47 protein-coding genes and 3 pseudogenes (2 of these 50 only partly in view) are annotated in these 57,671 nt (G+C 33.8%); 35 read left to right on the top strand and 15 right to left on the bottom strand.

Going from position 1 to position 57,671, the window contains the following annotated elements:
• The 3 genes in view from KA856_RS01400 to KA856_RS01410 are tightly spaced (at most 12 nt apart) and all read right to left on the bottom strand, a layout consistent with a single transcriptional unit that may run on beyond the window.
• On the bottom strand, positions 1-147 hold the beginning of the coding sequence (locus KA856_RS01400; protein WP_040030339.1) for an NADPH-dependent FMN reductase. It extends 420 nt beyond the left edge of the window; 147 of the gene's 567 nt are visible here — the first part of the coding sequence; it begins with the start codon at positions 145-147; its stop codon lies beyond the left edge, outside the window.
• Positions 148-159: 12 nt separating this feature from the next.
• Positions 160-1,221: an LLM class flavin-dependent oxidoreductase gene (locus KA856_RS01405; protein WP_107383462.1), complete on the bottom strand. Its 1,062-nt coding sequence runs from the start codon at positions 1,219-1,221 to the stop codon at positions 160-162.
• 12 nt (positions 1,222-1,233) lie between these two features.
• Positions 1,234-2,160, bottom strand: a complete 927-nt coding sequence (locus KA856_RS01410; protein ID WP_107386619.1) for a VOC family protein — start codon at positions 2,158-2,160, stop codon at positions 1,234-1,236.
• Between the two features lie 360 nt (positions 2,161-2,520).
• Between KA856_RS01410 and KA856_RS01415 the strand changes: the two genes are divergently transcribed.
• A complete protein-coding gene (locus KA856_RS01415) occupies positions 2,521-3,261 on the top strand; it encodes a sulfite exporter TauE/SafE family protein (RefSeq protein WP_107386620.1) in 741 nt (246 codons plus the stop codon).
• A gap of 64 nt (positions 3,262-3,325) precedes the next feature.
• Here KA856_RS01415 and KA856_RS01420 read toward each other — a convergent pair whose 3' ends face one another.
• On the bottom strand, positions 3,326-3,739 hold the full coding sequence (locus KA856_RS01420) for a DUF2871 domain-containing protein (RefSeq protein ID WP_107383459.1): 414 nt from the start codon (positions 3,737-3,739) through the stop codon (positions 3,326-3,328).
• Positions 3,740-4,146: 407 nt separating this feature from the next.
• Here KA856_RS01420 and KA856_RS14090 point away from each other — a divergent pair.
• The 3 genes and pseudogenes from KA856_RS14090 to KA856_RS01430 all read left to right on the top strand — a co-directional run.
• Positions 4,147-4,240, top strand: a pseudogene (locus KA856_RS14090) (YSIRK-type signal peptide-containing protein); the annotation flags it as partial.
• A 1,667-nt stretch (positions 4,241-5,907) separates the two neighbouring features.
• Positions 5,908-11,766 carry an Ig-like domain-containing protein gene (locus KA856_RS01425; RefSeq protein WP_481906137.1) on the top strand — a complete coding sequence of 1,953 codons (5,859 nt, stop codon included), beginning with the start codon at positions 5,908-5,910 and terminating at the stop codon, positions 11,764-11,766.
• 215 nt (positions 11,767-11,981) lie between these two features.
• Positions 11,982-12,308: a hypothetical protein gene (locus KA856_RS01430; RefSeq protein WP_107386340.1), complete on the top strand. Its 327-nt coding sequence runs from the start codon at positions 11,982-11,984 to the stop codon at positions 12,306-12,308.
• A 137-nt stretch (positions 12,309-12,445) separates the two neighbouring features.
• Here the strand turns inward: KA856_RS01430 and KA856_RS01435 are convergent, their stop codons facing one another.
• Positions 12,446-13,387 carry a DsbA family protein gene (locus KA856_RS01435; RefSeq protein ID WP_210138426.1) on the bottom strand — a complete coding sequence of 314 codons (942 nt, stop codon included), beginning with the start codon at positions 13,385-13,387 and terminating at the stop codon, positions 12,446-12,448.
• Positions 13,388-13,526: 139 nt separating this feature from the next.
• Between KA856_RS01435 and KA856_RS13810 the strand changes: the two genes are divergently transcribed.
• The 3 genes from KA856_RS13810 to KA856_RS01445 are packed head-to-tail and all read left to right on the top strand — an operon-like array spanning position 13,527 to position 14,454.
• The gene (locus KA856_RS13810) at positions 13,527-13,829 is read left to right on the top strand and encodes a TetR/AcrR family transcriptional regulator (protein ID WP_245336582.1); all 303 of its coding nucleotides are present in this window, start codon (positions 13,527-13,529) and stop codon (positions 13,827-13,829) included.
• Positions 13,820-14,086: a hypothetical protein gene (locus KA856_RS13815; RefSeq protein ID WP_245336583.1), complete on the top strand. Its 267-nt coding sequence runs from the start codon at positions 13,820-13,822 to the stop codon at positions 14,084-14,086. The genes KA856_RS13810 and KA856_RS13815 overlap by 10 nt, the downstream gene beginning before the upstream one ends.
• A gap of 26 nt (positions 14,087-14,112) precedes the next feature.
• A complete protein-coding gene (locus KA856_RS01445) occupies positions 14,113-14,454 on the top strand; it encodes a DoxX family protein (protein ID WP_107386337.1) in 342 nt (113 codons plus the stop codon).
• A 76-nt stretch (positions 14,455-14,530) separates the two neighbouring features.
• Here KA856_RS01445 and KA856_RS01450 read toward each other — a convergent pair whose 3' ends face one another.
• Entirely contained in the window at positions 14,531-14,983 is a 453-nt protein-coding gene (locus tag KA856_RS01450; protein WP_107504445.1) for a hypothetical protein, read from the bottom strand.
• 2 nt (positions 14,984-14,985) lie between these two features.
• Entirely contained in the window at positions 14,986-15,792 is an 807-nt protein-coding gene (locus tag KA856_RS01455) for a DUF3100 domain-containing protein (protein ID WP_040030330.1), read from the bottom strand.
• Between the two features lie 177 nt (positions 15,793-15,969).
• Between KA856_RS01455 and KA856_RS01460 the strand changes: the two genes are divergently transcribed.
• Both KA856_RS01460 and KA856_RS01465 read left to right on the top strand, forming a co-directional pair.
• Positions 15,970-17,139, top strand: a complete 1,170-nt coding sequence (locus KA856_RS01460; RefSeq protein ID WP_107504446.1) for a YbfB/YjiJ family MFS transporter — start codon at positions 15,970-15,972, stop codon at positions 17,137-17,139.
• Between the two features lie 281 nt (positions 17,140-17,420).
• On the top strand, positions 17,421-18,398 hold the full coding sequence (locus tag KA856_RS01465) for a tRNA dihydrouridine synthase (protein ID WP_210138427.1): 978 nt from the start codon (positions 17,421-17,423) through the stop codon (positions 18,396-18,398).
• A gap of 56 nt (positions 18,399-18,454) precedes the next feature.
• On the opposite strand, the gene KA856_RS01470 is transcribed toward KA856_RS01465, so the two are convergent.
• Positions 18,455-19,645, bottom strand: coding sequence for an MFS transporter (locus KA856_RS01470; RefSeq protein WP_019469153.1), 1,191 nt, complete (start codon positions 19,643-19,645; stop codon positions 18,455-18,457).
• A gap of 366 nt (positions 19,646-20,011) precedes the next feature.
• Between KA856_RS01470 and KA856_RS01475 the strand changes: the two genes are divergently transcribed.
• The 8 genes from KA856_RS01475 to KA856_RS01510 all read left to right on the top strand — a co-directional run bounded on the left by KA856_RS01475 (position 20,012) and on the right by KA856_RS01510 (position 29,061).
• The gene (locus tag KA856_RS01475) at positions 20,012-21,124 is read left to right on the top strand and encodes a M23 family metallopeptidase (protein ID WP_119517542.1); all 1,113 of its coding nucleotides are present in this window, start codon (positions 20,012-20,014) and stop codon (positions 21,122-21,124) included.
• A 173-nt stretch (positions 21,125-21,297) separates the two neighbouring features.
• A complete protein-coding gene (locus KA856_RS01480; RefSeq protein WP_210138428.1) occupies positions 21,298-22,053 on the top strand; it encodes a glycerophosphoryl diester phosphodiesterase in 756 nt (251 codons plus the stop codon).
• 289 nt (positions 22,054-22,342) lie between these two features.
• Positions 22,343-22,771: an NAD(+)--rifampin ADP-ribosyltransferase gene (gene arr / locus KA856_RS01485; protein WP_107523563.1), complete on the top strand. Its 429-nt coding sequence runs from the start codon at positions 22,343-22,345 to the stop codon at positions 22,769-22,771.
• A 181-nt stretch (positions 22,772-22,952) separates the two neighbouring features.
• Positions 22,953-23,900, top strand: coding sequence for an SLAC1 family transporter (locus KA856_RS01490; RefSeq protein WP_210138429.1), 948 nt, complete (start codon positions 22,953-22,955; stop codon positions 23,898-23,900).
• Positions 23,901-23,918: 18 nt separating this feature from the next.
• Positions 23,919-25,103, top strand: coding sequence for a MalY/PatB family protein (locus tag KA856_RS01495; protein ID WP_150821844.1), 1,185 nt, complete (start codon positions 23,919-23,921; stop codon positions 25,101-25,103).
• A gap of 47 nt (positions 25,104-25,150) precedes the next feature.
• Complete coding sequence (locus tag KA856_RS01500; RefSeq protein ID WP_019469146.1) at positions 25,151-25,603, top strand: MarR family winged helix-turn-helix transcriptional regulator; 453 nt, start codon at positions 25,151-25,153, stop codon at positions 25,601-25,603.
• 208 nt (positions 25,604-25,811) lie between these two features.
• Positions 25,812-27,455, top strand: a complete 1,644-nt coding sequence (locus KA856_RS01505; RefSeq protein ID WP_210138430.1) for an alpha-keto acid decarboxylase family protein — start codon at positions 25,812-25,814, stop codon at positions 27,453-27,455.
• Between the two features lie 118 nt (positions 27,456-27,573).
• Positions 27,574-29,061, top strand: coding sequence for an aldehyde dehydrogenase family protein (locus tag KA856_RS01510; protein ID WP_019469144.1), 1,488 nt, complete (start codon positions 27,574-27,576; stop codon positions 29,059-29,061).
• Between the two features lie 228 nt (positions 29,062-29,289).
• Here the strand turns inward: KA856_RS01510 and KA856_RS01515 are convergent, their stop codons facing one another.
• Positions 29,290-30,519: an NADH-dependent flavin oxidoreductase gene (locus KA856_RS01515; RefSeq protein WP_210138431.1), complete on the bottom strand. Its 1,230-nt coding sequence runs from the start codon at positions 30,517-30,519 to the stop codon at positions 29,290-29,292.
• A gap of 304 nt (positions 30,520-30,823) precedes the next feature.
• Between KA856_RS01515 and KA856_RS01520 the strand changes: the two genes are divergently transcribed.
• From KA856_RS01520 to KA856_RS01550, 7 genes are all read left to right on the top strand, one after another.
• Positions 30,824-31,828 carry an LLM class flavin-dependent oxidoreductase gene (locus KA856_RS01520; RefSeq protein ID WP_210138432.1) on the top strand — a complete coding sequence of 335 codons (1,005 nt, stop codon included), beginning with the start codon at positions 30,824-30,826 and terminating at the stop codon, positions 31,826-31,828.
• Between the two features lie 26 nt (positions 31,829-31,854).
• Positions 31,855-32,187 carry a glycine cleavage system H family protein gene (locus KA856_RS01525; protein WP_210138433.1) on the top strand — a complete coding sequence of 111 codons (333 nt, stop codon included), beginning with the start codon at positions 31,855-31,857 and terminating at the stop codon, positions 32,185-32,187.
• Positions 32,188-32,190: 3 nt separating this feature from the next.
• Positions 32,191-32,979 (top strand): protein-ADP-ribose hydrolase, encoded by a 789-nt coding sequence (locus KA856_RS01530; RefSeq protein ID WP_071560224.1) that lies wholly within the window; start codon positions 32,191-32,193, stop codon positions 32,977-32,979.
• Entirely contained in the window at positions 32,972-33,856 is an 885-nt protein-coding gene (locus KA856_RS01535) for an SIR2 family NAD-dependent protein deacylase (RefSeq protein ID WP_107385762.1), read from the top strand. Before KA856_RS01530 ends, KA856_RS01535 begins: the two co-directional genes overlap by 8 nt.
• A gap of 9 nt (positions 33,857-33,865) precedes the next feature.
• Positions 33,866-34,888: a lipoate--protein ligase gene (gene lplA, locus KA856_RS01540; protein ID WP_210138434.1), complete on the top strand. Its 1,023-nt coding sequence runs from the start codon at positions 33,866-33,868 to the stop codon at positions 34,886-34,888.
• A 319-nt stretch (positions 34,889-35,207) separates the two neighbouring features.
• Entirely contained in the window at positions 35,208-36,197 is a 990-nt protein-coding gene (locus KA856_RS01545) for a Gfo/Idh/MocA family protein (RefSeq protein ID WP_210138435.1), read from the top strand.
• A gap of 222 nt (positions 36,198-36,419) precedes the next feature.
• Positions 36,420-37,640 carry a putative glycoside hydrolase gene (locus KA856_RS01550; protein WP_210138436.1) on the top strand — a complete coding sequence of 407 codons (1,221 nt, stop codon included), beginning with the start codon at positions 36,420-36,422 and terminating at the stop codon, positions 37,638-37,640.
• Positions 37,641-37,744: 104 nt separating this feature from the next.
• Here KA856_RS01550 and larC read toward each other — a convergent pair whose 3' ends face one another.
• Genes larC through larA form a run of 4 tightly spaced genes read right to left on the bottom strand, consistent with a single transcriptional unit; the run spans position 37,745 to position 41,843 of the window.
• Positions 37,745-38,920, bottom strand: a complete 1,176-nt coding sequence (gene larC, locus KA856_RS01555) for a nickel pincer cofactor biosynthesis protein LarC (RefSeq protein ID WP_107385764.1) — start codon at positions 38,918-38,920, stop codon at positions 37,745-37,747.
• Positions 38,921-38,925: 5 nt separating this feature from the next.
• Positions 38,926-39,696: a nickel pincer cofactor biosynthesis protein LarB gene (larB, locus tag KA856_RS01560; RefSeq protein ID WP_210138437.1), complete on the bottom strand. Its 771-nt coding sequence runs from the start codon at positions 39,694-39,696 to the stop codon at positions 38,926-38,928.
• Between the two features lie 32 nt (positions 39,697-39,728).
• Complete coding sequence (larE, locus tag KA856_RS01565) at positions 39,729-40,538, bottom strand: ATP-dependent sacrificial sulfur transferase LarE (RefSeq protein ID WP_154409512.1); 810 nt, start codon at positions 40,536-40,538, stop codon at positions 39,729-39,731.
• Between the two features lie 42 nt (positions 40,539-40,580).
• On the bottom strand, positions 40,581-41,843 hold the full coding sequence (gene larA, locus KA856_RS01570; RefSeq protein WP_107385766.1) for a nickel-dependent lactate racemase: 1,263 nt from the start codon (positions 41,841-41,843) through the stop codon (positions 40,581-40,583).
• A 160-nt stretch (positions 41,844-42,003) separates the two neighbouring features.
• On the opposite strand from larA, the pseudogene KA856_RS14095 reads away from it, so the two are divergent.
• The 5 genes and pseudogenes from KA856_RS14095 to KA856_RS01590 form a co-directional block, all read left to right on the top strand.
• Positions 42,004-42,332, top strand: a pseudogene (locus KA856_RS14095) (sugar diacid recognition domain-containing protein); the annotation flags it as partial.
• A gap of 420 nt (positions 42,333-42,752) precedes the next feature.
• Positions 42,753-43,061: a PucR family transcriptional regulator gene (locus tag KA856_RS13825; protein ID WP_245336593.1), complete on the top strand. Its 309-nt coding sequence runs from the start codon at positions 42,753-42,755 to the stop codon at positions 43,059-43,061.
• 311 nt (positions 43,062-43,372) lie between these two features.
• Entirely contained in the window at positions 43,373-46,009 is a 2,637-nt protein-coding gene (ppdK, locus tag KA856_RS01580) for a pyruvate, phosphate dikinase (RefSeq protein WP_210138438.1), read from the top strand.
• Positions 45,999-46,814: a pyruvate, water dikinase regulatory protein gene (locus KA856_RS01585; RefSeq protein WP_107383819.1), complete on the top strand. Its 816-nt coding sequence runs from the start codon at positions 45,999-46,001 to the stop codon at positions 46,812-46,814. Before ppdK ends, KA856_RS01585 begins: the two co-directional genes overlap by 11 nt.
• A 119-nt stretch (positions 46,815-46,933) precedes the next feature.
• The gene (locus tag KA856_RS01590) at positions 46,934-47,347 is read left to right on the top strand and encodes a VOC family protein (protein WP_107383820.1); all 414 of its coding nucleotides are present in this window, start codon (positions 46,934-46,936) and stop codon (positions 47,345-47,347) included.
• 521 nt (positions 47,348-47,868) lie between these two features.
• On the opposite strand, the gene KA856_RS01595 is transcribed toward KA856_RS01590, so the two are convergent.
• Positions 47,869-48,420 (bottom strand): helix-turn-helix domain-containing protein, encoded by a 552-nt coding sequence (locus KA856_RS01595; protein WP_107385772.1) that lies wholly within the window; start codon positions 48,418-48,420, stop codon positions 47,869-47,871.
• An 86-nt stretch (positions 48,421-48,506) separates the two neighbouring features.
• On the opposite strand from KA856_RS01595, the gene KA856_RS01600 reads away from it, so the two are divergent.
• The 6 genes from KA856_RS01600 to KA856_RS01625 all read left to right on the top strand — a co-directional run bounded on the left by KA856_RS01600 (position 48,507) and on the right by KA856_RS01625 (position 57,369).
• Positions 48,507-49,691: a CynX/NimT family MFS transporter gene (locus tag KA856_RS01600; RefSeq protein WP_210138439.1), complete on the top strand. Its 1,185-nt coding sequence runs from the start codon at positions 48,507-48,509 to the stop codon at positions 49,689-49,691.
• A gap of 157 nt (positions 49,692-49,848) precedes the next feature.
• Positions 49,849-51,333 (top strand): cardiolipin synthase, encoded by a 1,485-nt coding sequence (cls, locus tag KA856_RS01605; protein ID WP_210138440.1) that lies wholly within the window; start codon positions 49,849-49,851, stop codon positions 51,331-51,333.
• A 238-nt stretch (positions 51,334-51,571) separates the two neighbouring features.
• A complete protein-coding gene (gene gabR, locus KA856_RS01610) occupies positions 51,572-52,957 on the top strand; it encodes a MocR-like transcriptional regulator GabR (protein ID WP_107504459.1) in 1,386 nt (461 codons plus the stop codon).
• 107 nt (positions 52,958-53,064) lie between these two features.
• Positions 53,065-54,387, top strand: coding sequence for a 4-aminobutyrate--2-oxoglutarate transaminase (gene gabT / locus KA856_RS01615; RefSeq protein ID WP_107383825.1), 1,323 nt, complete (start codon positions 53,065-53,067; stop codon positions 54,385-54,387).
• Between the two features lie 74 nt (positions 54,388-54,461).
• Positions 54,462-55,841 (top strand): NAD-dependent succinate-semialdehyde dehydrogenase, encoded by a 1,380-nt coding sequence (locus tag KA856_RS01620; protein WP_210138441.1) that lies wholly within the window; start codon positions 54,462-54,464, stop codon positions 55,839-55,841.
• A gap of 142 nt (positions 55,842-55,983) precedes the next feature.
• On the top strand, positions 55,984-57,369 hold the full coding sequence (locus tag KA856_RS01625; protein ID WP_107385776.1) for an APC family permease: 1,386 nt from the start codon (positions 55,984-55,986) through the stop codon (positions 57,367-57,369).
• Between the two features lie 173 nt (positions 57,370-57,542).
• Here the strand turns inward: KA856_RS01625 and KA856_RS01630 are convergent.
• Positions 57,543-57,671: pseudogene (locus tag KA856_RS01630) on the bottom strand (PTS sugar transporter subunit IIC) (it continues 878 nt past the right edge of the window).

The raw sequence follows: 57,671 nt of genomic DNA on the forward strand, positions 1-57,671 counted from the left end.
ATCACTAAACACCAATTCTAACTCTTTTAAATCTATAAAATTAACATGATGCGTATCATCTTGATTATTAAGTGCTTGATTCAAATAAGTCATGGCAGTACGTGTTTTTGAACCAACGCTAGAGCCAGATAGTAATACAATATTCATAGTATCATTGACCTACTTTCTTAAATGTTTTTTTACAGCTGGAATAATTTCATTACCTATAAGTTCTATATTCTTCATAATTTTATTAAACGGAACACCGCCAAAATCAATTTGAGCCATAAATCGTTGGTGATTGTATAATTCATGTTGATACAGAATTTTTTCGATGATTTGTTGTGGACTACCAACCATTAAAGCATCTCTATAATCAGGAGCTTTTGCAAATTGTTGTTTTGGATAACCTGTACCTCTAATAAATGACATTCCAACATTTAGATGTGGGTAGAACTCTTTCAAAGCATCTTGAGTTGTGTTAGCAGTATAAAATAAACTTGCTGTGGATACTGGTAAAGATTCCGGTGAATGATTAAAACCATTTTCTTGCGCAGTGAGTCTGTACTGTTCAATGGAATCTTTAAAGGTCATTGCTGGACCGCCGAGTGTTGTAATCATCATTGGTATACCTTGCCTACCTGCTTTGATAGCACTTGCGGGAGGGCCTCCAACTGCGCGCCAAATAGGTAATGTGTCATCAATTGGACGTGGGAAGATCTTCATGTTATTTAAATCAGGTCTAAATTTGCCTGACCAAGTAATTTTATCGGTTTTATTTAATTCCATTAATAAATTAAGTTTTTCTTCATAAAGTTCGTCATAATTATTCAAATCTAATCCAAATAAATCAAATATACCTGTACGTGAAGCGCGACCTGCTACAATTTCAGCTCGGCCATGTGAAATTAAGTCTAAAGTAGCAAAATCTTCAAATACTCTTACAGGATCTGCAGCACTTATAATACTAGAAGAACTGGAAATTTTTATTGTTTTAGTGGCTTGCGCTATGGCACCTAAAACTACTGTGTGTGCTTGTGTTGTAAAATGTTCTTGGTGGCTTTCACCGACACCAAATACATCAATACCAGCCTGTTCAGCTAATTGACTAGCTTCTATAAGTTCATTAATTCTTTGCTCATAACTCACTTTTTCTCCATTATGCGGATTTAATAAATGATCACCTAATGAGTAGAGCCCAAATTCCAATGGAGTATTTTCATTCATTTTTAAATGTGCCATATAATCACCTTTCTATAATTCATGTAGATTATTTTCAATTTCTGTTCGTTGTGCTTCCATAAAGTCTGGTAAATTTAAATGTTTACCCAAATCTTCTATTTTTGTGTCTACCGTAAATCCAGGTTCATTCGTAGCAAATTCGTATAAAATACGATTTTGTCTATAATATAAAGATTTGAAAAAGTATCTGTCTATAATTCCTGAATTATTTTCAGGTTGGTGCTCTATTATTTTATGAATTGAATTTAAATCACTATCTTTTGGTGTATTAACAGCAATATGATGCACATAACCTTGACCAGGTCTAGCACGTTCACCTTGTTGTTCTACAATAACAAAATCAGTATATAATCCATTTTGATCTAAAGTCATAACAGTTTCGTTTACATCTTCTCTAAGTGTATATGACAAGCTATTTTTTAAGAAATCGAGCGTGGCTTGAGCATTTTTAACTCTTAGTTCTACAGGGCCCATACCTAAAATTTGGTATTGCTCGGGAATCTCACTATACGGATTTTTTCTCCAAGCATTCGGTGTATGATAATTGCCATTAACTAATAAAATAATCTCCAAACCATCTATATCATTAAAAGTAATAGCAGGCTGATTTAAATAATCTAATGATGTCCATGTAATTTTGAATTGATTTAGTCTTTCTTTAAAAAAATTCAGAGCATTTTCATCAGGGACAAGTAATGATAAGCGATAGATAGAATCAGTTCCAGGACGATTTTTCCCTAAAAGTGGTATTTCAAAAAAACTTAATAACGTGCCAGCAGAACCAATTTCATCTCCAAAGAATAAATGATACATTTTAGGATTATCTTGGTTAACTGATTTTTCAACCAACCTTAGTCCTAATACTTGAGTATAAAAGTCTTTATTTTTTTGAGCGTTTTTTGTATACATTGAAATGTGATGGTGACCAACGATATTCATATATATACCTCCTCGTAATAAACTTTTCAGTTGCTCGTGTTATCAGTATAATAGCAATAAAACTTCTCAATACTCATAACCATTATCGTATAGATTAAACACCTTTGGTATAAAAAATATACTAGTTTTGTATAATATATTTCCTTTTTACAAAAAAAGCAAGTTTGAAAGTTTATGAATGATAGAACTATGAAGAATGGTCTGATTTTTAAATATCTGAATTAAAGTTTGGTATAATTATTTTAATAGTGTCTGAAATTTTATTATCATTAAGCATTAATTAAAAATATTAATAAATAACATAATATTGTGGAAGAAATATGACACGTATTGATGACGAACTAAATCAGGAGTTAAAGTATGGATTTATTTTTAGTTTACATTTTAATTGCTATATTTTTAGGTGGTTTAGTCAGAACATATTTTGGTTTTGGGGAAGCACTCGTGAGCATGCCACTTTTAACATTGATAGGGCTAAACTTACATACATCTATTTCACTGGTAGGCTTAGCTGGACTAATGGTAGCAAGTTTAAATATATTTTTAGATTATAGGAATATAAAAATTAAAGTATTATTATTGATGTTGTTAGGGAGCTTATTAGGTGTTCCAATTGGCATATTGATTTTACAGCATATTACAACCTCTTATATACAATTGATGCTAGGACTATTTTTAATACTTTATGGTGTATATGCGTTTGGAAAAATTACCTTTTTTAAAAATAGATATAATATCATATTGAAATCTAATATTTGGGCGAGCCTAACAGGTATGATTTCAGGTATATTAGGAAGTTTGTATAATTCACACGGTGTACCAGTTGTAATTTATGGCACAATGTCACCTTGGCATATTAAAGATTTTAGAAGTACGGTACAAGCACATTTTTTAATTACAGCGATATTTGTAGTGATTGGACAAGCATCTGGAGGGATATGGACTGGCCAAACGGTATCCTTATTTTTGTTGAGCATACCTTGTTTGATTATTTCAGTCATTATTGGAAAGTATCTAATAAATCACACGACTTATCATAATTTTGAAAAATGGATATACTTATTTATTACAATTTTAGGATTTTTACTATTGTTAATATAAAATCAAAAGGTCGAATTGCGTTCTATTTTTAGAAACGTGATTCGACCTTTAACTATATTTACTATTATTTGGAATTGACATTAATACTTTTATTCAATAATACGAAGAATAAAATGAAAGCAATGGAAATAGCAATATGACCTAATCCCGAAATGCCAGCAATAGCAGGGCTCACTTCAAAACCTTTCATAGTTGCTATACCATTAACAAATTGCATAGCAACCGTTAATAATACCCCGATATGATAAACATAAAAGAAATAATTAAATAAAGTATGATGCTGAGTAAGTTTTAATTGGTGTTCTATCATCATAAATATTAAAAACATGATTGTACCTAATACGAGTAGATGTGTATGCGTTACATTTAATTGCGAATAACCACTAAAATTTTCTGCTTTTGACATCTCTCTATAAAATAGACCACTGAGCATGCCTAATAAAGTATAAAATGCTGAACTGAACATTAATTTTTTCATTTTAACGACCTCCTGTAATGAATGTTTAATTTTAATATAAGGTAAGATTATGAACTCTATATGAACGATTAAAAAATTTTCTTGTTTTTGTATGGTATTAAGTACTTATGTAGTATTTGTTCTTCAAAACTTTCCATTACTTAATCAACTTTACAATTCAAAATAATTTATTTTATCATGCTTAATGGAATAATTTATTGCAATACAGAACCTCTAAATTTAGAAATTTAACAATATTGAAAAATTATTAATTGCGGTATGCTAAAAACTATATATTTAAAATTGCGAACAACTGTGATTTGTGACATTGTTTTTAATTAATAACTTATCTTTAAAAAATAACTTGATTTTTCAAATTAATTGAGTAGAATTAAATTGTGATAAAGATTATTTTGAGGTGGGAAAAGATGAAAAACAAACAAGGATTTTTACCTAATAGGTTAAACAAGTACTCTATTAGAAAGTTTACAGTTGGAACAGCATCATTATTAATTGGGGCAACACTTGTATTTGGTGTTAGTAGCGAAGTAAAAGCTGATGAATTAGACTCAATTACTAATGATAATAAGGCTAATGATTCAGATAAAGGTGAAGCACTTGATGTGCAAGATATAAAAAGTGTAGAAGATAATAACACAACGTCAAGTCGTAGTGAAAATTCGGTTACTGAAGAAAAGACAGAAAATTCTAATAATGAATTGCAAACAGAAGAAACTGATAATGACCTTAATCCGGATCAAAAAGAGTTAGATAATAATGGTGCAGCATTAGGTAATACAGAAGAATATAATAACACTAATGAATCTACAAATGAGGTTTTGAATAAGCAACCAACAGAAGCATCAGATATATCTGAAACAAAACAAGATGTAAACAATGATACTTCTAGTTCAGCTGAAGATAGTACGAATAAAGATAATACGGATCAAAAAACAACGACTAAAAGTAATGAACAAACAAATGATAAAAATAAAGCTGAAGATACAACAGATGAAACATCAACTGAGACGTCAACAGAAACAACAAAGGATACAGATATATCTAGTAACGAAACGCCAACTGAAAAAGCATTAGAAAAAAATCCTGACACTTCTAATAAGACAAAAGAAGACACTAGAACAGAAAATTTAGATGGACAAAATGATAATCAACCATTAAGTGAACCATCCTCTGAAGAAGAAAGAACTACGAAAGTGACGAGAAATCCTGAAACAAATAATCATATACAGTCAAAATTAACAAAACAATTGTCAGAAACAGAGAATAAACAAAAGGCAGTTGAAGACTATTTAAATAGTCAGCTTTCAACAGAAGACACTAAAGCAATTTTAGAAAACGCTGATATTGATTATAAAAATACAACTGATGAAGAAATAAATATTGAAATTTTAAAGGCTTCAATTATTCAACTTTCGAATGAACAGGATAAAACGAAAACGTTAGCCACTCCAAAACGTACCTTGTTGCGTTCTATGGCTACGCCAACTGCATTACGAGCAGCAGTAGAACAAAATGAAAAAGTTGAAAAATCACTTGGCTATATGGACAACTATACATTTGCATCATTGATTTTTGATCCAGGCAAGTTAGATTCACAAAAGACTTTAGACAGCAATATCATACCTTTTGATATTCATAGTTACATGTCAGGTTCAAATTCAGGTGATCGCTATAAAATTGATTTGAAATTGGATCCGAAAATAGCGAGTCATGTCACAAAAATATCTGCCAATCCTAGTGGTAGAAATACCCCTGTTGAATTTATAAGATTAAAAGATGAAGACGGTAATTTCACTAATACTTGGGAAATAAATTTCATTAGAGCAAATGATGGCTTGTTTGGAGGCGCTGAAATATTATCACAGTATACAGCGGCCAACGGTAAGATAGAGTTAGATGATACGATAGGTAACATTTTGAATGCATCTGGAGATTTAAGTAATAATAAGTTGAATTATCAAATGTTTATTAGAGATTCACTTTCTAATAAAATAGTTAAAACTTCTGAAAGTAGTGGTTATTTCTTAACTACATCTGACAAAGATTTAAGTCAATTAGAAAATAACCTTTCTCCAGAAAATAGTAATGCATTTAAAGCAAGTAGTGGCTCTGCAACATATGATGGTTCTGTAGGAACACATGGAGGGTTACTGATTGATCAACAAATAATGAAAAATGGTATCTTCTCATATTCTAAAATTAAATCAAAACAATGGTCATATAATTATCAAATAGATAAAGATTTATTGCCGTATATTGAAGGAGTAGAATTACATACGTATGACTACAAAGGCCTTTCAGGCTTTGACAAGACGTATCACGCTGAAGATAAAGTAGCTGATTTACAGCTTGATAGTATCGGTAATGGCACAATTACTAGTAATGACTTAAATAAATTAATCGAGTTTAACAATACTTTACCTGAAACAGTAGGCGTTCGTATTGTAATTAAGTTAAATCAAAGTGTAAATAATATATTAACTAAAGATGCGGAATATGATTCTGAAGGTAATCTTATTCGAGAAACAACAAAACAAAAAGAAGATTTTACCTTTGCAGGTTATTTAACTGATAGTAATAATCTTTTAATAAATAATACGTTAGGGACTTCAACTTTAGCACTACAAGATTATGATAAAGATGGTTTACTAGACCGATATGAACGACAAGTATCACTTTCAGATCCTGAAAACGAAGATACAGATGGAGATGGTAAAAACGATGGTGATGAAGTCATCAACTATAAAACTTCACCATTAGTAGGTAAACCTGATGCGGCCGATATTACAAATGAGGATAGAGTTGTAACTGGGTCAGTTCCATTAAAAGAAGGTGCAGCAACTCAAACTGCAAAAGTGTTAGATGCAACTGGAAAAGTCATTGGTACATCAATAGTTAATCCTGATGGTACATTTTCGGTATCTATTCCGCAATCACCTGAGGGTACCTATACTATCGCAATCGATTCACCTAATTATGAAAATGATGAAGTAAATACATTTGAAGTTATTGATATTTCCAAGGTACCAACACCATCAATTAATCCAGTTGATGACAATGATACAGTAATTAAAGTTAATGGTTCAGCAGGTGCAATTGTTACGGTTAAAGATAATAACAATGTTGAGATTGGAAAAGTTCAAATTCCTAATGATGGTTCAGCAGCCTCTTTAACATTGAATCAACCATTGAAAGCTGGGACTATTTTAACTGCAACAGCTAGCAAAGGTGGAAAAACAAGTGAAGTTTCAGATCAAATTACAGTAACAGATGCGACAGCACCAGATGCACCAGTGATAAATCCAATAACAAGTAAAGCCACACAAGTAACTGGCACAGCAGAACCTAATTCAACAGTAACTGTTGCTTTCTCAGGTGGTGGTAAAGTTTCAGTAACTACTGACAGTCAAGGTAGATATACAGTAGATATACCAAGTGGTGTTACTCTGCAAGGTGGAGAAGTATTTAAAGCAATAGCAACAGATAAAGCAGGTAATGAATCATCTGTTGCGACACGTATAGTAACAGACGTAACAGCACCAGATGCTCCTACATTAAATGATGTCAATAGTAATAGTAAGCAATTGAATGGGCAAGCAGAAGCAAATTCAACAGTTAGTGTGACTTTTCCAAGTGGCGAAGTTGTAGATACAGTAGCAGATCAAGATGGAAATTTCACAGTAGACATTCCAGAAAACGAAGGATTACAAGGTGGAGAAACGATAGTAGCTACGTCGAAGGACAAAGCAGGTAACATTTCTCAAAAAGGTAGCACTCAAGTCATAGATGCAACAGCGCCAGATGCACCACAAATAAGCCATGTGACAAGTGTAAGTACAGAGGTTAAAGGCACAGCAGAAGCAAATTCGACAGTTAGTGTGACCTTCCCAAGTGGTGAAGTTGTGGAAACCAAGGCTGATCAAGATGGAAATTTCACTGTATCTATCCCAGAAAACGAAGAGTTACAAGGTAAAGAAACGATCAGTGCTACATCAAAAGACAGTGCAGGTAATGTTTCTCATGCTGGATCAACAACAGTAACAGATGCAACAGCACCAGCACCACCAACGGTTAACAGTGTAACTAGTCAAGATACAAATATTAGTGGAACAGCAGAGCCAGGGTCAACAGTCACAATAACATTCCCAAATGGTGAAGTTGCTACTGGTGAAACAGATGAAACAGGAAAATATATAATAGCAATTCCGAATGAAGTTGATTTAGAAGGTGGCGAAGAATTACAGGTTATATCCACAGACGATACTGGTAATGAAACAGAACCAGTTAAAACAACGGTTAAAGATACAACAGCACCAGATGCGCCAACAATAAACGATGTAACAAGTGAAGATACACAAATTATCGGTAAAGCTGAACCAGGATCAACAGTCACAGTGACATTCCCAGACAATACTACAGCGATAGGCACAGCTGATGACCAAGGTAATTACACAATAGATATTACGTCCGGTACTAAGTTAGAAGGTAGTGAAGAACTACAAGTAACAGCAACAGATAAAACAGGAAATATTTCAAAACCAACTTCAACGACTGTTATAGATAAGACAGCACCGGATGCGCCTAAAGTAAATAGAGTATCAAGTGAAGACGTACAAATTGCGGGAAGTTCAGAACCTAATTCAACAGTTACAATCACATTCCCTGGTAATATCACGGTTGATGTAGAAGCGGATGAACACGGTAACTTTATCGTAGATATTCCAAATACGGTTGATTTAATTGGTGGCGAAGAGATTCAAGCAATAGCACAAGATAAATCTAATAATAAATCAATAGAAGCTTCAACAATAGTAGTTGATGCAACAGCGCCAAACGCACCAACAGTGAAAGATGTAACAAGTGAAGATACAACAATTGGTGGCACAGCAGAACCAGGATCAACAGTCACAGTGACATTCCCAGATGGTACTACAGCAGAAAGTAAAGCAAATGACCAAGGTGAATATACAATTACTATACCTGAAAAAATAGATTTAAAAGGTGACGAAGAACTATTAATATCAGCGATGGATAGTAATGGAAATATCTCAGATTCTTTAACAACAACCGTTAAAGACACAACAGCACCAGAAGCACCAACGGTGAAAGACGTAACAAGTGAAGATACAACAATTGGTGGAACAGCAGAACCAGGATCAACGGTCACAGTAACATTCCCAGATGGCACAACGGCAACAGGAACAGCTGATGACAAGGGCAACTATACAATCGATATTCCATCAAATGTCAAATTAGATGGTGGGGAGCCAATCAAAGTTGTAGCAACAGATAAAGATGGCAACACATCGTCAGAAGCAACGACAACAGTAGTAGACACAACAGCACCAGAAGCACCGACGGTGAAAGGCGTAACAAGTGAAGATACAACAATTGGTGGAACAGCAGAACCAGGATCAACGGTCACAGTAACATTCCCAGATGGCACAACGGCAACAGGAACAGCTGATGACAAGGGCAACTATACAATCGATATTCCATCAAATGTCAAATTAGATGGTGGGGAGCCAATCAAAGTTGTAGCAACAGATAAAGATGGCAACACATCGTCAGAAGCAACGACAACAGTAGTAGACACAACAGCACCAGAAGCACCGACGGTGAACGAAGTGACAAGCGAAGATACAACAATTGGTGGAACAGCAGAGCCAGGATCAACAGTCACAGTAACGTTCCCAGACGGAACAACAGCAACGGGCACAGTTGATGACCAAGGTAACTATACAATCGAAATTCCATCAGATGTAGACTTAGACGGTGGAGAAGACATTGTCGTAACAGCGACAGATAAAGATGGCAATACATCGTCAGAAGCAACGACAACAGTAGTAGACACGACAGCTCCATCAGCACCAACGGTGAAAGACATAACAAGTGAAGATACAACAATTGGTGGCACAGCAGAACCAGGATCAACGGTAACCGTAACGTTCCCAGATGGCACAACGGCAACAGGTACTGCAGACAGTGAAGGCAACTACACAATTGAAATTCCATCAGATGTAGACTTAGATGGTGGAGAGCCAATCAGAGTTGTAGCAACAGATAAAGATGGCAACAAATCAGAAGAAACTACGACAACAGTAGTAGACACGACAGCTCCATCAGCACCGACGGTGAAAGACGTAACAAGTGAAGATACAACAATTGGTGGCACAGCAGAGCCAGGATCAACAGTTACAGTAACGTTCCCAGATGGGACAACGGCAACAGGTACTGCAGACAGTGAAGGCAACTATACAATTGAAGTCCCATCAGATGTGGATTTAGACGGTGGGGAGCCAATCAAAGTTGTAGCAACAGATAAAGATGGCAACAAATCAGAAGAAACTACGACAACAGTAGTAGATACAACAGCACCAGAAGCACCGACGGTGAAAGGTGTAACAAGCGAAGATACAACAATTGGTGGCACAGCAGAACCAGGATCAACGGTAACCGTAACGTTCCCAGATGGGACAACGGCAACAGGAACTGCAGACAGTGAAGGCAACTACACAATTGAAATTCCATCAGATGTAGACTTAGACGGTGGAGAAGACATCAAAGTTGTAGCGACAGATAAAGATGGCAACACATCGTCAGAAGTAACAACAACAGTAGTAGACACAACAGCACCAGAAGCACCGACGGTGAACGAAGTAACAAGCGAAGATACAACAATTAGTGGCACGGCAGAACCAGGATCAACGGTAACCGTAACGTTCCCAGATGGGACAACGGCAACAGGAACTGCAGACAGTGAAGGCAACTACACAATTGAAATTCCATCAGATGTAGACTTAGACGGTGGGGAGCCAATCAAAGTTGTAGCAACAGATAAAGATGGCAACACATCGTCAGAAGTAACAACAATAGTTAAAGACACGACAGCTCCATCAGCACCGACGGTGAACGAAGTAACAAGCGAAGATACAACAATTGGTGGCACAGCAGAGCCAGGATCAACAGTCACAGTAACGTTCCCAGATGTGACAACGGCAACAGGTACTGCAGACAGTGAAGGCAACTACACAATTGATATTCCATCAAATGTCAAATTAGATGGCGGAGAAAACATCAAAGTCGTAGCAACAGATAAAAATGGTAATACATCGTCAGAAACAACAACAACAGTGAAAGACACAACAGCGCCAGAAACACCAACGGTGAATGGTGTAACAAGTGAAGATACAACAATTGGTGGCACAGCAGAGCCAGGATCAACGGTAACCGTAACGTTCCCAGACGGTAAAACAGCAACAGGTACTGCAGACAGTGAAGGCAACTATACAATTGAAATTCCATCTAGCATAGATTTAAAAGGTGGCGAAGAATTACAAGTCACAGCAAAAGATAAAAATGGTAATGTATCTAAACCAAATATTGTTATAGTAAGTACTACGGGAGAAAATCCAGACAACGGAAAAAATCCAGACAACGGAGAAAATCCAGGTAACGGAGAGAATCCAGGTAATGGAGAAAATCCAGGTAACGGAGAGAATCCAGGTAATGGAGAAAATCCAGGTAACGGAGAGAATCCAGGTAATGGAGAGAATCCAGGCAACGGAGAAAATCCAGGTAACGGAGAGAATCCAGGTAACGGAGAGAATCCAGGCAATGGAGAGAATCCAGGCAATGGAGAGAATCCAGGTAATGGAGAAAATCCAGGCAATGGAGAAAATCCAGGTAATGGAGAAAATCCAAACAATGGAGAGAATCCAGGTAACGGAGAAAATCCAGGTACAGTAGGAAACTCAAATACTCAAAAACCAGATTCAGCAGAAATTTCAGATATAAGTCAACCATCTAATAGCGACACTAGTTCTGAAATAAAACAAAATAATAATTCAGAAATAGTAAATACGCGTTCTGACAACTCTAGAAAAAGCAACGATAATAAATATGAATTACCTGAAACAGGAAAAGACGAAGTTAATAAAGGTACTTTATTCGGTTCATTATTTGCAGGCTTGGGAGCATTATTGCTATTTATCAAGCGTCGTAGAAAAAATGAAGAAGATAAGTAGTAAATATAAAAAATAATATTAAACTAAAGAAACCTGAGACAATTATAGTCTCAGGTTTTTTATATTGTGATAGGAATCATGTAAAAAAAGAACATATTTAATTGTGAAATTATATTTTAATAAATAGAGTGTGATTTATTAAAAATTGTTTATTAATTGTGCGTAATGTGTATATAGTAATTACAGGTTATTAAATAATAAAACGGGGTTATTGTATGTATATTATTGTTCAATATAGTAAAGTTAATACATTGTTTTATTTACGTAATAAAAATCAAGAACCAATTAATTCAAAAGTAGTAGCAATTTCGAAAGACAAATATAATGAAGAATTGCTACAACATATTTATAGTATACTTTCTCAAACGAATCACAGTATTAAAGAGTTAGACTTTGTAGTAATTGAAATGAATGACATAGAATCATTAGAAATAAATGCAGTTTGTGAAGTGAGTAGATACTTAGAAACGCAGCTAAATAAAAATATCATTGTAACTAATAGTATAGAAACTTTTAATTACAATGAATATTTGAAAAACTAAAAAGGCGATATAATTGCGTAATTGACACTTTAAATTAACGTTTTTTATGAATTACTCACATTTTAATTGTGCATGTACATAAAGTGTTCTATGACCGTCAACTGTTTCGTTCACAACGTCAGTAAGGTTGTGACATATTACGATAAAATAAATTCATAATAATTTTCACCAAGTATATTTTTAGCTATGTAAACTGAAGGATTTAAATTTTGTTTAACAAAATTTGGTACTTCGTCTTGTTTAATGTCATACATAACTTCAATTTCTTTAGAAAATAAGTGATGTTGTTTTTTTAAATATAATTCTAAATCTGGCAAAGGTTTTGAAACGGTTTTTTCATTGCTGCTAAGTTTTTTAAGTGTATCTATATAAACATTTAAATCTCTAGCGCCTACAATTTTAGCACCTTGGTTATCGTTATTTACTATGACAACTGTAGGGAAACCTCGGACACCTAATTCACGTACCAAGTTAAAATCGTTTGATAGTAATTGCTGACCTTGCGTACTATTTGCTAAATCAAAAATAGTTTCAATATTAATTGATTTATTATTTTTATATAAAGTTTGTACAATTGATTTAAGTATTTTGTCATCAGAAATATTTTGGTTAAAGACGAAAACAGCTTCCCTAACTAATCTAATAAATTCAATAGCAGTAGCTGGAGAATCTAATTGCTGAATCGCTTTATACAACCGAGATGCTGGGTATGAAGATTGCACAGGATCTATTTCCATAATCGTACCATCGATAGGCATGCGTGAATATTGACCTACTTCTTGCCAATGTGGTGTCACATCAGCTGGTTTATAAATGCCATTTGCAGGGTCAATAGGTCCATCCCCCCAAGCTTCTAAAAGGCCGCCCATAATCATTTGAAAATTAAACAAATGACCGTATTGTACTAATAGTTTATTTGAAATTGGTTCGAAAGCCCAACAATGTGAACACATAGGATCAGTTACATAATATAAAGTTAAATTAGGACTTTGGTTATTTAAGTTAATATCTTCTATTTCTTTTTCTCCACTCGGTTTGCAAACACCCGAATAAATATCACACACCATATTTTTTTTCATAATTGTACCTCCGTAGTTTAATTAAATTGATATACTCTTATGATAAGTAGTAATATGAATAATAAGTACCAACAAATTGTAGAAAATGTCGAATATTCAACATTTAGTATCTAATGTTGGGAGAAAATGAGGGAGTCGAATGGTACAATCAAAATCAGACTTGCGCGTCATTAAAACGAGAAAATCTATTATGCAAGCTTTTATCCAATTGTCTAGTGATAAAGATTTTAAAAGTATAACTGTGAAAGATATTACACAAGAGGCACTTATCAATAGAGCTACGTTCTATTATCATTTTAGTGATATCTATGATTTGTTAGAAAAAGCGCTTGCTGAAGAACTATTAATTAATTTAAATTATGAATATTTTAAAGATAATCCATGGAATGAAAGAACAATTGTCGATATCTTTAAAGTAGTGGCAGAGTTCAATTGTCTTTAAATAGAAGATGTCATAGAAGTTATCCAGAGACGATAGATCATATTGTTCAAGAACATATTGCAAATGTATTGTATAAATTGTTGGCTGATATTGATTTTGAAGATGATAGCACACGACAATTGGCTGCAAATATGATAAGTGCAAGTATCTATAAAGCTACTGAAACATGGTATCAAAAGAATAATGAAATGTTACCTGAAGATTATATTAAACGCATCACGCCTTATATGATTTCTGGTTTGGTAGCGCGTGACTAAGATAAAAATGAAAAGGGGTCGTTAAAATGAGTATTATTATCATTATATTGCAAATCATTTTGGGAATAGTTTTTATCATGACAGGGTCTAAAATTTTATCTGGTGCAATGAAACAAGATTTTGCGCGTCTTGGCTACCCACCTATTTTTAATCAAATTACAGGAATTTTTGAATTTGTAGGTGGCTTGGGCATGTTGATAGGTGTGTTGTATAGCGTGATTGCATTATTATCAAGTATATTATTAGGTGCAACGATGTTTGTTGGTGCAATCTCATTGATTTTCTTAGGCAAGGACCCAATTAAAAAAGCAATTCCAGCTATTGTACTCTTTTTATTGAACTTTATAGTGTTTATTTATTATATTTAAAAGAATGATTAATTTTAAATATCCCCATATAAACAACAGGTTGAATTGTTTGTATGGGGATATTATTATGTGTAAATTATGCTAAACCTTGAATTCTTAAAACAATTTCTGCTACAAGGGCAGAACCTACGTATGTACTGAGTAAGATTACGATACCGACGACAATTGTTTTCCAACCTAACTTAGCAAAATCGACCCACGAATTGCCTATAGAAACGCCTGCATATGCAACAACTGGTGTAGCTAATGACAACAGGTCTACTTTTTCAGTCCACTCAACAATGTGTGATGATCCAGGTATGCCAGGTATTGTAATGATGAGCCCAATTATACCAATATAAGCAATACTAGGTATGTTGAGAGGAACAATATCACGTAAGATTAAACCTATTAATGCAATACCCATTAACGTAAGGATGCCAGGTAAAGCTACTATGGGCATTACACTATAACCAATCCAATTACTAAAGAGTGAAATAATGCCTACCACACATAATGTGAGTATCCAGTTTGTAACTTTCGAATTCATTATCATTGCTCCTTATCTTTTGTGAATTTTGATTTGATATGCATAATAAAGCTGTAGTATTTTCGAGTTAATGGTAGAGCAATTAATATACCTACATAAAGCCCTGTGACAGATGTGAGTAAATTACTCACACCAGAAAATGCTGTAATTGTACTAGCTTGGTCAGGATACATTTCAACTAAGGGACCTAGTGCAGCAGCAGTCATAACACCACTTCCTACGCCTGTCGCCATTGCAAATGCTAATGGGCTAAATGGTAAAACAGAGATTAGAATACCGGAGAAAACACTAAAAAATATTGCTCCAAATATTGTTCCGAATATATACATGGACATGACGCCTCGCCATTCAGGAGAAGTGATACCATATTTTTCAGTGATAAGTGCTAAATTGGGTTCTCTTCCTATTGAATGTGTCATGCCTATAGATTCTCTGCGTAAACCTAAAAGTATAGCCAGCGGTAATGAAATAATAATAGTAGCTAAATTACCGGCTTCTTGAAGTATTAAAGCGGGTCCAGCAGCAATGATTTTAGGAAGTGCAGGTCCAGCCTCTACCCCGAATTTTGCTATGAGTAATGCTACAGAAATAAAGACCATTGGTTCAGAATTCTTAGCTTGTCTTTTACTGATAATAGGTGTGAAATATACGCCCAAACCGAGTAATACTGCATAAACTACTGGTAATAAAAGGATTGATGTTATACCTAATGGTATTTTATGTGCGCCGATTACTTCAGAAATGATCATAATGATTAAAACAATGCCATGTAATCTCCAATCTTTCCAAAGAATGTTTTGTTGTTTCATAACAATCCTCCTAATAAAAAGTCTGAAAATTCAAAATAATAATAAAACCTATTTTATACTTACTAATTCAAAATTAAAAGGGGGTTAAAGATAATATTATTAATTATTAATAAAAGGGATATGTAAAAATTATAAAAAGTGTATAATGTAATTGATTTGTTGAAAGGTGTGTAAAGTATGAGACGAGCATATAAGCAACTTATTTTAGGTATGTTGTGTTTGTTTATTGTTATGGCAATTGGACGTTTTGCATATACCCCCATTATGCCTTTTATGCAGCTTAATAGCGGTATGGATAATCCAAGTGCTGGTATGTTAGCTACATATAATTACTTAGGTTATCTTATTGGAGCAATGATTCCAATTTGGATTATTGTATTTAATAAGGTAGTGGATCTTAAAATATATTTAATTATCAATATAATTTCAACACTATTCATGGGTGTTTTTGATAGTTATATCTCATGGGCAATTTTTAGATTTGTTGCTGGTGTTTCTAGTGGTACTGTTTTTGTATTGGCATCGAATGTTGCGTTAGAAGCATTAAAAATGGTTCGAAAAGAACGTATTTCTGGTTTGCTATATAGTGGTGTAGGGTTAGGCATTTTTACAAGTAGTATCTTTATTTTTTTATTTACTTCAGTTAATACATGGAAATCGACTTGGGTTTTGCTCGGTATTTTTTCATTAATCATGGCGATTTTTATTATATTTGGTATGCGTGAAAATGATGTTGCTGAATACGAAAGTCATAAAACAAACGAAAATCAAGCTGATGTATCTAATAAATTAAAGAAAAAATTTATTTGGGGCTTTTCCATTGCGTATTTTTGTGAAGGAGCCGGATATATTATTACGGGCACTTTTTTAGTGGCTATTGTTAAATCAATACCCTCGTTGTCAGATTATGCGGCATTAAGTTGGATGTTTGTTGGATTAGGTGCAATACCATCAACTATTCTTTGGTCTATGTTGGCCGATGTTTTAGGTCATGGTAAGGCAACGTATTTAGCTTTTATTTTACAAATAATAAGTGTTATTTTACCGATATTATCAGAAAGTAAGTTGAGTTTAATATTAAGTTCATTATTATTTGGTTCAACGTTTTTAGGGCTTACTACATTATTTATGTCCAAAGCACAAGCTTTAATGTATCAGAATAATAGTAGATTGAACTTAGTTGCGATATTGACTGTTATATACAGTTTGGGACAAATGATTGCACCTGCATTATCTGGGTTATTAATTGGAAACGAAGGGAACTTCAATGCAGCATTGATTTTTGCTGCTGTTATTTTATGTGTAGGTTTATTTAGTAGTATGTATAGTTATCGGACTAGGAATTAAATGAAATTTGTCTTATAACTTTGATATTTTTGCTAAAGATATGAAGAAATAATAATATAGATTGTTTCCATGTGTATATCTTGAACTGCTTTCTGAGTCATTCAAGCGTACAATAGACTTTTTAGTGATTGTGTGTGACGTTTCAATTATTTAAGTAATGAGTCTTAGTTGGGAGTTGCTTTTTGGAGTGTTTAAATCTTTTTGTATAAGTCTTATTTTTGTGGTAATATCGTCATGAATAAAAATTCGAGATAATAATAGATAAGAAGGTTAAAAAATATATGAAAGAAAATTTTTGGCGTGAATTACCGCGTCCATTTTTTGTTTTGGCGCCTATGGAAGACGTAACAGATGTAGTCTTTCGTCATGTGGTCAGTGAAGCGGGAAGACCTGATGTCTTTTTCACTGAGTTTACAAATACGGAAAGCTTTTGTCACCCTGAAGGTGTACACAGTGTACGTGGCCGTTTAACGTTTACAGAAGACGAACAACCCATCGTTGCACACATTTGGGGAGATAAACCTGAACATTTTCGTGAAATGAGTATTGGTATGGCAGAGATGGGTTTTAAAGGTATTGATTTGAATATGGGTTGTCCAGTTGCGAATGTTGCAACAAAAGGTAAGGGTTCAGGTTTAATACTACGCCCAGAAACAGCAGCTGAAATTATTCAAGCATCTAAAGCAGGAGGACTACCTGTAAGTGTTAAAACGCGATTAGGTTATTCTGAAATTGATGAGTGGAGAGAATGGTTGAAACATGTTTTCAAACAAGATATTGCGAATCTATCCATCCACCTTCGTACACGTAGAGAGATGAGTAAGGTAGACGCACACTGGGAATTAATCGGCGAAATAAAACAACTGCGTGATGAAATTGCACCAGACACATTATTAACGATAAATGGTGACATTCCAGATAGAAAAACAGGACTTGAACTGACAGAAAAGTATGGTATTGATGGCATTATGATTGGTCGAGGAATTTTCCATAATCCTTATGCCTTTGAAAAAGAACCAAGAGAACATACGAGTGCGGAACTTTTAGACTTGCTAAGACTTCATCTTGATTTGTTCGACAAATATTCACAAGAAGAAACACGCTTGTTTAAACCGTTGCGCAGATTCTTTAAAATATATGTGCGTGGTATCAGGGGTGCAAGTGAGTTAAGACATCAACTGATGAGCACAAATACGACTGACGAAGCACGTGAATTACTAGATGAATTTGAATCTAATATGGAAACAACAATACAATAGTAAAAGTTTGAATATATAAATAGGCTTGAAAATCTTAAAATTTTAGATTTTCAAGCCTATTTTTGCTTAATGGTAAGCGAAATAACGAATGCAATAATCATAAAACTAGTAATCATTAAAACGACACCTGGCCATTGAATATAGTTATAAAACACACCGGCTAAAGTACCTCCTACAGAAGACCCCATATAATAAAACAATAAGTAGAGGCTAGAAGCCTGTGCTTTATGATCTTCCGCACGACTGGTAACTACTGCACTTGCGATTGCATGACCACTAAAAAAAGCATAAACACTAAAGGCTAATCCAATAATTTTGAATGTTAGCGGTGGTAATAAAGTGATGTTAATACCAAAAATTAACAATAAAACACTAAATTTCAAAGCATTTAAAGTACCTAATTTAGTACGTAATTTTGCATTTAGTATTGAGGAAATCATACCTATTAAAAACAATAAATATATAAAACTAATGATACTATCATGTAAATTGTATGGCTTTTCTGATAACACGAAACCAATATAGTTAAAGGCAGCTATGTTACAACCAAGTAGCAGAAAGCCAATCATAAAAGGTTTGAGTAATCGAATATTTGTTAGATGTTTATAATAACTAATTAATAATGCTTTGACAGAAAAACGCTGTTTATCAAAATGTTTAGATGATGGTAATAAAAATGTAAATAAAATGGCTGCAATGACACTGATAACACCTATGCAAATTAGGCCAGTTTGGTATCCATAAATACTTGAAATAAAGCCGGTGAATATTCTTCCAAAGGCACCACCAAAAGCGTTTCCACTAATATAAATGCCCATCGCTTCAGGTAGATTGTGCGAAGAAATTTCCTCACCAATATATGCCATTGCGATTGATGGTAAACCAGCTAAACATATGCCTTGTATCAATCGTACAATTAAAAAGGTATTGAAATCTGTTAAAAATGGTTGGATTAAGGCGAGTAAGGATACAGAAAGAACGGAAAAAATCATTATAGGTTTACGGCCTAACACTTCAGATATGGCTCCGAAAAATAGCATGGCAAAGGCAAGTGTTAAAGTTGCTGATGATAAAGCTAAACTTGCCTTTGTTTCGCTCACATTAAAAGATTTTGTGAAATGAGGGATTAATGGTTGAACACTATAAAGTATTGAAAATATGGTGAATCCAGAAATAAAAAGAGCCACAATTACTTTAATATATGTCTTTGATCCTTTTACTGCATAATTATTATGAACTTCATACATGTTGAATCCCTCACTTTTAATTAATAGTTCTATGTTAGCACGTAATATAGCATACCAAAAAGACACTGCTTTTAATTTTTGATAAAGTAATTTGTAATATTTAAGAAAAAAATGGATATGAAATTAGGAGGTTAAGTGTAAAAAGTTAACTGTTATAGTCGATTTACAACAACTGTAATATAGATGTATAGGGTTCAATTAAAAGTAATGGAAAAGCTATCTGCTTATCTAGAAGGAATTTTCAAAAAATTTACGTTACATCACAAACAAATTACTAACAAATTAAAAAACAGTTTCTGCTATTCTCTTTATACAGTTTCTCTGATACTATTATGTATGTAAAAATTTTGGGAGGACTTATTAATTATGAAAAAAATGGTTACAGCAACAATTGCTACGTTATCTTTAGGTGCAATTGGTGTCGCACAGGGAGAAGCACACGCTTCAGAAAACAATCAATCAAATACACAATATACAAGCAATCACGCGAATAGTGATATTTTTAACTATGGTTATATCGATCAAGATGATAATGGGAACTATCATCACACATTAGATGGAAACTGGGATCAATCTATGTTTGATCAACAACAATATTATTTCTATTTAATAGATAATGAAGGGAATTATCATTACTATTATTTCCCAATGAATAATCAAAGTGCTAACACTTCAAACGTTGAAAATGTAAATGCTTCAGATGATAACAACTACACTGATGACCAAAGTCATGAAGAAGTACAATCAGAAGGTTATGACATTAATCAACCATCACAAAACAATGATGTTGATAATAGTGCAACAACGAACCAAAGCACTGAATCTGAACAAACAGCACAAAGTAATTCTAATAACGTAAACAATACAGCAAATAATGCACAAAATAATGTAGAAAATAATACACAAAATAACGCATCAACAAATAACAATTATGAAACGAATTACACACAAAATAATGGTACTAATGATGTACAACAAAACGCTACATCAAGTAATGATTCAACACCACAACAACAAGCTGCACCACAACAAAACAATACACAATCAGAAGCAGCGTCAAACAGTAGTAGTAATAATAGTACGCATTCATCCAATTGGTTAACTAAAAACCGTCAATTACAACCTTATGGTAGCTACCATGGCGGTGGTGCACACTATGGCGTTGACTATGCTATGGATGAAAATACACCTGTTTATTCACTAGCAGATGGTACTGTAATTCAAAGTGGTTGGAGTAATTATGGTGGTGGTAACCAAGTTACAATCCAAGAGAAAAACAGTGATAACTATCAATGGTATATGCATATGAATTCTTTAAATGTTAAATCTGGCCAAGAAGTTAAAGAAGGACAACAAATTGGTTTATCAGGAAGCACAGGAAATTCTACTGCACCTCATCTACATTTCCAACGTATGTCAGGTGGCGTGGGTAACGGATATTCTGTTGATCCAACTTCATATGTAAATTCAAAATCATAATATACGACACATATTGGTCGCCTTTGAAATCCTTTTAAGGATGTAGAAGGCGACTTTTTGTTTGATTTTCGACTGTAAACTATGATTTTTTGTCGATAATAACTTAGATAATTTGAATTATGGTTCATGACATATCATAATTACACTAAAATCACATTGAAAGGGAAGATGATATGTTTACAGTTTATGCTCATAGAGGATTATCAAGTAAAGCTCCTGAAAATACGTTGGCAGCATTTGAAGCAGCAGCAAATGTGACTGGATTAAAATGGATTGAGCTTGATGTTGCAATTACAAAAGATGAACAGCTGGTCATTATTCATGACGATTTTTTAGATCGAACAACAGATATGATAGGTGAAATTACACAATTAAATTATGATGCAATCAAAAATGTATCTGCTGGTAATTGGTTTAATGCAAAGTATGCAGAAGAAAAATTACCGACTTTTGATGATGTGATTGCATTTGCTAATAAATATAAAATGAATTTAAATATAGAATTAAAGGGTGTAACTGGTGGAAATGGCAGTGCTTTATCAGAAAGTATGGTTAAACAAATTGCAGAAAAATTAAAAGCATTAAATTCAAGCTCGGACGTTTTATTATCTAGTTTTAATATTGTTTTATTGAAATTATCACAGCAATTAATGCCACAATATAAGCGGGCAGTTCTTTTTAAAGCAGCAGCTTTTACAGGTGATTGGAGAACACTTTTAGATTATTGTGGATCAACGATTGTCAATATAGAAGATGCAAAACTGAGTCAAGCACGCGTGCGTTCAATTAAAAATGCAGGTTATGAGTTAAATGTATGGACTGTAAATAGTAAAATGAGGGCAAATCAATTGTCAAATTGGGGCGTAGACGGCGTCTTTACAGATAAAGCAGATGAGTTAGTCCATTTAAATAGTGGGTTTAATGCTTAGTAAGTTAAATATCATTATCGTATATAAAACGGGGCTATCTAAACGAATTGAAGTTTAGTAGCCCCGCTTTTATTTAGATATAAAAAAAGGAGAAGTTTTTTAAATACCGCTATGTTATTCATTATTTTTTATAATTAGCAATTGTTCAAAAATGATATAAAGTTATAAAAATTTAAAATGTCCTTTGCTTTAATTATACTATGAGAATTTCAGATATTATAGTCTGTATTTTCCAATAGATATTGCATATAATAATTTAACAGCTTAATGATTATGAGGGGGCTACACGATGAACAGTACAAAAGCGCAGTTTGGGCAAAATTTATATTTACATGGGACGAAAGCTAAATTGGAGATTGGTGATTTATTATATCCTTTGTATAAATCTAATTATCAGGACCGAATTATGAATCATATATATTTCACTGGTACATTAGAAGCAGCAAAATGGGGAGCTGAACTTGCAGTTGCTTTGTCTAAAGATATAGCAGAAGAGCATATTTATGTTGTTGAACCATTAGGAGAGTTCGAAGACGATCCGAATGTCACAGATAAAAAATTTCCTGGCAATCCAACGCTTTCTTATCGCTCTAGTGAACCACTGAAAATTGTCGCGGAATTAAGCGCATGGGAAAGACATTCGGATGACGAAATTAATCAAATGCTCAAAGGCATAAAGGAATTGCGAGACAAAGGACTAGACGTTATTGAAGATTAATATACTGATATAAATGAGACATTCAACTATGCGTACCAATTGAATCAATGTACAGATAAAGGCATAGTAAATTAAGTCAAATGAAAAAATGATTATGAAATAATAATCTTATTTTACACATAAATAGTATGGGCATAGTATAGTAATCATATAACTATATAATATAAAAGGATTAAAAATTATGTTTTATAAATTGATAAAAGTATTACCAACAGCTATTTGTGGATTAGCATTAGGGATCGCGTCACTTAGTAATTTGCTGTTTAATATGACTTGGCATGGCTTAGCGGTATTATTTTTTATATTGAGTTGTATCATTTTATTGTTATTTATACAAAAATGCATATTATATCCCAATACAGTACGGGATGAATTGAGCGATCGTAATATCTGTGCTACTTTCCCAACTTTTCCAATGGCTCTAATGACAATCATTTACATCATAAAGCATCACTTAAACGTCAATCTAGGTATACTAATATGGTTATGGTGGTTAACGATTATCATCCAATTCATCATTATCGTAGGTTTCATTTACTATCATCTAATATTACCTAACAAAGGTACTGTTTTGCCGAATACGAGTTGGTTTGTCACATTTGTAGGAATAGGTGTAATATCTGAAACTGCAAAAGAATTTAATCCAGTTTTAGGGGAATTCACGGTATATATAGCAACTTTTTGCTTTATAATATTAATAGCGATTATTTTAATCAAAAAAACTTGGCGCTTATATAACGAAAACCAATTTCCAATGGCAGTCATCATAGCGGCTCCAGCAGCACTTTGTTTTAATGGCTTTTTAATTAGTGCAAAATTTGATGACTTCATATTGACGATATTTGGCTTTATCATATCCCAATTACTTTTTGTAGTTTCATTAACGTTTATTCCTAAGTTAATGGCTATCAATTTTAAATTTTCATTTGCTGCTTTAACGTTTCCATGGGTAACAACAGCGACTGCTTATTTTAATTTTATGTATCATATGCGTTTTCCGAGCCCAATACAAACCTTATTACAATTCATGTTGATATGTGAAATTATTTTTGTGTCATTGGCCGTGGTATATGTCATTTTGGGTTATATTGTTTTTTTGAGAAAAAGAATCAACAGTAAAGTGATTTAAGATAAAGGAGTGGTTGTAATGACTTATAATTTTAATGAAGTTGTTAATAGAAAACAGACGAGATCAGTTAAATGGGATACGATGGAGGATGTGTATCATATTGATGATGCTTCAGACATACTGCCAATGTGGATTGCAGATATGGATTTTAAGGCACCTCAACCAGTAATTGATGCATTGAAAAATTGTGTCGATCACGGCGTGTTTGGCTATTCTTATTTAGATGAACACTGTAAAAATGCAATTCAATCTTGGTTTAACAAACGTCATGAGTGGCATATTGGGAAAGATTGGATTCTTGCGCATTCTGGCGTAGTTCCTGCGATAGCGTCAATTATTGAGACATTTACGGCTCCAAAAGATAGTGTTTTAATCACGCCTCCAGTTTACCCACCTTTTTCCAATTTACCTTCAGGTATGAATCGACAATTAATTACGTGTGCTTTGATAGAAGATGATAGAAATTACTCGATTGACTTTGAAGACTTTGAAGAAAAGTTGAAGCAAGGCGTAAAAATGTTTATCTTATGCAACCCGCATAATCCAGGCGGGATTGTTTGGTCTAAAGACACTTTAAAAAAAGTGATTGAACTTTGTGTTAAATATGACGTGTTAATATTATCAGATGAAATCCACGCCGATTTGGTATTTCCAGGTTATCAACATATTCCTCTTGATAAATTAGCGTCTGATAAAGAAGCACAAAAAATCATTACATGCACTGCACCTACAAAAACATTTAATCTAGCAGGTATTCATGCTGCTCTGATTATTTCGCCTGATAAAGATGTTAGACAAGCATTAGCGGCTAATTTTACGGCACATGGTTTAGGTGTTAACCGTATTAGTCCATTTGGAGCAGCTGCACTAGAATCTGCTTACAACCATGGAGAAGATTGGCTTAATGAGCTCATAAATATTGTTTCTTCAAATATGGATTATGTTATTTCAGAAATTACCAAAGCTATACCACAAATAAAGATTAAAAAGCCTCAAGCAACCTATTTGTTATGGATTGATTATAGAGAAACTGGCTTGACTGAAGAAGAAATAATGACAAAATTACTAGAAAAAGGTAAAGTCGCGCTTGAACCTGGGACAAAGTATGGTGAAGAAGGCAGAGGGTTTTTAAGAATGAATGTGGCTTGCGCACCCCAAACTGCTAAAGACGGCGTTGAACGTTTTATTAAAGCGTTGAAATAAATTTACCTCCCAAAATTTTAAGACATATTTAAAAAGGATTGTGACTTATGGAAATAAAAAATAATGACTATGAAAATTTGCTATTTTACTTTGCATATAAAACATTTATTACGACAGCGGATGAAATCATTAAAGATTATGGTTTGAATCGCCAACACCATAGATTTTTATTTTTTATTGAAAAAGTCCCTGGTATCTCGATTAAAGATTTATTGAAAAATCTAGAAATTTCAAAACAAGGTAGCCATGCAACTTTAAAAAAACTAAGAGATGAGGCATTCATTGTAGAAAAACAAGCGCCAGAGGACAAGCGTATTAAAACGTTGTATCCAACAGAAAAAGGCCGGAACTTAGTTCGTAAATTAAATAAAGCGCAAAATGATATGTTTAAAGAAATTCAAGAAAAAGTAGGCAATGATTGGTATGCAATTATGGAAGAATTTGCTTCGTATAGAGAAGGATTTCAATCAGTAAAATATTTGAAAGGCGACCAAGAATAATTTTTTAAGTATTTTTGTCAATAGTATAGCGAAGTTACATTTACTGAATACAATTATTTATATCAGAGGTTTGTTTTCTAGATTTTAGAAAGCAAGTCTCTTTATTTTGTTTGGAGGTATAAATAAGTCAACAAACTTGACCTAATTTATTTAACAAGTTATATTTAATGTGTAATGAAAATGAAACACATTAAAGGAGAAATGATGTATGCAAAAAAGAGTAGGACAATATTTGATGGATGCAATTCGCTCAGTTGGTGTTGATAAAGTATTTGGCGTGCCTGGTGATTTTAATCTTACATTTTTAGATGATATTATCAATCGAGATGATATGGAATGGATTGGTAACACAAATGAACTTAACGCTAGTTATGCAGCAGACGGCTATGCAAGAATCAAAGGCATTAGTGCTATGGTAACAACATTTGGTGTGGGAGAGCTAAGTGCGGTTAACGGTATAGCAGGTGCTTATGCAGAACGTGTACCAGTCATAGCAATCACAGGAGCACCAACTCGTGAAGTTGAACGTGCTGGTAAATATGTTCACCATTCATTAGGTGAAGGCACATTTGATGATTATCGAAAAATGTATAAACCTATCACGACAGCACAAGGATATATTACTCCAGAAAATGCACAAACTGAAATTCCAAGATTAATCAATGCAGCAATTAATGAAAAACGTCCCGTGCATATACACTTACCTATCGATGTAGCTGCTGTAAATATTGAAGTACAAACACCGTATCAATATACGGCGCCAGTCAAACAAGATGTTGACAGTTATATAGACATAATAGAAAACAAATTGAAAAATGCGAAGCAGCCTTTAATTATTACTGGTCATGAAATCAATAGTTTTGGGCTGCATGACAAACTAGAACAATTTGTTAACCAAACGCATATACCAGTTGCTCAATTGTCCTTAGGTAAAGGGGCTTTCAATGAAGAAAATCAATATTATATGGGTATTTATGATGGAAAGATCGCAGATGAACAAATTAAAGCTTATGTAGATCATAGTGATGTAATTTTGAATATTGGAGCAAAACTTACGGATTCTGCTACAGCTGGATTTTCTTATAAATTCAATTTAGAAAATGTAATCATGATTAATCATCATCATTTCAAAGTAGATGAATTACATGATGAAGAAGTAAGACTTGCAGATTTACTAGATAGTTTATTGGAAATTGATTATACGGCTGACGTAAGCTATCCGCGTTATCAATTAACCAACGAAACAGTTGAATTAAGTGATGAGCCATTAAAACAGTCAACATATTTCAAATTAATGCAACAATTTATTCAACCCAAGGACGTTATACTTGCTGAACAAGGAACATCATTCTTTGGTGCTTATGACTTACTTTTCTCTAAAGATAATACATTTATAGGACAACCATTATGGGGCTCAATCGGTTATACTTTACCTGCGACTTTAGGAACACAAATTGCAGACAAACAACGTAGAAATGTGCTGTTGATTGGTGATGGTTCACTACAGTTAACTGTTCAAGCATTATCAACAATCATACGTGAGGATTTAAAACCAGTTATTTTTGTAATAAATAACGATGGTTATACAGTGGAACGTAAAATTCATGGTGAAAGCGCACCATACAACGATATCAAAATGTGGGACTACAAGCAGTTACCGTCCGTGTTTGGTATGAAAGATACGGAAGTTAAGATACATGATGTTACAACAAGTAATGCGTTAGCAACAGCATTAAATGAAATCAATCAAACTCCTAACATGATGCATTTTGTAGAAGTGCACATGGATGTACATGATGCACCAGAAAAATTAGATGCGATAGGCAAAGCTTTTGCCCAACAAAACGGGTGATAATTGGAAATTTTTTAAAAACAGCACATATTCGTTTACAATGGAATTGTGACGTTAGGTTAACTATAGGTTTAAATAAAGTTATTATCAATAACACCAAAACAAAGGAGAGATTGTCATGACAGTAAATATAAAAGATTATGTTGATGAGAATTATGGATTGTTAATTGATGGTGAATTTGTAAAAAGTAATAGTGGAGAAACATTAGAAGTTGTTAATCCAGCTACAGGGGAGATACTATCAAATATTTCCAAAGCTGACGAAACGGATATCGACAAAGCTGTATCATCAGCCCAAAGCGCCTTTGAATCATGGAGTTTAACTTCTAAAACAGAGCGTGCGAATTTATTAAGAAAAATCAGTGAAAAATTGATGGCAAATAAAGATAAACTTGCAACAGTGGAAACCTTGAATAATGGTAAACCGATTCGTGAAACTTCAACGATTGATATACCATACGCTGCAAGACATTTTAACTATTTTGCAAGTGTTATTGAAACACATGAAGGTTCGGTTAATGATATTGATAAAGATACTATGAGTATCGTACGTCATGAACCTATTGGCGTTGTTGGTGCTGTAGTAGCTTGGAATTTCCCAATGCTCTTAGCAGCATGGAAAATTGCACCAGCCATTGCTGCAGGGAATACAATTGTTATTCAGCCATCTTCCTCAACGCCTTTAAGTTTATTAGAAGCAGGAAAGATTTTTCAAGAAGTATTGCCACAAGGTGTGGTTAATATTGTAACTGGTAAAGGTTCAGAATCAGGTAATGCTATTTTTAATCATGAAGGTGTAGATAAATTATCATTTACAGGTTCAACAGATGTCGGCTATCAAGTTGCCGATGCAGGTGCAAAACGTATTGTCCCTGCCACATTAGAACTTGGTGGTAAAAGTGCCAATATTATTTTGGATGATGCAAATTTAGATTTAGCTGTTGAAGGTATCCAACTCGGTATATTATTTAATCAAGGTGAAGTATGTAGTGCAGGCTCACGTTTATTGGTTCAAGAAGGTATATACGACACGTTAATTTCTAGATTAAAAGAGGCATTTTCAAATATTAAGGTTGGTGATCCATTAGATGAAGATACTCAAATGGGCAGCCAAACGAGTGATGAACAGATGAATAAAATATTGTCTTATATCGATTATGCTGAACAGTCAAATGCTGAGGTGTTAACTGGAGGCAAACGTATTGTTGAAAATGGATTAGATAAAGGATACTTTATAGAACCAACGCTGATTGCAGTTAGTGATAACCAAAATAAATTAGCGCAAGAAGAAATCTTTGGTCCAGTTTTAACAGTAATTAAAGTGAAAGACGATCAAGAAGCGATTAAAATTGCTAATGATTCTGACTATGGTTTAGCAGGTGGGGTATTCTCACAAGATATTACTCGCGCATTGAATATTGCTAAAGCAGTTAGAACAGGCAGAATTTGGATAAATACGTATAACCAAGTGCCTGAAGGCGCACCATTTGGTGGTTATAAAAAATCAGGTATTGGTCGTGAAACGTATAAAGCAGCATTGAGTAACTATCAACAAGTTAAAAATATATTTATTGACACAAGTAATGAATTAAAAGGTTTATATTAAACATTTGCCAATACACTTTGTGAAAATAGTATAAAAAAGCAGGCTCGAAAATTAATTTTCGAGCCTGCTTTTTTAAAAAATGTTTAACAAAATATGATTGAAACAAATATCAAAGCGCATTTTAGTGCATTTTGTAACTAGTTATTAAGTATTGAATTTGTTGAATACATGGATGATGATTTTCATCGTGTGTGTTTTTAGAATCATAATTTTTATATCGTGGAAGCCTTATGTCCCATTTTTATGATCTACTTCTTTATAATTTACTTCATCATAATTTGTTTCAAGTTTACGCAATTCATCTCGAGTTTCTTTCTTTAAACCTTCACCATAATCCATCATTTTTACAATATCTTTAAAAGCAGCATAAGGGATAGCTAATTCATCTATATCTTCCAGAGTTACATGTAAATCAATGTCATTTGGTCTTTGTTCTTTTAATTTAGTAACGAAGTCTGGTTCAGTGACGAATGGTGATGACATGCCCACCATATCCGCATTTTGTAAGGCATCCAAAGCACTATCAGGAGAATTAATACCTCCGCTAGCTATGAGTGGAATGCGTCCGTTGAGATATTTATAAACGACCGCATTGACATATTCTCCATTATATTTTCCTTCAGAACGTACTTTATTTTGATAGATTTGACGTCCCCAACTTGCAATCGCTAAATATTGAATGTCGGCAGTTTCTAACACCCAGTCTAAGTGACGGTTAAACTCATCAACAGTGTAACCTACATCACTACCACGTGTTTCTTCGGGTGTGGCACGATAACCTAAAATAAACTGTGAAGGTGCTTCTCGATCAATAACATTTTGAACAGCTTTTAATATTTCTAATTCAAAGCGTGATCTATTCTCTAAATTTTGGCTACCATATTCATCGGTCCTTAAATTAGAGAAAGTCGAGAAAAAAGTTTGGATTAATAAACGTTGTGCAGCTGAAATTTCAACACCATCAAACCCTGCTTTAATTGCACGTGATGTTGCATCTGCGTATTGTTGTATAACGGATTTGATTTTGTCTGTAGTCATAGATAAAACTTCATGCTTAATTGGAGAATTTAAGGTCATCGCACTTGGACCAAATACTTGACCAAAGTTTAAAATAGCTTGATTTGAAAAACGACCGGCATGCGTAAGTTGTAGTATTGCTTTGTTGCCATTTTGTTTCATAGCATTAGCTAAAGTTGTTAAGCCAGGGATACAACTATCATCAGTAATGCTAAAACCATATTCAAATAATTGTCCATAAGGTTCAATATAAGCGGCGCCAGTAACTTGAAGTGGTGCTGAGTGTGCACGACGTCGTGCATAATTAATATCTGCTTCTGTGATATGTCCGTCTTGTGTAGAAGAATTAGTTGTCATTGGAGATAAAACAAAACGGTTGTTTAAGACAATACCATTTGGCAATGTTAGTGGCTTTAATAATGCATTGTAATTCATATTCATAATTATAACCTCTATCTTCGTTGTTATTAATAATTTTAAAGTAACACTTAAATATAAAAGGGTCAAAACGATTAAAAAGTAGAAATTTTTTAAACAAAATCTAACAAAAATTCTCTATATCCGTTATCCTATAAGGTGTAGACAATATAAAGTGGACGCATGTTGTATTAAGTAGAGTGTATAGTGATGTTACGTTGCATTTATCTTAACTGAAAGTCATAAGATACTCAAATATACTTGCTTTAAGAACAATCGTTAACAAAGCGTATTGTATAATGTATGATTGGTGGAGGTGGTAATTCACGTGGTTCAATTTAATGTGTTAGATTATGCTGTGATTGACGAAGGCAAATCTGCCGAAGAAGCTTTACAAGATACTGTTCGATTAGCACAGTTAGCTGACAAACTCGGCTATAAACGTTTTTGGTTAACAGAACATCATAATGTACCAGCATTTGCATGTAGTAGTCCTGAATTATTAATGATGCAAATTTTAAATAAAACAAAAAACATTTCTCTGGGGTCAGGTGGGGTGATGTTACCTCATTACAGCCCATATAAAGTTGCTGAAAACTTCCGTATGTTAGAAGCACTTCATCCTGGACGTGTCGATTTAGGTATTGGCAATAATGCAGGTACTGCTCAAGTGAAATCGGCGATGAATGAAACAAAATCACACTTTTTAGACTACGGGCAGTCTATTGAAGATGTGAGACATTATTTAACAGAGCAACAGACGCAGCAGCGACATCATCGCGTTGTAGCACAACCAAGTACGAAATTCATACCCAGCATGTGGTTGCTAAGCACCAGTGTAGCATCGGCTAAAAAGGTGGGGGCACAAGGTATGGGTTATACATTAGGTACTTTTCTATTACCTAATGCTAAAGCAATAGCTAAAGCAAAAGATAGTGTGAAAATGTATAGAGACGCATTTCAACCATCGTCATTAAATATGGCGCCATCCGTGATGATTACTGTCTTTATTGCATTAGCTGATACAGTAGAAGAAGCAGAAATTTTGGGCCAAAGTCTAGATATATGGTTATTAGGTAAGGAACAGTTTGCTGAATTTGAACGTATGCCCTCGCCTGAAACAGCACAATCTTATCATTGTACAGAGAAAGATGAGCGACAAATAGCTCAAAGTCGTGCACGCATCATTGTGGGCGCCAAAGAAAGTGCAAAGCCACAAATAGATCGCATGATACAAGATTTTAATGCAGATGAAGTCATGGTGGTGCCTTTGATACCGAGTATTGAAGCACGTTGTCGAGCTATTGAATTGCTTGCAGAAATATATTTATAAATTATTTATGAAGGGAAGTATTTATTATGAAAAAATTAGCGAATTATTTATGGGTAGAAAAAGTAGGCGCACAATATGTTTATAGTATGACGCCAGAGTTACAAGACGATATAGGTACAGTTGGTTACGTAGAATTTATAGGTAACGATGAAGTGACAGTAGATGACGAAATAGTAAGTATTGAGGCTTCTAAGACAGTGTTAGATGTTCAATCTCCATTAGCTGGTACGATTGTAGAACGAAATACAAAAGCAGAAGATGAACCAACAATTTTGAATTCAGAAAAACCAGAAGAGAATTGGTTAGTTAAATTAGAAAATGTTGATGAAGCAGCATTTAACGCACTACCAGAGGCATAATATATGCAACAACAAGAGCGCTTATCTTATTTAATTGAATATTTATGGCGTGAAGCACATGGTGAAACAACTTTAAATTTACCGGAAGATGAAACATCACGTTGGGAAATGTATAGAGGGCTCGCCAATGTAAGATTACCTCGACCTATTGCTGACACTTATTTAGATGTACAAGATGCATTTTTACAAACGATGAATCGTCAACATGTTACTCATATTGATACATTGTCGCCAATGATTGGTGATGATGTATTTTTATGGCAAGGAGATATCACTCAACTCAAAGTAGATGGGATAGTGAATGCAGCAAACAGTCAATTATTAGGTTGTTTTGAAGCTAATCATAATTGTATTGATAACATCATTCATACTAAAGCTGGGGTACAGTTACGTTTGGCATGTCATGAAATTATGGAAGCACAAGGGAAAAAAGAAGGTATAGGAAAAGCTAAAATAACATCAGCATATAATTTGCCAGCCCAATATGTAATTCATACAGTAGGGCCACAAGTTCGCAAATTACCTGTATCTGATATGAATAAAGATTTGTTGGCACGCGCATATCGAAGTTGTTTAGAAATTGCAAAACAACATTCGCTAAAAAGTATAGCGTTTTGCTGTATTTCTACAGGTGTGTTTGGCTTTCCTCAAGCAGAAGCTGCAAAGATAGCCATTAACACTGTATTGGATTATAAAAAAGAGCATCATATGGATGATACGAAGATTATTTTTAACGTGTTTACTGATACAGATGCACAATTATATAAGGAGGAGCTAAAACGTTATGACTGAAACAACATGGCGTGTTATGTCAACAAATCAAAGTAGTCAATCTGATGTATTAGCACAAGCTATAGATGAAGCAGATGCAGTAGTTGTAGGCATAGGAGCAGGTATGTCTGCTTCAGATGGGTTTACGTATATAGGAAAAAGATTTACCCAAAATTTTCCGGATTTTATAGAAAAATATGGATTTTTTGATATGTTGCAAGCAAGTCTTCATACATTTGAAAGTTGGCAAGAATACTGGGCATTTCAAAGTAGATTTGTTGCATTGAATTATTTAGATCAACCAGTAGGTGCATCCTATGTTGCGCTGAAAGAAATACTAAAAAACAAAGCGCATCATATTATTACCACTAATGCAGATAATGCGTTTGCAGTTGCTGGTTATGATTTGGACAAAGTATTTCATATCCAAGGTGAATATATTCTATGGCAGTGTAGTCAACATTGTCATCCACAAACCTATAGAGACGATGAGGCAATCCGTCAAATGATCCAAGAGCAATCAAATATGGAAGTGCCGCGCGAACTTGTACCACATTGTCCCAAATGTGATGCACCTATGGAAATTAATAAGCGAAAAGCACAAGTCGGTATGGTAGAAGATGCAGATTTTGAGGCACAATTATCTCGTTACAATCAGTTTCTTGAAAATCATAAGGAAGGAAAAGTTCTATATTTAGAAATCGGTATTGGTTATACTACACCTCAGTTTGTGAAACATCCTTTTCAACGTATGACAAGACAGAATTCTGATGCATTATTTATGACATTAAATAAAAAAGCATATAGGATACCTCAAAATATACGTGAACGAACAATACATTTAACGGATGATATTTCGACATTAGTTTTAGAAGCAAATAATAAATTAGCAAAGTAGGAGAAAACTATGTATTTAATTGAACCGATTCGAAATGGTGAATATATAACAGACGGTGCAGTTAATACTGCAATGCAAGTCTATGTAAGTCAAAATATTTTTTTAGATGATGATATTTTATTACCTTATTATTGCGATCCAAAAGTAGAAATAGGTCGTTTTCAAAATACAGCAGTAGAGATTAATCAAGATTATATAGATGAACACGGTATACAAGTGATGCGTCGTGAAACTGGAGGTGGCGCAGTTTATGTAGATCGTGGTGCTGTGAATATGTGCTGTCTTTTACAAAATGATAATTCGATATATGGTGATTTTCAAAAGTTTTATGAGCCAGCAATTAAGGCGTTACATAATTTAGGTGCTACTGAAGTCGTTCAAAGTGGGCGTAATGATTTAGAGATTAATGGAAAGAAAATTTCTGGTGCTGCAATGACTTTGATCAATGGACGTATCTATGGTGGTTACTCACTCTTATTAGATGTTGATTACGAAGCAATGATTAAAGTGTTGAAACCGAACCGTAAAAAAATTGAATCTAAAGGAATTAAATCTGTTAGGTCGAGAGTTGGAAGTATTCGTGACAATTTAGCAATTGAATATCAAAATATTACTATACATGAGTTTAAAGACTTAATGATTAAACAATTATTGGGCTTAGACGATATCAATGACGTTAAACGTTACGAATTAAGTGAAGCAGACTGGCATGTAATAGATGAAATGGTGGCAAAAAAATACAAGAATTGGGAATGGAACTATGGACGTTCTCCACGTTATGAATATAATAGAGATGCGAAATTAGCTGCAGGCACCATTGATATCACACTAGCCGTTGAACAAGGTCGGATTGTTGCATGTCGTATTTATGGTGACTTTTTCGGACAAGGTGAGATTAAAGAAGTTGAACAGCAACTTATTGGTGTTCGAGTTGTTAAAGCAGATTTGCTTGATGCTTTAAGTGAAATTGATATTCCTTACTATTTCGGTAAAACGTCAGCAGAAGAACTCGTTGAATTAATTATAAGTTAATAACAAGAGTGAACATTTGCTAAAATCAATGTAGTGGTAAATGATTTGTACACAAGCAGTTATTTCTTGGGAAATAGTACAAGACCACGTAATAAAGTGATATTAACTCAACATTTAAAATTGTCCTGAAACATTCAAATATAATTATATACAGATGATAAAATGGACAAACAAACTATGACGTATTATGCATTATAAGGCTGAACAGATAAATATTACAGCCTTTATGATCGTAATGGATGATTTGATTTTTGATTCGAAAAAGTCATAGTTATTTCAATATAGACAATAAATTTTTATGATAAAAAAGGGGAAATTTATGAATATAGGTATAGTTGGAGCCGGAAAAATTGTAAAAGAAGCATTGCCAGTGATGTCAGAGGTACCTGAAATTCATATACAAAGCATAGTGACTACTGGACGTAATCCTGAGAATGTAGCTCAATTGCAAAAGCAATTTGATATTAAACAAGTCTATGAAGATTATCAAGCGTTTATAGAAGATGAAAAGATAGATACTGTTTATTTGGCTGTTCCCAATCATCTTCACTTTGAATACGCACGTAAAGCAATAGCGCAAAATAAGCATGTGATTTGTGAAAAACCATTTACATTAACTGCAGAAGAGCTCATCATACTAAAAGATTTAGCCGAGCAACAAAATGTGATTATAATTGAAGCTATTACAAATTTGTATTTAAGTAATTATGACGTACTAAAGCAAAGCATACCAGAAATTGGGAATTGCAAAATTGCTCAGTTTAACTATTCTCAGTATTCTTCAAGATTTGATGATTTTAAAAATGACATTATTCAACCAGCATTTGACCCAAGTAAGGGCGGGGGCGCATTAATGGATATAAATGTTTACAATATCCATTTAGCAGTAGGCTTATTTGGTGAACCTAATAAAGTGACATACTTTGCAAATATTGAAAAAAATATCGATACTTCTGGTATCTTACAATTAGAATATGAAGATATGAAAGTGGTTTGTATCGGGGCTAAAGACTCTAGTTCTGATAATCAATCTTATATTCAAGGAGACAAAGCTACAATTAATCTTAAAGGTCCTACAAACGAGTTGAATGCATTCGAATTAAAATATCACACTGGTGGTACCCAGTATTATCAAGTAAATGCACACAAGCATCGAATGTATGAAGAATTTGTGAAAATCGAAAAAGTGATTCGGGAACAAAATACTATATTTGCAACAAGACAATTAGAACACAGTATTCATGTACTAGATGTCTTAGAGCAAGCATTAACGAGTGCAAATTTAAGCATAGGACCTTCAATTAAATAAAATTTGGACCAGTTGATTTCATAATATTAAAAATAACAGCTAAAAGACAGAAATAAGTCGTCAATACGTCAGTTGATCGCTATTTCTGTCTTTTTTGTAAATAAAAGTTTTGAATTTACATTGTTTAAAATATTAAAATACTATAATATGTGTATTGTAATACTTATTTGTCATTGAAATGTTTTTGTCGTTGAAATGATTAAGGGGAAGGGAGATAACTTAATGAGGGTTTGGAAATTTATAGTGATGCTACTTGTGACCGTATTAATGATGTCAGCTTGTAACAGTGGTTCTAACAATGAAAAAGAAACAAATGGAGGAAAAGAAAGCACAAGCAAATCGAATAAGCATACATATAGTGATATTGACTATCCAAAAGACGGTGTGAAAGGTATCTATGTCACACCTAATTCAGCAAATGGTAAAAACTTTGAAGAGCTCATTCAATTTATAAATGAAACAGAATTAAATGCCATGGTAATTGATGTTAAAGATGATGAAGGAAATATAACGATGGACTTTAAAAGTGACAATAAATTGATTAGCAGTAATACAGTGAATAGTGTTGATGTGAAAAAAATCATGAAAGCGATGGAAAAAAACAATATTTATCCAATTGCACGTATTGTTACATTTAAAGATTCTAGATTATCTCAAAAAAAACCGGATTGGTCATTTAAAACGTCTGATGGTAATGTTTGGGAAAATGAAGGTGGAGATAGTTTTTCAAATCCTTTTAATGATAAAGTATGGAATTATAATATTGCAGTTGCAAAAGAAGCGGCTAAAGCAGGATTTAAAGAAGTACAATTCGACTATGTTCGATTTCCTGAGGGATTTGAAAATAAGGATAAATCACTGCAGTATTCAAATGGAAAATATAAAAATAGTGATTTAAATCATGTTGAGCAACGTGTGGATACGATTACTAATTTTTTAAAAACAGCACGTAAAGATTTGAAATCATACGATGTTCAAACATCCGCTGATGTTTTTGGTTACGCAGCTACTGTTAAAGAAACACCAGGTATTGGGCAAAGTTTCCCTAAAATCGCAAAGAATGTAGATGTCATTTCATCGATGATTTATCCTTCTCATTGGAGTCCAGGTGATTTTGGATTAGAAGCTCCAGATACAGAACCTTATAAAACAGTGGATCGTTATCTTGATAAGGAAAAAGAAGCACTCAAAGATATCGATCATAAAAAGGTTAAATCTCGTCCATGGCTTCAAGATTTTACAGCATCTTATTTAGGAGAAGGGCAGTATAAAGTCTATGACAAAACAGAAGTAACTGCACAAGTACAAGCGTTAAAAGATCATGATATAAATGAATTTTTATTATGGGATGCTTCTGCTGATTATACGAAAGGTGCCGATTACAATCCGTCAAAATACACCAATCCGGATGCTCAAAAGCCAGAAAACACAAAAAATAATTAATCATATTAAATGCTAAAATGAAATAAGCCTATAACTGAATTTTACAGAATCTCAGTTATAGGCTTATTATATTAGGATTTATGTGTCATAACTTTTTAAGTAGTTCAATCAATCTGTATATGTTTTTGAATCTCTTGATTAATATGATTATATACATGTAAGAATGGTTTGTTGGCTTGAATTGCGGCGTTTCGCACATCTTCAAATTCTGGTTTTGCCTTAATTATTTTGCCGTTTAACATTGCTGTTTTCACTAAAATCGCTCCATAATTTGTATGAATTGTTTCGAATTGTCTATGGAGTACTTTACGATTAACCGTGTAACTTCTAATACCTAATGTCGATGTATTTTTTAAAACATAGTCTTCGAAAAATTGTGCATTTTCTATCTTACAAATGACTGTGATTTGAGTGGCTGGCCTACTTTTTTTCATAGTGATAGGTGTGAAGTATGCATCTAATGCACCATCTTCTAAAACTTGTTCAAGAAAGTAACTTAGCATTTCAGCAGACATATCATCAATCTGACTCTCTATTACTTGGACTTGCGTTGGTGTATTATCTTTAGTTTTGAATTGAATTGCTCTCAATATGTTTGGGAAATCAAAGTCTTTGGTGCCACATCCATAACCAATCTGCTCTATTGTGACAGAAGGTAAAGGGCCAATTTTAGATGTTAATGCTTTAATGAAAGCTGCTCCGGTTGGTGTCGTTAATTCGCTATTAATATCAAAAGAAGCGAGCGGTATGCCTTTTAAAATTTCTGCCGTTGCAGGTGCAGGAACAGGATATAATCCATGAGCGATATTTACTTTACCTCCACCTGTTGGAATTGGAGAAGCGTGTAATTCATCAATTTTCAAATTTTCTAAAGCAAGGCAGCCCCCGATAATATCGATAATGGAATCCATTGCGCCTACTTCATGAAAGTGCACCTCTTCGACGGACATCCCATGAATTTTAGCTTCTGCATGAGCAATCGTATCAAAGACTTTTTGGCTTCGTACTTTAACTCTTTCAGGTAAATCGCTATCCTGTATCATATTTGTAATATCAGCAGCTGTTCTATGATGTGTCGTTTCACTAAAATCAATGTTTAGATGCTTAGCTTGAATACCTTGCTTGTTTTGATTAGAAAAGCGCAGCTTAAAATCATTAAGTGGCAACTTTTGTAAATGAGATTCAATGTAAGCTATATTTGCACCTAAATCTACTAGGGAAGATAGCAACATATCACCTGCAATACCAGCGTGACAATCTAAATATATTGTATTTGTCATATCATTCACTCCATCCCTGAATGTTGTTCCAACATATTGACAATCATAGCAGCATTATAACCACCACCGAAGCCATTATCAATATTAAGTACACTAGAACCAGGTGCACATGAATTAATCATTGATAACAATGTTGTGACACCATTTAGATTCGCACCATAACCAATACTAGTCGGTACGGCATAGACAGGGTGGTCAACTAAGCCAGCAACTACGCTTGCTAACGCACCTTCCATGCCAGCTATTACTACAGATACATTGCAGTTGCGAATATCATCAATATGAGCGAAAAGTCGGTGGATACCAGAGACCCCAACATCGTAAAACCTTTTTACGGATATCCCCATTACTTCTGCTGTTATAGCAGCCTCTTCCGCTACAGGAAGATCAGACGTGCCAGCGCAAATGATGGCAGCTTGACGTTGTGTTTTGGTAATATGCTCTAATGATGTACAAACGATTTGTGCTGTTGCATGATATACCAATTGAGGATATGTTTCACAAATAAAATTGGCTTTTTCATTATTGACACGAGTAATTAATATTGTTTCTTCGTGTAATATTAATGAGTGGATGATTTTCACTAATTGTTGTTCAGTTTTACCTTCGCCAAATATTACTTCTGGAAATCCTTGGCGCTTTCTACGATGCAGGTCAATTTTTGCAAAACCTAATTCATCATATTGATTTAATTCTACTTTAGCCTCAGATATTGATAGTTGATCTGTTTTTACAGCTTGCAATAATGATTCAATGGAATCATATTTACCTGTCATAGTTAAACCACCTTTATATTATAGCGTTAAAATTAAGATTGTATGACCTCATTCATACTACCTGTACGATAGCCTTCTAAGTCAATTGTGACATAGTCAAAACCCAGTTCTTTAAGGCGTAGTGAAATTTGGTTTCTATGTTGAATAATTGGAACAATATCCGTTTCATCAACTTCGATACGCGCAATATTGTCATGATAACGTACTCTAACGTTATTAATATCTAAACTCAAAATAAATTTTTCCGCTTCATTAACTTTATTAACTTTGTTGAAACTAAGTGGTTCACCATATGGAATGCGAGAAGCTAAGCTACAGAGTGCTGGCTTATTCCAAACAGGTAAGCCATTTGATTTACTAAGTTCTCGCACTTCTTCTTTATAAAGTTCAACTTCTTGTAAAATGCTTCTCACACCATATTCAGATCTCGCTTTAAGACCAGGTCTGAAATCTGAAATATCGTCCATAATCATGCCGTCTAACACATAATTGAATCCAAATGTTTTTCTTAAATCTTCTAGTTTTGCGTATAATAAACATTTGCTGTAATACCAACTGTCGGGTGTGTTTTTAATGATGTGTGGTTCTTTTAATTCTTCGATTTCAGTCTCTAAGATATCTGCATTTAACGTGTTACCGAGTTGAATAGCTTGATTAAATTCTTCGTTTCTAAATAATTCTGATTTAACTATCACTGCTTTTACATTATTGATACCTAGTACATCAATTGCTTTTTTTAGGACTAAGCTACTATCAACACCACCTGAAAAAGCAATAACGACTGTTTCCATTTCTTTTAAAATCATTTCAAGTTTAACTTCTTTATCTTGTAATTTAGTCATCATTTAAATTTCCTCCTTGAATATTTTTGGACTCATTGAAAATTATGATTCTACATACGGTATAGTAAGGGGACCTAGTGGCATAACTCCAATACTCATGTCTTTTCCATATTGTTGTTCTAAAGATTTTAATGTTGCTTCAATATTTGAAACAGGATGTAACATAGCATCTTTTGCTTGTTGATCAGTTAATTTGGAATATAAATACACATCTGCAAAAGTCTGAATCACAGCCTGTTTTTGTACTTGCCACTGGTCTAGCATGGCGAAGTTTGGGTCATTAATCATTTTGACAAGTGCTTCTGGGGTGTCTGCCATCTTCAGTATTTCTGCATAATTACCATGATTTGGGAAACCATCGCTGCATTCAGATAACATGATAATACTGCCTCCTTCTTTAACCACTTTATGAGCAGCACTCATCCCCTTGACTGTTTGATATAAATTTTGATCAAGTGGATAACCAGAATTAGATGCGATAACGACATCAAAACGATGGTCACATTTGAACATAGCGTGTTTTTTAGCATAAGCACATCCCAAATCATGTGCTTTATACAGTTCTCCAGCAAAGACTTCTGTAATTTCTTTTTCTTTGTTCAATGTTACATTGAGCATGAAGTCAGGTTTGCACATGGCATTAATTTCTCGAGTCATATCTTGCACTGGATTATCTGTCATATTCCCCCAAGTAGAACGAATATCACCGATCATTTTAGCATTGTGAAATGTCATGATTGTTTCTATACCTGCAATACCAGGCATAATTCCTTTTGGACCTCCTGAAAATCCAGCAAAGAAATGTGGTTCTATAAAGCCAGTTACAATTTTGAAATCAGAATCTACATAATCTTTGTTTAAGTAAACATCACATCCGTATTTACTATGACCAACTTTTTTTAAAGTTTGTTTATCATTGCAATGATTATGTACAATTCTAATGTTGTTTACGATATCTTCACCTAGCATTTGTATTAATTCATCTTCGGTTTGATCTCGATGTGTACCAGTGCCGTTGATGATGACAATATTTTCTAAAGGTACATGTGCAAGGGACTCTACAATAAGTGGTACAAGTATATGATTCGGCGTAGGGCGAGTGATGTCACTAATAACGATTGAAACTGTTTGATTGGATTGTACTAAATCTTCAAGCGGATCCGAATCGATAGGATTCCTTAATGCATCGCGTATGGCTTGTATATCATTATCGAGTGCAGGTATAGGTTTTGGCTCTATTAAGACGCTATTTTCAGGTAATTCTATATTAAGGTTTGACTTTCCATATAATATCTCTGTATTCAAGGTCGATCTTCCTCCTTATATGAAGCGCTTTCTAAAATGTGTTGTTTTAAGTTTAACGATTTTATTATATTGAAAAAAGGGTTAAACTATACAAAAATAATACTTTGAATTTGTATATAAATAACAAGTGGTGAGATAAATGGATATATTGACTGAAGAAATGGCAACGCTAATCGTTAAAGAAACAGCTAAAAGAACCAAAACTAATATTAATATTATGAATTTTAATGGAGTAATTATTGCATCTTTCGATAAAAGTCGTATCGGTACGCTTCACGAAGGTGCTATTGAAGTGTTGAAACAAGAAAAAACAGTGGTAATCAACCAGGAAGATAGTTTGCATTTTAAAGGTACTCAGGCAGGTATAAACTTACCATAATTTTCCAAGATAATATCGTTGGTGTTATTGGTATTACAGGTAATCCTAATCAAATAACACATGTAGCAGACTTAGTTAAAATGTCTACAGAATTGTTACTTTATCAAAATTATTTTACGTACGAATTGGAGGGACAAATACGAAGTCAAGAATTATTTATAGAGGAGTTATTAAAAAGTGAATCATCAAAATCCTTTATTCAATATTTAATGAAACAACTTAATATTGATTTATTAACTTATAGAAAATGTATCATTATCGATATCGAAAAACAGATATTTTCTAGAAATAGTATTGTTCGTTCATTAACGAGCAGGATAGATGCTAGTTCATTTACAATTGCATTTACGAATTATAACCGCATCGTTATTCTTGCTACTGCTCATTCGATGCAAGCTTTAGATAATAAAATCAATAATATATACCAAATATTTCAAAACTTAGAGCTGAAAGTCCAAATTGCCTCAAGTCTTATGTTTAAAAGATTAAAAGACTTTAGAAATGCATATGAAGAGTGTGAGTTGGTATTTATGTTAGCTGAAAATGGAAAGATCGTGACTTCATTTGAAGATGTGGAAGAAAAAACACTTTTATATCAAATTGATAAAAATATAAGAGAACGATTTAAAAAAAGGATATTAAGTAATGTGGATCAGCAGAGTATAGATACACTAAAAGCTTTCTTTCAAAATGATTTAAATATAACGCAAACTTCTAAAAAATTGTACATCCATAGAAATACTTTATTGTATAGGTTAGAAAAATGTGAAAAAGAAACAGGGTTAAATCCTAAAAAGTACTCTGATGCTGTCAAATTACAGATTGCAATATGGTGTTAATAACGAAAACAATCGGAGTGTTTTATAAAAAAGTTTAACAAAAATGATTGGAACAAAATTAAAAATATTTTTAGTAATTAAAGTTAAATGTATCTTTATTTTAATTATGTCATACATTAAAAATTAAAAGTCCTAAGCATATCGTGAAATCGTATTGCTTAGGGCTTTTTTATATGGATTTAATTTAACTGAACAGATTAAAGAAAGTGAACGATAAAAGTAATCGTAAAAATTTGGTTGTTTTTTATAAAGTAATATGACATACTCAATAATAATTAGTATGACATATTAAAAATTTGAGGTGAATCTGTATGACGAAATATATTTATTCATTTGATGAAGGTAACAAAGCTATGAAAGATTTATTGGGAGGTAAAGGGGCTAATTTAGCTGAAATGAAACGTTTAGGGTTACCTGTACCGGATGGTTTCACCCTTACTACTGAAGCGTGTATTGAGTATTTAAAGCAAGGCGCTCATCTTTCAGATGAATTAATTGGACAATTACATGAGCAATTAGAAGCATTTTCTCAACGTACACAAAAATCATTTTCTTCTAAAGAATCACTTTTATTAGTGTCTGTAAGAAGTGGTGCAAAAATTTCCATGCCTGGAATGATGGATACTATTTTAAACTTAGGGCTGAATGATATTAATGTTAAAACTTTAGCAGAAAAGACAAATGATGCACGTTTTGCATATGACTGTTACCGTAGACTGTTACAAATGTTTGGCGAAGTAGTATACGGCATACCGATGACGTCATTTGATACATATTTTAATCAATATAAAGAACAACACCATTATCAAAATGATGCAGATATCCCAGCTGAAGGTTTAGAAGAAATATGTGATTATTTTAAAGGTGTTTATTTGGAAGAAGTATATAAACCATTCCCACAAGAGCCGATTGTGCAATTAACAGAAGCAATTGAAGCAGTTTTTAAATCATGGGATAATGATCGCGCACGTGTATATCGCCAATTAAATGAAATACCACACGATATTGGCACAGCAGTTAATATCCAAGAGATGGTCTTTGGTAATAGTGGTGCACAAAGTGGTACAGGTGTTGCATTTACGCGTAATCCAGTGACTGGTGAAGCAAAATTATTTGGTGAATACTTGTTAAATGCCCAAGGGGAAGATGTTGTTGCTGGCATTAGAACGCCAAAAGATATCAGTACATTGAAAGCACAAATGCCTCAAGTCCATCAACAATTTATAGAAGTTTCCCAACAATTAGAAAAACACTATAAAGATATGCAAGATATTGAATTTACTATTGAAAACGAACAATTATATGTTTTACAAACGCGAAGTGGTAAAAGAACTGCTAATGCAGCGATTCATATTGCAGTAGATTTAGTGGAAGAAGGTATAATTTCTAAAAATGAAGCAGTTATGAATGTTGAAGTAAAATCAATTGACCAATTATTGCATCCTAATTTTGATGATAATGCCCTTGAGAAAGCTACAGCTGTTTCGAAAATGGGACTTCCTGCTAGCCCTGGTGCTGCGAGTGGTGAAATCGTATTTTCTGCGGAAACTGCAAAATTGAAAGCAGAGCAGGGGGATAAAGTGATATTGATGAGACCTGAAACTTCGCCTGAAGATATAGAAGGTATGGTCGCAAGTGAGGCGATAGTTACAACACATGGCGGTATGACTTCTCATGCGGCAGTTGTTGCCAGAGGAATGGGTAAATGTTGTGTGACTGGATGTTCAGACGTTGAAATTAATGTTATAGATAAAAAAGTAACATATCCTAATGGAACATTAAATGAAGGAGACATTATCTCAGTTGATGGTGCTAAAGGTGATATTTATTTAGGTGAAGTTGAAACGATTAAAGCTGAAAGAAGTAAAGCTTTTGAACAATTTATGCAATGGTCAGAAGCAATAGCAAGATTAGATGTACGCATGAATGCCGAAACACCACAAGATATTCAAGCAGGTTACCAATTTGGTGCGAAGGGCATTGGTTTAGTTCGTACCGAGCATATGTTTTTTGGTCCTGAACGTTTAATTGAAATGAGACGTTTCATTTTATCTGATACACAGGATAAAAGAATTAATGCTTTAAATAAAATTAAGGAATATCAAAAAGAAGATTTTGAAACTATCTTGAAGTTATCTGGAGAACGTCCAACAATTATTCGTTTGCTTGATCCGCCTTTACATGAATTTTTACCTAAATCAACTGAAGAAAAAAATAGTGTGGCAAGTCAACTCAATGTCACTGTTTCAGAGTTAGAACATTATATTGAAAGTTTAAATGAAGTTAATCCTATGCTAGGGCATCGTGGATGTCGCTTGGCGATTACTTACCCTGAACTTTATATTATGCAAGCAGAAGCTATTATGGAAAGTGCATTGAAACTTAAACAACAGGGCATTCATTGTCAACCTGAGATTATGATTCCGCTTGTATCTACTGTTTCAGAATTTACAACGTTAAAGTCGCAAGTTGTTGAACGCATTGAAGCTTTACAATCTGAAATGGGAGCAAGCGTTCATTACATGATTGGAACGATGATTGAAACGCCAAGAGCATGTCTGATTGCTGGCGATTTAGCACGAGAATGTGACTTCTTTAGTTTTGGGACAAATGATTTAACACAATTAACGTTTGGCTTCTCACGTGATGATGCTGGTAAATTTATTAATGCCTATTCAGAACAAGGCATATTAACGATAGATCCATTCCAAACACTCGATATAGATGGCGTTGGACAGTTAATTAAACAAACAACAGAACAAGCAAAAGCGGCAAATCCAACGATAAAAATTGGCGTATGTGGAGAATTAGGCGGTGACCACAAATCAATTCAATTTTTTAATCAACTAGATTTGGATTATGTATCATGTTCTCCATTTAGAGTGCCAGGTGCCTTATTATCAACTGCTCAAAGTGAAGTCGAAGGCGGTAGATTGCGTGTTAAATGATAATGAAAAAAAACAGCTAACGCTATTCGTTGTATCTGACTCTATAGGTGAAACAGCACAGCGAATGATTCATGCGACATTAACACAATTTCCAGATGTCACGCGTATAGAAATTAAAAAATTTCCTTTTATAAAAAATCAAGATGAACTACTCAATGTACTTTCATTGGCTAAAGCGCGTGGTGCAGTTGTTATAACGACTTTAGTTAATCCAGAATTTAATAAAAAGGGGCAGGCATATGCTCAAGAACAACAAATTCCGTATGTTGACTATATGTCTGATTTAATTAACATTATTCAAGAACATACGAATTGTTCACCTATTTTAGAAAGTGGTGCTTTGCGCAAGTTGGATGACAACTATTTTAAAAGAATTGAGGCAATGGAATATTCTGTTAAATATGATGATGGTAAACATTTCACGGATATAGGAGAAGCTGACGCTTTAATTTTAGGTGTTTCTCGTACGTCAAAGACGCCTTTAAGTATGTATTTAGCGAATAAAGGTTATAAAATAGCTAATATTCCTTTAGTTCCAGAAGTTGATATTCCAGATGAGGTCTTTAGAAATAAAAATTTAAAAGTATTTGGTCTGACAGCGAGTCCTACTTATATCTTAAATATTCGTACGGAACGTGTGAAAGTTTTAGGTTTACATGGACCTACAGATTATAATAGTGTCGATAGAATTAAAGAAGAGTTGATGTATGCCGAAGAAATATTTGCTAAATTAAATGCTACAGTCATTAATACGGAGTTCAAATCAATTGAAGAGTCAGCATTTTATATTGAAAAGTTTTTATAAGAATGAAAATTATAATTAAGTATGGAATTCAAAGGTATTGTTAAAACTTCAGTTGTCTAAATTTATGTTTAAAGGGTATGTTTGATATTAGAAAATAATATTTAAAAAGAAGGGATATTATGTTGAAATCGACAGTGCCGTATTTGTTTTTTAACGGTCAATGTAAAGACGCTTTGGCATTTTATAGTAAGGCGCTGAACGGGGAAATTAAAGCTACAATGACGTATGGTGAAGCGAATGAAAGTGTTGCAGATGATCCTAATCGTGTCATTCATGCGCAGTTAGACGTTGATGGAAACTTATTCATGTTGTCAGATATACCCAAAGACGATGACACAATGTTACAAGATAGAAATGTTTATATTGTTTTGGAATTTGATAGTGAAACAGCAATCGAAGAAGTGTATGAACAATTGAAAGACGAAGGCGATGTTCAAATGGAGTTAGACACTATGTTTTGGGGAGCGAAATATGCCAAGTTGGTTGATAAATACGATATCGGTTGGGATTTAAGTTACACATTTCCACAATAACTAAAGTTGCAATTCGAATATAAATATTCACGAACATGCATCTTAATCTGATTAAATGTAAAGAGATGTTTATTAAAGTATAACTTCATATAATAAAAAAATGCATTTTCATTTTTGAAGAGAGCCCCTCAAGTTGCATAGCTATTTAATGCTATCAACTGAGGGGCTTTACTTTAGAATAGATTTGCATATTTTATTTGAAATGGTACGTAAGCTGATTCATTGAAGCGACGAAACATTTAAAAGCAGCTGAGTTTTTTACACTGCTTTCAAAATTAAATCATCATTTTATATATGTACGAATGATTGTAGTCATAGGTAATTGGGCACTTAACGCTGTGATTTCAGGAAGTTCTTGGTGCATGACAAATGGAATAAGATAATTATTGATGTTGAACGTTATAAACATAACAAGCGCAAATATGATACTGCCGTTACATGCTTTTTTGATATATTTTTATTTTCCACTGTGTATGTAGCATTGATAGTATCTAATGTTGGATGAGATTTTAATTTGATTGCTATTGTGCTTGATAGTGAATAGTGGCGGTGAGTATAACAACTTCATCAGTTGGATTATAGTAACGATGTGCTACATCACTATTAAAACGGAAAGCTTGGTTACTGGTAATTGTATAAGAAGTTTGACCAACTTCAATTTTTAAAGTACCTGAGTTAACGATGATAAACTCTTCAGATTGTATATGATGTGGATCAGAAACCATTTTACCACCTGGTTGAATTTCCATTTTAAACATTTCGAAATGCTTTCTTTCATTGTAAGGAAAGTATGGAAAGATCTTAACTTTATCTTCAACAATAGGAATAATATCAGATTCATCTACAAAATCTACAGGCTCGTGCATTGTTGATGTCAGTTGTGACAGGGGTAAATGAAGCCCATTAGCAATTTTCCATAATGTTGTAATTGTTGGATTAGATGTGCCTTTTTCAATTTGGCTTAACATGTTTTTGCTAACGCCAGTCAGATTGGCCATTTTATCTAAACTAAGTTGGTGTTTACTACGATAAGTTGCTAAATTTTTGGCAATAATATTTTGAATATGATACATGTGAATCGCTCCTATTTACATTATAACGTACATATTGTACCATATATAATGTTGTTTAGAAAAATTTATGATGTAAGGTGAGCAAAATGGAAAATTATAGAAAAGTAAAACCATTTAATTGGCTATTATTTATAGGTATTTTGTTAGTGGGTGCAAATTTAAGGGCGCCAATTACTTCAATCGGAGTTGCGCTACCTGATATAAAAAATGATTTGGCGATGTCTAACAGTGCTGTTAGTGTAATTACAGTCGTCCCATTAATCGCATTCGCAATCATTTCACTATTTGCAGCAAAAACAAGTTATCGGTTTGGATTAGAACGAACGATTTTTGTAGCTTTATGGCTAATACTGATTGGCGTAATCGTACGTTCTATCACAGGTGTTTCATGGTTATATATAGGTACCATCCTTATAGGCGTTGGTATTGGTTTTGGTAATGTACTTGCACCTGCAGTAATCAAAGCGAAGTTCCCATTACATATAGGTGTGATGACAGGTTATTATACTGTCGTTATGAACGTATTTGGAGGATTATCTTCATATGGAACGGCACCATTTGTCAAAGCGTTTAATTATAATATTGCCATTAGTGCGATTGGTGTCATTACATTGATTACAATTATTATATGGGCATTTCAATTGAAAAATAAAGAAGAAACAACGGCATCATTACTTCAAGAGAGTGTCAATGTTTGGAAGTCGCCATTATCATGGCAAATAACAATACTTATGGGCGGACAGTCACTTATTTTTTATTCTCTGATTAATTGGCTACCAGCATATTTATCTCAAAGTGGCATGACTATCAGTGAAGCGGGGATGTATTTATCAATTATGCAAATCGCTATTATACCGTTAACATTTATTACCCCTATATTTGCTACTAAAATGAAATCACAATTTTTATTAACTTTTATGACTGGTTTATGTTTTGTGGTGGGTGTTTCAATAATGTTATTTTCACCGCAACTTGCTTTAATTGCTACGATTTTAGTTGGTGTTGCAAGTGGTTTAGCGTTTGGACTTGTGAATACATTCTTTAGTTTGAGAACGGAACATAGTCAAACGTCGGCGAAGTTATCTGGCATGGCCCAATCTGTAGGATACCTTTTTGCAGCAATAGGACCTTTACTGTTTGGTATACTACATGATGTCACAGGTCAATGGATAGGTTCATTAAGTATTTTATTAATCACTGCACTATTAATCACATTATTCGGCTCACAAGCAGGTCGTAATCGCACAATAGAAAAAACAATAGAACAATAGACAGTATAATGCAAATATTGTACGATATTTTACAACATGTTTTGTTTTTCAATGAGCTTTTAAAATAATTGGATTTGATAAGTTGAACTATATCTTCGTCAATTAAATGAGGAATATAGTTTCATTAAAATCTAATAAAAAACGATGAGGTGTCATTATGCAACTTATTTTTGATCCAAGTGTAAGCCCGATTTATAGAGGTATACTTGCATTTTTCTTTGTTATTAATATAGCGCTTGCGTTTATTATTGTATTTTTAGACAGGAATCGTAGAGATGCAACAGCGACTTGGGCTTGGTTATTTTTACTATTTGTAGTACCTATTTTAGGATTTGTTATTTATATATTCTTTGGACGAGCAGTGCGAAAAAAACGTGAACAAGGTTTTCATCATAATCAGATAGATGACATGAAGGAACGAATGAAGACGCAGTTATCAGATGCTACCAACGAAATTAATCATTCAGATTACCGATTAGTTAAAAAACATGCAGATATTGTTAATACATTGCTAACGAAAGAACCAACATTTTTAAGTTACGATAATAATGTTGATATTTATACTGATGGGCATGCGTTATTTGACCAAATGAAAGAAGATTTACGCAATGCAAAATCGTATATTCATTTAGAGTATTATGTGTTGAAATTAGATAAGTTGGGTTCTGAAATTGTCGATATTTTGCAACAAAAAGCTGAAGAAGGATTAGAAGTTAAAATACTTTATGATGCAGTAGGGTCTAAAACGGTACATAAATCAAAATTCAAAAAATTCCAAGAAGCTGGTGGACAAGTTGAGGCTTTCTTCCAAGCTAAAATTCCATTAGTAAATTTTAGATTAAACAATAGAAATCACCGTAAAATTTTAGTGATTGATGGTATGACTGGTTATGTGGGCGGATTTAATATTGGTGATGAATATTTAGGTTTAGATGAAAACTTTGGCTATTGGCGAGATACACATTTAAGGGTTAAAGGTGATGGTGTTGACGCGTTACAGCTCAGTTTTATCCACGATTGGAATTCTCAATCACACCGTGAACAATTGGAGTTTAATGATAAGTATTTCCCAGATAATGCAAAGCAAGGTGGAGATGTGCCGATGCAAATTGCGCTTAGTGCCCCAAGTGATAATTGGCATCAGATAGAATTTGGCTATATGAAAATGATCATGAACGCCAAAGAATCTATTTATATGCACAGCCCGTATTTTATACCAGATAAAGGTTATATCAATGCATTGCGTATAGCCGCAAAAGCTGGAGTAGACGTGCGGTTAATTATTCCTAATAAACCAGATCATATTTTTGTTTACTGGGCCACAATTACAAGTGTTGCGCAGTTGATTAGAGATGGTGTCAAAGTTTATACGTATGAAAATGGATTTATCCATTCGAAAATGATGATTATTGATGATGAAGTCGCAAGTGTAGGTTCATCAAACATGGACATACGTAGTTTTGAATTGAATTTCGAAATTAATGCATTTATGTATGATGAAAACATTGTCAAAGAGCTTAAAGCTGCTTTTATAGAAGATATGAAAGTATCTAAGGAATTGACAGAGGAACGCTATGAACAGCGATCAAATTGGATTAAATTCAAACAAGCGATTGCTAAATTAGCGTCACCAATTCTATAAAAATATAGAGAACATTGAAGTGACAGTGCATACGATTGCATGTATTTATCAATGTAGCAATCGATTGTGCCACTGAAGTTTCAATAACATATTGTTGTTTTTAAATCATAAGATTAGTCTGACGAGGGCGGAATATGAAATCAAATTTACGCTTTGATTTCAATACCGTTCTCGTTTTCATTATAATGAGTGATATGAAATAACAGGAGAATGGATGAAGTGAAATGGGGGAGATTGGATGCAACGAGAAAGCGGTCAATTTATTTATCGTCAATTATATAGACAATTAAAAGAGGATATTCTCGCATTCAAATATGAGAGTCATGAAAAGTTGCCTTCCAAAAGGGATATGGCTCAACATTTAAATATTAGTGTGAATAGTGTAAAAGCAGCATATGAACAGTTATTAGCTGAAGGCTATATTTATACTGAAGAGCGAAAGGGCTATTTTATTGAGCCTTTAGAAAAATTGATTATCGATCCAAATGCGCAAATATCTCTGGATGTGCAAGAACATCATATTGAAGCTACATACGATTATTCATTTTCACATATGAGTACCGATATTTCAGCATTTCCTGTAGAAATATGGACCAAACTCGTTAAACGTGTATTTCAAAATTATGATTATGAATTGTCTTCGATACCTCAAATTAAAGGTCCAATAGAGTTAAGACAATCGATTGCTAAATTAGTGTCTTATCAAAGAGGCATCCAATGTCATCCGGAACAAATTGTCATTGGTTCTGGAACTAATACACTGTTAACCAAATTAATTCAATTATTACCAGATGAAATCACAATAGCAGTGGAAAACCCTGGATACTCAAGGTTTAGAACATTAATCAATCAAACATCTGCGCAGTTAAAACCGATTGCTTTAGACCGTAAGGGGATATCTATTGAAGATATTAAACAAGCTCAACCTGATGCCACGATAGTGACACCTTCACACCAATTTCCAATGGGTATAATCATGCCTGTATCGCGTCGAATTGACCTTCTGAATTGGGCAAGTCAAACGCAAAGTTATATCATAGAAGATGATTATGATAGTGAATTCAAATATGAAACAGATAATATACCTTCACTGTTTAGTTTTGATAAAAATGAACGCGTGATTTACCTAGGTACTTTTTCAAAAACTTTGATGCCAGGATTACGCATGAGTTATATGATTTTGCCTATAAATTTAGTGAAGAAATTTGATTGCCTTAATTTAAATATGATTCCTGATTTTTCAACGATTCATGCACTTACACTAAATTTAATGATCAAAGAAGGTTATTATGAAAAATATGTGAAAAAGATGCATCAGATATATGGAAAAAAACGAGAAGCACTCATCACACACTTATCAAATAGCTTTAAAAATGACATTCGAATTAAAGATACACAAGCTGGTTTGCATTTTATTATAGAAGTAAACACACCATTTTCTTACCAAGAAATTGAATCGCGTGCTAAAGAAAAGAAACTTGAGCTTTATACGTTAAATCGATTTTCCGTGAAAGCGCTTGAAAAAAATAATGCATATAAAACGCTTATCATAGGTTTTTCAAAAATCAAGCAAGACCAGATTCCCCAGGCAGTTCAGAGATTAAAGGAAGTCGTTTGGGAATGATCTGGTTCCATTAAATTATCATAACTGGTACTTTACACTATACCAATAATCCCTTAAATTTTAGAAAACCATGCGTCTTACGTGGGGACAAAGAGGAGGGGTTATTGATGACAAATCAATTCGAAAGCTATAAAAAACAACGTGATAAATATGTAGCACGTGGTGTTGGAAACGGCAATCTGCATGTGGCAGATTATGCACAAGGTGCTACGGTCACAGATGTAGACGGTGAACGTTTCATTGATTTCGCGGGAGCTATTGGTACATTAAATGTTGGACACACACATCCTAAGATAACCAAACATTTAAAAGAACAATTGGACAAGTTTATACATCCTGGTTTCAATGTCATCATGTATAAAAGTTATCTCAACTTAGCACAAAAATTAACTGAAATTACGCCTGGTGATTTTGATAAAAAAGTGATTTTACTTAATTCAGGTGCAGAAGCTGTAGAAAATGCTGTAAAAATTGCTAGAAAACACACTGGAAGGCAATCAGTTGTATCTTTTGTAAGAGGCTTTCATGGCCGTACAAATTTAACAATGTCTATGACAAGTAAAGTGAGACCTTATAAACTTGGGTTTGGTCCTTTTGCACCAGAAGTTTACCAAGCACCATATCCTAATATTTCAGAAAAATCCGAATCTTTATCCGAAACAGCTTATATTGATCAAATGATTAATAAGTTACATGATTTCTTTGTTGAAACAGTAGATCCTAGTGAAGTAGCTTGTATCGTGATGGAACCTGTTCAAGGAGAAGGTGGGTTTATTATTCCGGACAAAAAATTCGTGAAAGCAGTTAAAAAAATATGTGAAGATCACGACATTATTTTTGTGGCGGATGAAATTCAAACAGGTTTTGCTCGAACAGGAAAAACATTTGCGATTGAACATTTTGATATAGAACCTGATTTAATAACTGTGTCTAAATCATTAGCTGCAGGATTTCCTTTAAGTGGTGTGGTTGGCAAAACGGAAATCATAGATAGTGCATCTCCAGGGGAACTAGGTGGCACATATGCTGGTAATCCTTTAGCGTGTGAAGCTGCTTTAAAAGTCATTGAAATCATTGAAGAGGAAGATTTAAACAATAAAGCAGAAAAAATTGGAAAGCAACTTGAAGATTTCTTATATCACAACGCAGAACAACATTCATTTATCACGAATATTCGTAGACTTGGCGCTATGGTAGCCTGCGAAATCATCGATGATCAAACTGGCGAACCCAATAAAGCATTAACTGGAAAAATTATTCAAACGGCAAATGAAAATGGTTTGTTATTATTATCTGCTGGTATTAAAGGTAATGTTTTACGTTTCTTAACACCACTCGTTATTTCAGACGATGAATTACAACAAGGATTAGAAATATTATCTGAGACTTTTAAAAATGTGGACATAACAGAAGCACATACAAACGCTTAAAATTTTATTTTTAAATAGAGGGTATAGATAAGTCATACCTCATAACAAAAATAAAAGTAAGGGAGAGAATAAAAATGGGTCAATTAGAAGTTTATAACCCTTCTACAAATGAAGTTATAGAACGTTTGAATTACACGAACCATGATGAAATTAATTCGAAAATTGAACGTGCACATAAAGCATTTGAAGAATGGAAATTAGTGGATGCACACGAACGTTCAGCAAAATTGTATCAATGGGCGAATCTCATTGATGAACATCAGGATGAACTTGCGAAACTGATTACACTTGAGGGTGGAAAACCACTAGCAGAAGCCAAAGGGGAAGTCATCTATGCTAATGCTTATGTTAAGTGGTATGCCGAAGAAGCTAAGCGAGTATATGGACGTACGATACCAGCAAACACGCCATTTAAAAAAATAATGATTGATAAATTTCCAGTAGGTGTCGTAGGTGCAATTACACCCTGGAATTTCCCGGCAGCGATGATAACGCGTAAAATGGCGCCTGCATTGGCAGCTGGATGTACGATTATTTGTAAACCTGCTGTCAAAACACCATTAACAACCATTAAACTTGTTGCGCTAGCACATGAAGCAGGCATACCTGAAGGTGCGATATCTTATATTATTGCGTCTGGTAAAGATGCAGGTGATATCTTCACCTCTCATAAACTGATTAATAAAGTGACATTTACTGGATCGACTGCTGTAGGAAAATCACTGATTGAACAATCTGCGCAAAGTGTAAAAAATGTAACGATGGAGCTAGGTGGTTTAGCACCTTTAATTGTGCATAAAGATGCTGATGTTGAAGCGGCCGTAGATGGCACCATTGCCTCTAAATTTAGAAATGCTGGTCAAACATGTATCTGTGCAAATCGTATCTTCGTACATCAAGATATTGCTGATCAATATACAACGCGCTTGATTGAGAAAGTTAACGAACTAGCTGTCGGTGACGGTTTTCAAGAGGACGTTAAAATTGGACCGCTAATTGATAAGGCTGCAGTTGAAAAAGTAATGACACATATCACAGATGCACAAGCTAAAAGTGGGAAATTATCACGGACAGTCGATGATATACAAGCATTAAAAGGAAATTTCCTAAAACCAGTTGTTATCTCTAATGTGAATTTAGATATGAAAGTAATGCATGAAGAAACTTTCGGTCCTGTTGCACCAGTTATGGTTTATGAAGATTTAGATGAAGCAATAAAAATGGCAAACGATACAGAATTTGGTTTAGCTTCTTATTTCTTTACAAATGATTATCGTACAGGACTAAAACTTTATAATGAATTAGAATATGGTGTTGTTGGATGGAGTGATGGTGGTCCTTCAGCTGCCCATGCGCCATTTGGTGGCTTGAAAGAAAGTGGCTATGGTAGAGAAGGTGGCATTGAAGGTATAGAGCCATATTTAGAAACGAAATATTTATCCATAGGTATTTAAAGTGCAAGCGAAGAAGTACTAGTCGTAAATAAAGCAAAACTTTGAATCTAAACGAACAAGAAAGTGATGATTAGATTGAAACCAATATTGGAAATTTAAACTCATTCACTTTTAATTCAATGAATGTTATGGGGTATGTAAAATGAAATCTCAATTTAATAAGACGATGAATATTGCTGATGTCTTATTTTTGGCAATTGGCGCAATGCTTGGATGGGGCTGGGTCGTATTGTCAGGAGAATGGGTATCAACAGCAGGTTTTATAGGAAGTATTGTGGCATTTTTACTCGGTGGATTTTTAGTCATTGTTATCGGACTTACATATGCAGAATTAGCTGCTGCAATTCCAGAAACTGGTGGAGGCTTTGTATTTGTTAAAAAAGCCTTCACTCCAGGAATTGCCTTTATATCAGGTTGGTCCGTATTATTTGGCTATGTCTCTGTAATTACATTTGAAGCGGTTGCATTGCCTACCGTGATCGACTACGTCATTCCATTTCAACATCAAGGATTGATGTGGAATATCGCAGGTTGGGATGTATATTTCACATGGGTTATCATTGGCTCGATTGGAAGTGTCATTTTAACTTCACTTAATTATTTTGGTGTCAAACCTGCAGCAATTATGCAAACTGTTTTTACAATTTTTATTGTAGGTGTTGGTTTATTGCTTGTATTTGGAGCGGGCTTTAATGGTAATTTCAACAATTTACAACCATTTGAAAATGGTGTTAGTGGAACAATGTCTGTATTAATGATGATTCCATTTCTATTTGTTGGTTTTGATGTCATTCCGCAAATCGCAGAAGAAGTTAAAGCACCTGCGAAAAAAATCGGCGGTATTTTAATATTATCTATTATCGCCTCTGTAATTTTTTATTTGCTCATTGTATTTGGTGTGGCAACAGGCTTATCACCTAAAGCTTTAAGCAACAGTAATTTGGCAACAGCAGATGCAATGGCCAACTTATTTGGCCATAGTGGATTTGGTGTCTTACTTGTATTAGGCGGTGTAGCTGGCATAATTACAAGTTGGAATGCTTTTATCATTGGCGGTAGTAGAATTTTGTATGCTATGGCAAAAAATCACATGATTCCTAAATGGTTTGCATTTATTCATCCTAAGTATAAAACACCTACACACGGTATTTTATTTCTTGGTGTATTAGCGTTCGTTGCACCACTTTTAGGTAGAGCAGCACTTGTATGGATTGTTAATGCTGGCGGTATTGGCGTGGTATTAGGCTATTTACTCGTAGCGATTTCATTTATGAAATTACGCAAAGTGCAACCTGATTTAGCTAGACCTTATCGTATAAAAAATGGCAAACTCGTTGGTAGTATAGCTATTATTTTAAGTGTTTTGTTTATAGTCATCTATTTGCCAGGCATGCCATCATCGTTGGCATGGCCTTCTGAATGGCTTATCGTATTGGCTTGGTATGTTATAGCAGCGATTTTATATATAACACAAACAAGAAAATCTACTACGAATGTGCCTGTAAATGCACATGTGGATAAAGAGTAGAATGAAATAAAGCAATGATCACAACGTTATTGTTGAAAATAGTTATGTTGATTTTGGCAAAGATTACGCATGAAAATGATGAGTGAAATTTAAGCATAATTAAATTAATCAAAATAAAGGAAAGCTTGAGACATTTATGCGTCTCAGGCTTTGTCTTATTTTAAATATCATTTCTACTTTGCAATGTGAATTAGTTGGTCGCCAGGACTTATCCATTGTTTTTTTAAACAAAGTTTATAAAGAAGGAAACTAATGATGGCTGGCAATAAAATATGGAAAGTAATGATTAAGTACCAAGTCTG

Source organism: Staphylococcus sp. GDB9P120P (genome assembly GCF_017893435.1).
Classification (GTDB): Bacteria; Bacillota; Bacilli; order Staphylococcales; family Staphylococcaceae; genus Staphylococcus; species Staphylococcus cohnii.

Coding starts and splice junctions, on each gene's coding strand:
- KA856_RS01410 (WP_107386619.1), bottom strand. CDS start 2,160: ATGAATATCGTTGGTCACCATCACATTTCAATGTATACAAAAAACGCT.
- KA856_RS01525 (WP_210138433.1), top strand. CDS start 31,855: ATGAAAAAATTAGCGAATTATTTATGGGTAGAAAAAGTAGGCGCACAA.
- KA856_RS13810 (WP_245336582.1), top strand. CDS start 13,527: ATGGTACAATCAAAATCAGACTTGCGCGTCATTAAAACGAGAAAATCT.
- KA856_RS01535 (WP_107385762.1), top strand. CDS start 32,972: ATGACTGAAACAACATGGCGTGTTATGTCAACAAATCAAAGTAGTCAA.
- gabT (WP_107383825.1), top strand. CDS start 53,065: ATGACAAATCAATTCGAAAGCTATAAAAAACAACGTGATAAATATGTA.
- KA856_RS01505 (WP_210138430.1), top strand. CDS start 25,812: ATGCAAAAAAGAGTAGGACAATATTTGATGGATGCAATTCGCTCAGTT.
- KA856_RS13825 (WP_245336593.1), top strand. CDS start 42,753: ATGTTAGCTGAAAATGGAAAGATCGTGACTTCATTTGAAGATGTGGAA.
- KA856_RS01420 (WP_107383459.1), bottom strand. CDS start 3,739: ATGAAAAAATTAATGTTCAGTTCAGCATTTTATACTTTATTAGGCATG.
- KA856_RS01450 (WP_107504445.1), bottom strand. CDS start 14,983: ATGAATTCGAAAGTTACAAACTGGATACTCACATTATGTGTGGTAGGC.
- KA856_RS01600 (WP_210138439.1), top strand. CDS start 48,507: ATGGAAAATTATAGAAAAGTAAAACCATTTAATTGGCTATTATTTATA.
- KA856_RS01545 (WP_210138435.1), top strand. CDS start 35,208: ATGAATATAGGTATAGTTGGAGCCGGAAAAATTGTAAAAGAAGCATTG.
- KA856_RS01480 (WP_210138428.1), top strand. CDS start 21,298: ATGTTTACAGTTTATGCTCATAGAGGATTATCAAGTAAAGCTCCTGAA.
- KA856_RS01425 (WP_481906137.1), top strand. CDS start 5,908: ATGAAAAATGGTATCTTCTCATATTCTAAAATTAAATCAAAACAATGG.
- KA856_RS01495 (WP_150821844.1), top strand. CDS start 23,919: ATGACTTATAATTTTAATGAAGTTGTTAATAGAAAACAGACGAGATCA.
- KA856_RS01595 (WP_107385772.1), bottom strand. CDS start 48,420: ATGTATCATATTCAAAATATTATTGCCAAAAATTTAGCAACTTATCGT.
- KA856_RS01455 (WP_040030330.1), bottom strand. CDS start 15,792: ATGAAACAACAAAACATTCTTTGGAAAGATTGGAGATTACATGGCATT.
- KA856_RS01435 (WP_210138426.1), bottom strand. CDS start 13,387: ATGAAAAAAAATATGGTGTGTGATATTTATTCGGGTGTTTGCAAACCG.
- KA856_RS01500 (WP_019469146.1), top strand. CDS start 25,151: ATGGAAATAAAAAATAATGACTATGAAAATTTGCTATTTTACTTTGCA.
- larC (WP_107385764.1), bottom strand. CDS start 38,920: ATGACAAATACAATATATTTAGATTGTCACGCTGGTATTGCAGGTGAT.
- KA856_RS01510 (WP_019469144.1), top strand. CDS start 27,574: ATGACAGTAAATATAAAAGATTATGTTGATGAGAATTATGGATTGTTA.
- KA856_RS01405 (WP_107383462.1), bottom strand. CDS start 1,221: ATGGCACATTTAAAAATGAATGAAAATACTCCATTGGAATTTGGGCTC.
- larE (WP_154409512.1), bottom strand. CDS start 40,538: ATGACTAAATTACAAGATAAAGAAGTTAAACTTGAAATGATTTTAAAA.
- KA856_RS01460 (WP_107504446.1), top strand. CDS start 15,970: ATGAGACGAGCATATAAGCAACTTATTTTAGGTATGTTGTGTTTGTTT.
- KA856_RS01550 (WP_210138436.1), top strand. CDS start 36,420: ATGAGGGTTTGGAAATTTATAGTGATGCTACTTGTGACCGTATTAATG.
- KA856_RS01430 (WP_107386340.1), top strand. CDS start 11,982: ATGTATATTATTGTTCAATATAGTAAAGTTAATACATTGTTTTATTTA.
- gabR (WP_107504459.1), top strand. CDS start 51,572: ATGCAACGAGAAAGCGGTCAATTTATTTATCGTCAATTATATAGACAA.
- KA856_RS01515 (WP_210138431.1), bottom strand. CDS start 30,519: ATGAATATGAATTACAATGCATTATTAAAGCCACTAACATTGCCAAAT.
- KA856_RS01445 (WP_107386337.1), top strand. CDS start 14,113: ATGAGTATTATTATCATTATATTGCAAATCATTTTGGGAATAGTTTTT.
- KA856_RS01470 (WP_019469153.1), bottom strand. CDS start 19,645: ATGTATGAAGTTCATAATAATTATGCAGTAAAAGGATCAAAGACATAT.
- KA856_RS01590 (WP_107383820.1), top strand. CDS start 46,934: ATGTTGAAATCGACAGTGCCGTATTTGTTTTTTAACGGTCAATGTAAA.
- cls (WP_210138440.1), top strand. CDS start 49,849: ATGCAACTTATTTTTGATCCAAGTGTAAGCCCGATTTATAGAGGTATA.
- KA856_RS01490 (WP_210138429.1), top strand. CDS start 22,953: ATGTTTTATAAATTGATAAAAGTATTACCAACAGCTATTTGTGGATTA.
- ppdK (WP_210138438.1), top strand. CDS start 43,373: ATGACGAAATATATTTATTCATTTGATGAAGGTAACAAAGCTATGAAA.
- KA856_RS01530 (WP_071560224.1), top strand. CDS start 32,191: ATGCAACAACAAGAGCGCTTATCTTATTTAATTGAATATTTATGGCGT.
- lplA (WP_210138434.1), top strand. CDS start 33,866: ATGTATTTAATTGAACCGATTCGAAATGGTGAATATATAACAGACGGT.
- KA856_RS01415 (WP_107386620.1), top strand. CDS start 2,521: ATGGATTTATTTTTAGTTTACATTTTAATTGCTATATTTTTAGGTGGT.
- larB (WP_210138437.1), bottom strand. CDS start 39,696: ATGACAGGTAAATATGATTCCATTGAATCATTATTGCAAGCTGTAAAA.
- KA856_RS01620 (WP_210138441.1), top strand. CDS start 54,462: ATGGGTCAATTAGAAGTTTATAACCCTTCTACAAATGAAGTTATAGAA.
- arr (WP_107523563.1), top strand. CDS start 22,343: ATGAACAGTACAAAAGCGCAGTTTGGGCAAAATTTATATTTACATGGG.
- KA856_RS01625 (WP_107385776.1), top strand. CDS start 55,984: ATGAAATCTCAATTTAATAAGACGATGAATATTGCTGATGTCTTATTT.
- KA856_RS01475 (WP_119517542.1), top strand. CDS start 20,012: ATGAAAAAAATGGTTACAGCAACAATTGCTACGTTATCTTTAGGTGCA.
- KA856_RS01465 (WP_210138427.1), top strand. CDS start 17,421: ATGAAAGAAAATTTTTGGCGTGAATTACCGCGTCCATTTTTTGTTTTG.